Genomic DNA, 54,588 nt, shown 5'->3' with positions numbered 1-54,588 from the left:
TCGGCCGCTGCTCGTCGGCGTCGGTGCCTACGTTGTGCTGTCGCTGCTGTGCGCGGCGGCGCCGAATGTGGGTGTGCTGATCGTGCTGCGCCTGCTGCAGGGACTCGCCGGCGCTGCGGGTCTGGTGATCAGCCGGGCGATCGTGCGTGACCGCTGGGGCGGTGGGCCGGCCGCGGCGCGGGTGTTCTCACTGCTGACCCTGGTCAGCAGCATCGCGCCGGTGGCCTCGCCGCTGCTCGGTGGCCAGATACTGCGCGCGACCAGCTGGCGCGGCGTGTTCGTTGTGCTGGCCGCGATCGGGGTGTTGATCCTGCTGGGCACCTTGACGCTCGACGAGACGCACCCGCCCGAGCAGCGACAGGGCAGCTTGCAGGCCACCGGTCAGGCGTTCGGACTGCTCGTCCGCGATCGAGTCTTCGTCTGCTACACCGTGGCCGGCGGCCTGGCGGGGGCGGCGCTGTTCACCTACATCTCGGCCTCGCCCTTTGTGATCGAGGACGCCTATGGGCGCAGCGCCCAGCTGTTCAGCCTGATGTTCGCGGCCAACTCGGTCGGCATCATGGTCACCGGCCGGTTCAGCGCCCGGCTCGTCCAGCGCGTCGGTTCGGCCTCGCTCCTGCGCGTGGGACTTGTCGTTCAGGCGCTCGCCGGTGTGGCGCTACTGGGCGTGGTGGCGGCGGGCCGCCCGCCGTTGGCCGTGCTGCTCGTGCCGCTGTTCTTCATCGTGGCGCCCATCGGTCTGATCGGCCCGAACTCGACGGCGCTCGCCCTGTCGCCGCACGGTGCCATTGCCGGGTCGGCGTCAGCGCAGCTCGGCGCGTTCCAGTTCCTGGTCGGCGCCGCCGTCGGCCCACTTGCCGGTGTCGCTGGTCACGAGTCCGTGGTGCCGATGGCCGTGCTGATCGCGGTGCTGAGTTGTGGCGGGCTGGCGGCGACCTATGCCGTCCGGGCGCCGACGGTCACTCGGACGCCAGTACCGGAGGTTCCGACGGCGCCGTGAGCGACGGGTGCGTACGCAGCACCTTGCGCACGAGCTCGTGGTTGGCGTCGTTGAACGCCATTACGCGCTTGCGCAGCTGCTCGGCGTCGCGTCGGCGGATCAGGGTGACGAATGCGCGGTTCGGCCGGTTGCGCAAGATCTCCTGGCCCTCGACCTCGCTGTAGGCCAGCACGAACAGCCGGCCGATCTCGGTCGACAACGCGCGGAACAGCGCCATCAGCCGCTCGTTGCCCGCGGCCTGCCCGAACGCCTCGAACAACGTCTCACCCTGTCGGTTGTCGACCGCGGATCCGATCTCGCGCTCGAGCGAGGTCTCGATGACCGCGATGACGTGCTCGAGCTGCTCGTCGGTGCCGTTGATGACGGCGAGTTCGGCGACCGCACCGCACACGTGCCGCCAGACCTGGAACAGCTCGTCGACGCCGTGCTCGGTCAGCGGGGTGACGAGGTACCCGCGCCGCGGCAGGGTGATCACCAGACCCTCGTTGGCCAGACGGCCCAGGCCCTCGCGGACCGGGGTGAGTCCGAGATCCAGGTCGCGGGCCAGCGCACGCTCGGTGATGCGGGTGCCCGGCGGCAGCGCGCACGTGACGATCGCGTCCTTGAGCCGGGCGTACGCGATGCTCGTCAACGACGGGCGGGGCGTCAGCTCCTCGGTCACGGACACGAGTGTGCCCAATGCGGCGATCGCGCGGCGCGCTACCGTGACGGGCGCGCAGATAATGGCGCAAGTGCCCGACGGAACGGAGCCGGCGACGGCGAGCGAGACCGACGAACAACAGCTGCGCGACCTCGAGGTCGCCCGCTGCCGGGCCATCTCCGAGGCCGACGACGCGCGCCTGCGCGAGCTGGTGGACGAGCAGTTCACGCACGCGCACGCCAACGGCAATCTGCAGGACCTCGGCAAGGGGATAGGCGCGGTCGGGGTGGTTTCGTACCGCGTTGAGCAGCGAGAATTTCACGCGTCCCCCTTCAGCCGATGAGCAGCCGATGGGTGACAGAGTATGCACGACGGTGCAGTAACAATATGACGTCTTCTGAGCTGGTGGCCATGACCTTGATCGATGAGCTTGCCGACCGCTTCGCCACCCGCGCCTGGGTGGACGACCCGTTCACCGGGCCCGCGCTGCCCGCCGATGTCGCCGCCACGTCGCCCGTCTGTCCGCAGCACGAGCAATGGTCCGACCTGGAGCTGGTCAAGACGATCACGGCTGGCCCGCGCACCGTGAACGAGCTGTGCTACACGCCGCGCGAGCCGGGCGGGAAGCGGGTTCCGGTAGCTGTCGTATGGGACGACTCGGGGTCTGAGAAGGTAGCTCGGGTGTACTACAACAAGACCTTCATCGGCGGGCCAGGGTCCGAGCGGGTGCGTCCGCCGGTCCAGCGTCCGGAGCCGCATCTCGACCTGCACCCGACCCTCGTCGCCTACCACTCGGCGCTGAGCACCGCCGACGGGCCGGGGATCGTGGCGACGCTGGCCCCAGAGTTCCGCGTTCGTGTCCCGAACGGCGTATATCTCGAGGGCGATGACGTACGCGGCCAGTTCGCCGATCGGTTCGCCAAGACCGGCGGCGTCCCGCTGCAGTACGTGACGTCCACCGACGACGGGAGGACTGCCGCGCTCGAGTTCATCTCGTGGCGCGTGCCGCCGCACGCCGGAATCGGCGTCTACGACCCGAACGACGACGGCCTGATCGCCGAGTTCCGTGCCTACGAGGGCCCGGTGCTACCCAAGCCGGGGGTGAGCTCGTGACCAGCTCGGCCGGCCGGGGTGAGGTCGTCGCCGAGCTGAACTCGGACGCCTTTCGCGCGGTCATGGGTGCGGTGGCCACCCCGGTTGCGGTGGTCACCGGCCTGGACGGCGAACGGCCGCACGGCACCACGGTGAGCGCGTTCTCGTCGCTGTCGCTCGACCCGCCCATGGTGTGCGTCTCGCTCGATCGCTCCTCGGACCTGCTCAAGCTCATCCGGCGCACCCGGCGCTTCGGCGTCAACGTGCTCAGCAGCGGGCAGAGCGAGGTCGCCACCGCGTTCGCTCGTAAGGGCGCCGACAAGTTCGCCGGCGTTGAGTGGGATCTCGACGCGGGCCTGCCGCGGGTGCGCGACTGCGTCGGCTGGCTGGCCTGCGATGTCGAGCGGCTGGTCCGAGGCGGTGATCACACGTTGGCCCTGGGCAATATCGTCGCCGCGGGCCATCTCGACCTGCCTCCGTTGACCTATCACCAGCGGCGGTTCGGCACCCACAACCCGTTCGACGCGCTGTCGAACTAGTCCACGCCCTCCCCGTGATCGTCGGCCTCGACGTGCACGTGCGTGTCGATCGCCTTGACCTGATCCAACTGAATGGGCACAGGCGAAGTCTGCCACCCGAGCGGCCCTGGTGAACAGTGTTCTTGACGCTGGATTCAGAATGTGTCGAATAATCAGCGGCCGATGAGCCGGTTCACTGTCGACGCGAGCTGCGACGGCCGGCCACTGCGCTGCTCGGCGCTGTCGGCCCAGGTCATCGCCGACAGTCCGAGGTTGGCGCCGACCCAACGCAGCGGTTCAGGTTCCCAGCTGCGCGAGCGGTGGCCCACCCACGGCAGAGTAGTGAGCTCCGACGTGCGCCCGGTGATGAGGTCGGCCAGGGTGCGGCCAGCGAGATTCGTCGTCGAGACGCCGTCGCCGACGTATCCGCCGGCCCACGCCAACCCGGTCGCCCGGTCGAGCCCGACGGAGGCGTGCCAATCGCGGGCGATGCCCAGGGGACCGCCCCACCGGTGGCTGATGCGCGCGGAGCGGGTGGCCGGGAACAGCTCGTGCAGGGTCTGCTCGAGCGCATCGAAGACCTTGGGCACCCGGTCGTAGTCCGGTTTGATGCGTGACCCAAGGTGGTACGGCGCGCCGCGACCGCCGAAGACGAGCCGGCCGTCGGCGCTGCGCTGGCCGTAGATGATCAGGTGCCGGTAGTCGCTGAACGTCTCGCGCTCGGCGAGGCCGATCTCGTTCCAGAAGGCGTCCGATAAGGGCTCGGTCGCGACGACCAGCGAGTAGACGGGCGCCACCATGCGTCGATGACCAGGCAGCTGCGAGGTGTAGCCCTCGGTCGCGCGTACAACGGTGCCGGCGCGGACGGTCCCGCCTGCGGTGTGCACGGCGTGCGCCTCAACGCCTGTGACCGGCGTCAGCTCGAAGACGCGCGCGCCGCGCTGCTCAACCAGTGCCGCGAGCGCACGGACGTACTTGGCGGGTTGGACGACGGCACAGTGCGGTGTGTACGTGCCGCCGCAGACGTCGGTGGCGTTGAGGCGCTTGCGGGCCTGCTCGGCATCGAGCAGGTCGCCGTCCAGGCCGAACTCGACGGCTTCGGCGTGCTCGGCGCGGGCGCGCTCGAGCTGGGCCGCGGAGCGGGCAAGCACGACGGTGCCGCCGCGGGCGACGTCGGCGTCGATGCCCTCGCGGACGGCCACCTGTTCGACCTCGGTGACGGCGCCGCGCATCGCCGCGTACTGGGCGAGCGCCGCCTCCCGGCCGGCCTCGCGGACCAGGTTCTCGATCGGCACGGGATACAGCGCCGAGCACCACCCGCCGTTGCGCCCCGACGCACCGAACCCGGCGATCTCCTTCTCGAGCACGACGACGCGCAGGTCGGGGTCGAGCTGCTGCAGGTAGTACGCCGTCCACAGCCCGGTGAAGCCGGCCCCGATGATCGCCACGTCGACGTCGAGATCGCCCGACAGCGGGGCGCGCGGGACGAGCGGTTCGGCGAGTTGGTCGAACCAGAGCGAGACGTCGCGGTAGCTGGTCACGACTATGCCAAGACTTCGGCCACCGCGACCGAATCGTAGCCGTGCGCCTCGCCGACGGGTGCGTTCGTGAGCTGACCCTCGTGGGTGTTCAGGCCGCCAGCGAGCGCGGCGTCGTGACGCAGCGCGTCGCGCCAGCCGCGGTCGGCGAGCTCTACGGCGTAAGGGAGCGTGACGTTGGTGAGTGCATACGTCGAGGTATGGGGCACAGCGCCGGGCATGTTGGCGACGCAGTAGAAGACCGAGTTGTGCACCGGGTAGGTGGGCTCGGCGTGGGTGGTCGGCCGCGAGTCCTCGAAGCAACCGCCCTGGTCGATGGAGATATCGACGAGCACCGAGCCTGGCTTCATCCGCGACACCAGTTCGTTGCTGATCAACGTCGGGGCCTTCGCGCCCGGTATCAGGACGGCGCCGATGACGAGATCGGCGTCGAGAACGGCCTTCTCGACCTCGTAGGCGTTGGACGCAACCGTCTGGCAGTGGCCCTGGTAGATGGCGTCGACCTGACGCAGCCGAGCGACGTTCTTGTCGAGCAGCAGCACCTCGGCCTGCATGCCGAGCGCGATCGCGGCGGCGTTGATGCCCGAGACGCCGGCGCCGATGACGACGACCTTGGCCGCGTACACGCCGGGGACGCCGCCCATGAGCGTGCCGCGTCCGCCGCCCTGCCGCATGAGGTGATACGACCCGACCTGCGGTGCGAGCCGACCGGCGACCTCGGACATCGGGGCCAGCAACGGCAGCGAGCCGTCGGGGAGCTGAACCGTCTCATAGGCGATGCCGGTGGTTCCGGCAGTCAGCAGTGCATCGGTGCAAGCCTTGTCGGCGGCGAGGTGCAGGTAGGTGAAGAGAACCTGGTCCTTCCGCATCCGGTGGTACTCCTCGGCGATGGGCTCCTTGACCTTGAGCACTATGTCGGCGGAACCCCACACGTCGTCGGCGGTGGGCAGGATCTGCGCGCCGGCATCGACGAAGGCGTCGTCGGGAATCGACGACCCCACGCCGGCCTCGGCCTCGATGACGACCTGGTGGCCGTGGCGGACCAGCTCGTTCACGCCGGCCGGGGTAATGGCGACCCGGAATTCGTTGTTCTTGACCTCGCGAGGGATACCGACCTTCATGTCATCAGAATGAAGGAACGCCGCGCAGGGCGCTACGGACGTGAACAAGATTCTGTACGTTACCGGAATGGCATCCGATCGTTCAGGAACACGGGTCGATTCCGCCTCGGCTCCGAACATCGTTCGCCCGGCACTCGACGATGTCGACCGCACGCTGCTGCGCGCACTTGCTGCCGACGCCCGGATGCCGAACAACGCGCTCGCCCAGCGAGCCGGTGTCGCACCGTCGACCTGCCTCGGCCGGGTGCGCGCGCTCCGCGAGCGTGGCGTGATCCGCGGCTACCACGCCGACGTCGATCCCGCCGCGCTCGGCCGCCCGATCCAGGCCATGATCTCGGTGCGGCTGCAGTCGCACGCCCGTGGGCACATCCCCGACTTCATGGCACGGATCGCAGAATTGCCCGAGGTGCTCAACGTGTTCTTCCTCGGTGGCGCCGACGACTTCTACGTCCACATCGCGGCGACCAGCACCGAGAACCTGCGGGACTTCGTCGTCATCAACCTCAGCGGCAACGCCGACGTCGCGCTGACCGAGACGAACCTGATCTTCGACCACATCCGGGCCGGGTTGGGTCACCCGGCGCACTGACACGTCAGCGAGCGGCGAATACGCCCTTGGGCCAGGCTCCGTTGGCCGCGATCTGCGTGGTGAAGCCGCGGCCCAGCTCGACGGCGCGCGCCACCCGGTCGGGACCCAGCGTGCTCCAGGGTGCGGCGGAGAGCCGATCGGTGGCTCGCTCGATCGCATCTCGCAGCGCAACACCGCCGGCGGTGAGCCCGTCGCTGTCGAGGATGCCACGGGTGCGCAGCGCTTCGACGCCGGCGGCCCACTCGTCGTCCGACCAGCCGCGGGTGGCCTTGGCCGCGGCCTCGGTGAAGCCGTAACCAGTGGCGCAGTGCGTGATCAGAGCCTCGAGCCCGGACAGCTCGCCATCGAGCAGGGCGGCGACGTGCCCGTCGCCACGGAACTCGCGCAGCAGGGTGATGGCGTGCCACAGCACGAGGTGCGGGGCGTCGGGCCACGGCAGCTCGGCGTGCGCGGCGAACAGCGCCCGGCCGTGCGCCGGCAGCTCATGCGTCGCGATGCGGGCCAACTCGGCCAGCTCCGCGAGCTCGGCCGAGTCCACCGCGTCGCCGAGCAGGCGGCGCAGCGCCCGGTCGGCAGCAGTGAGACGTGCGGCCAGGATGTCCTTGACCGACGCCTGCTCCCAGGCCCGTGGGATGTTGTGAGCCACCAGGCTGGGATGGAAGTTGTAGAACGTCGCGGTGACGACGCCCGCACCGACCCGGCCCATCGGCGCCGCCCGGCCGGCGAAGTAGGCCATCCGGCCGCGTCGTAGCCCTACGCGTTCGAACTCCTCGTCGGCCTCGGGCGCGAAGTAGATCATCGCGTGCAGCGGATCGAGGGCACGATTGGCGCGGGCAGCGGCGCCGGCGCCGGAAAAGTCGGTCACGCGCCGAACCCTAGTGCTGCCAACGCTGCCGACGCTGCCGCGGTGTTGAACCGCGCAGCGTCCCGCTGCGTTCCATCACCGTGCCCGTGAAGATCGGCGGCCTGCCCGCCCACGTCCTGCTCGTCCACGCCGTAGTGGTGTTGTTGCCGCTGGCGGCGATCATGCTTGTCCTGGGCGTGCTGTGGCCCGCCGCCCGTCGCCGTTTCGGGTTGCTCACGCCGCTGCTGGCCCTCGTTGGGCTGGCCCTCGTGCCGGTGACCACGCATGCGGGCGAATGGCTCGAGGACCGGCTGCCGCGCAGCAAGGCGATCGAGCGGCACGCCGACCTCGGGGACCAGCTGCTGCCGTGGGCAGCCGGGTTGTTCGTCCTGGCCGCCGTTGTTTGGTGGGTGGACCGGCGTCGCGAGCTCGTCTGGCGGTCGCGGCCCGAGCGGGCCGGCGCGCAGGCGGGGGAGCCGAGCCCGGGCGGTGGGTCGACGGCCACTCTCGTTCGCCCGGAGGCCACCGAGGCCCGTGAGGCGGCCCCGGTGTGGGTGACGGTCCTGCTCAGCGTGCTGTCGATCGCCGTGGCAGTCGGGATGACGATCATGCTCTACCGGATCGGGGACTCCGGGGCGAAGGCCGTCTGGGGCGGCGTCGCGAACCTGCCCGCTCGGTAACCGTCAGGTCAGGCGGTTCGCCAGCTCGATGCCGAGCCGTCGGCCGGACAGCCATGCCGACTCGACGCGTGGCGAGCCCTCCGGGCACCACGAGTCGTTGCACAACCCGATCAGACGGTTGCCCTCGATCAGGCCGCCGTCCACGAGGCCATACGGGGCGCCGCCGTGGGTGCCGGCGGGCTTGGCGAACGTCCAGCGGTGGGCGTACGTCCACTGCGACGGCACAACCAGCCCGAGCAGACGCGTCACGGCATCGGCCACCGTTTGCCCGACCCCGGACGGGTCGGCCAGATGTTGGCTCGCCAGCTCGGACGTGGTGTGTGCGACGAGGACCGCCGCGCCGTCGCCGCGCCGTGAACCGTCGTCGGCGATCAGCGTGAGGTCCGGGTCGTCGTTGACGAAGGCCGCGTCGAACGACCACTCCCGCCGTTCGTAACCGAGGGCCACCGCGATCACCGGTTCGTAGGTCACCCACTCGATCGCATCGGCCGGCAGCATCCGCGCGGCCTGCGGGTCCGGCATGGCCAGCACGACCGCGTCGTGGTCGAGGTCGGCGAGATCGACAACCTCGTGCGACAGCTCGGCCGCCGGCAGCAGGTCGCGCACCAGCGAGCGAAGCCCGTCGGACGCGGCCCAGCGCGCTGGTCCGGACTTGGCGCTGTGCCCGTCCAGTCCGTAGGCGTCGAAGGTGTCGGTCCACTCCCGGGCCAAACCCCGCTGCGCCCAGGCGTCGACGAGCCCGGCGAAGTCCGGGTCCTTGACGGTGAAGTACGCCGCGCCCAGGTCGACGCGCCGGCCGTGCACGGTCGGCGAGGCCATGCGGCCGCCGGGTGCGCGGCCGCGGTCAAGCACGCCGACCGATATGCCGGACGCCGCGAGTACGTTGGCGCACGCGGCACCCGAGATGCCCGCGCCGACGATCGCGACCCGCGCGCTCACCTGCTTGCGGCCGTCAAAGCGACTTCGTGGCGCTCGACAGTTCGGCGACGTCCGGCACCATCGTCGGGGTGTCGGCGTTGAGCGTCTCGCCGCGGAAGAACGCCGGCGACACCGCCTGCCACACGAACATCAGGATGATGCCGATCAAGAACGTGCCGACGCCGATCAGGAACACCGAGCCGATGTGCCAGTGCGGCGAGAAGCCCATCTGCCAGCCGGTGAAGCTGGAGCTGACGTCGCTGGGCGCGAGCCAGGCGTCGTGCAGCGTCCAGCACAGGGCGCCAAACAGAATCAGCCCGCCCAGGAAGGGCAATAGGCCCTGGAAGACAAAGTTGCGCGGGCTGGTGGTCAGGTTGTGCCGGTAGTACCACGCGCACGCGAACCCGGTCAGGCCGTAGTAGAACGCGATCATCATACCCAGGGACGTCACGCAGTCGGAGATCACGCTTGCGGCGTTGCTGGTGTAGTTCAGCATCGCGTAGAGCGCGATCGACACCCCGCCGAAAGCGAGCGTCGACACCGTGGGCGTGAGGTACTTCCGGTGCACCTTGGCGAACGCCTTGGGCATAGCCCGGTAGACGGCCATCGACAGTGACGTGCGCGCCGTCGGCAGGATGGTGGTCTGGGTCGAGGCCGCGGCCGAGGTCAGCACCAGGAACAGCAGCAGGTGCGTCATGATCGAGCCGTAATTGCCGGCGCCGAACACGGCATGGCCGAGCGCCCCGAAGATGTCGGAGGAGTTGTCGCTGTTGTTCAGCCCGATGCCCTTGTCGCCGATGCCGGCGAACGCCTGGGAGGACACGGTCAGCAAGGCGTAGGTGACGAGCAGCAGCACCGTCGAGATCACCGCGGCACGACCCGGCGTCTTGGCCGGATCGGCGGTCTCCTCGTTGACGGCAACCGCGCTGTCCCAGCCCCAGTAGATGAACAGCATCAGGATGATGCCGCGCACGAAGGCGGAGAACGAGTCGATGTTGAGGGGGTTGAACCACGACCACGAGACGTCGATGGCCTGCGGGCCGGCCGTGCCGTTGCTGACCTTGTACAGCGCGGTGACCGCGAAGATGATCAGCACGATGATCTCGAGGACCAGGAAGATCTTCTGCAGCCAGGCCGACAGCTCGACCCCGACGTAGCAGATAGCGGTCATCACGACGATCCAACCGATGCCGACGAGCAGTACCCAGCCGCTGGTCGGGTCGCTGCCGATGCCGTCGGCGTTAAACAGCAGGAACACGTACTGCCCGGCCACCTGTGCCAGTGAGGCCATCACCAGGATGTCGGCAGCGATGATGCCCCACCCGCCGAGCCACCCGGTCTTCGGCCCGAATGCCCGAGTAGCCCAGGTGAACGTGGTGCCGCAGTCCGGGTCGGCCTTGTTCAGTTCCTGGTAACCGATGGCGGTGAACAGCATCGGCACGAACGCCAGAACCACCACGATCGGTGACTGGATGCCTACGAAGAAGACGATGAAGCCGAGCGTTGCCGCCAGGCTGTAGGCCGGCGCGGTCGAGGCCACCCCGATGACGACGCTGGAGGCGAGACCCAGCGCGCCGGTCTTCAACCCCTTCTGGGCCCGGGTGTCCGTGGAGTTCACTGCTGATGCGGTGGTCAAAGTGAAACTCCTCGGGTGGCAGAGGTGATCTTGGCAGACTAAAGGCGCGACCAAGCCTGCGTGAGCACCGATCGCAAAATCCCCTCGATCTCATCGAATTCGGGCTGACCGACGATCAGCGGCGGCGAGAGCTGGATGACCGGGTCGCCCCGATCGTCGGCGCGGCAGTACAACCCGGCGTCGAACAGCGCTTTGGACATGAACCCGCGCAGTAGCCGCTCGGCCTCGTCGTCGTCGAAGGTCTCCTTCGTGACCTTGTCCTTGACGAGCTCGATGCCGTAGAAGTAACCGTCGCCGCGGACGTCGCCGACGATGGGCAGGTCGAGCAGCTTCTCCAGCGTCGAACGGAATGCGCCCTCGTTCTGCAGCACGTGCTGGGTGATTCCCTCGCGTTCGAAGATGTCCAGGTTGGCCATCGCGACCGCGGCCGAGACCGGGTGGCCGCCGAAGGTGTAGCCGTGCGGGAAGGACTGGTCGCCCTGCCAGAACGGCGCGGCGATCCGGTCGCTGACGATGCAGGCGCCGATCGGCGAGTACCCGCTGGTGAGGCCCTTGGCGCAGGTGATCATGTCGGGGATGTAGCCGAACTTGTCGCAACCGAACATGGTGCCGAGCCGGCCGAACGCACAGATGACCTCGTCGGACACGAGCAGCACGTCGTGCTTGTCGCAGATTTCACGCACGCGCTGGAAGTAACCGGGCGGCGGGGTGAAGCAGCCGCCGGAGTTCTGCACGGGCTCGAGGAAGACGGCCGCGACGGTGTCCGGGCCCTCCATCTCGATGGCGAAGTCGATCTGATCGGCGGCCCAGCGGCCGAACGCCTCGAGGTCGTCACTGTGCTCGGGTGCGCGGTAGAAGTTGGTGTTGGGCACCTTGTGCGCGCCCGGGACCAGCGGTTCGAAGTACTTCTTCGCGTCCGGGATGCCGGTGATCGACAGCGCGCCCTGCGGGGTGCCGTGGTAGGCCACCGCACGGCTGATCACCTTGTGCTTCATCGGCTTGCCCACGAGCTTGAAGTACTGCTTTGCCAGCTTCCAGGCCGTCTCGACGGCCTCGCCACCACCGGTGGTGAAGAAGACCTTGTTGAGATCGCCCGGGGCGTAGGAGGCGAGGCGGTCGGCCAGCTCGATCGCCGGCGGGTGCGCGTAGGACCACAACGGGAAGAACGCGAGTTCCTTGGCCTGGTCGTACGCCGCGCGGGCGAGCTCCTCTCGTCCGTGCCCGGCCTGCACCACGAACAGCCCGGCCAGGCCGTCCAGGTATTCGCGACCTGCGACGTCGTAGATACGGGCCCCCTCGCCGCGCACGATCGTCGGCACCGGCGCCTGGGCGTAGGACGACATCCGGGTGAAATGCATCCACAGGTGCTCGCGCGCCTTGGCCGACAAGCCGTCGGCGTCGAAAGGCTGGGCACCATGCTCGTTGACAGTCGGCTCGACGGGGGTGGTGGTCATTTCTTGCTCCTGACAGTTGTAGCAGCGTCGGCGTCCATCAGTGGGCGCCCCAGTTGTAGGTCTGCTTGACGAGCTTGAGGTAAAGGAACGACTCGGTGCGGGTGACGCCCTCGATGGCGCGGATCCGTCCGTTGACGAGGCTGAGCAGGTGCGCGTCGTCCTCGACGACGACCTCAACGAGCAGGTCGAACGAGCCGGCAGTGACGACGATGTAGTCGACTTCGTCGACGCTCTCGAGCTCCTTGGCCACCTTCTCGACGTCACCGGTGACCGAGACCGCGATCATCGCCTGGGTGGCGAAACCGAGCTGCATAGGATCGGTGACGGCCACGATTTGCATGACTCCGGTGTCGATGAGCTTCTGCACTCGCTGGCGCACCGCGGCCTCGGACAGTCCCACGGCTTTGCCGATGGTGGCGTAGGCCCGGCGCCCGTCCTGTTGCAACTCCTTGATGATCGCCATGCTGACGTCGTCGAGCCCTCCACGCGACGAGGATCGGCTCATGACGACGATTTTGCCGGGTCAAGGTCTGGTTTGACAAGCGAATCCGTAGTACAAACCCCGTGTTGATGAAGTAATCCGCTGGTAACAGTGGCGGACGAGAGTACTGCGGTCAGCCGAGCCCATCGAGGAGAGACATGGCGATTGCCGATCAAGCGTCCAGTACCGCCAGTGCAACGGTCGTCGCCCCGGACGTGGCCGCCGAGAAGGCCAAGCTGCAGAAACACTTCGGCCGCTCGGACATCTTCTTCTTCCTCGTCTGCACATTGGTCGGTATCGACGGTCTCGGCACGCTGGCCACCCAAGGCGGCGCCGGCTTCACCTGGCTGATCGTCTGCGTCGTGTTCTTCGCCGTCCCGTCGGCGATGTTGCTGGCCGAACTGGGCGCGTCGTTCACCGACGAAGGCGGACCATACGTTTGGGTACGATGGCCTTCGGACACCTGGCCGGTGCGGTCAACAACTTCTTCTACTGGGTCACAAACCCGGTGTGGATGGGCGGCACACTGGTCGGCACCGCCATCGGCGGCTTCATCGTTTTTTTCCACGGCGGCAACGACTACGGCAAGGCCGCCTACCTGGCAATCGGCATCCCGTTCATCTGGCTCGGCGTGCTGTTCGCGGTGCTGTCGTTCCGGGTCGGCAAATGGGTGGCCACGATCGGCGCCTACGCCAGGTTCCTGCTGCTCGGCTTCTTCACCATCGTCGTCGCGGTGTACGGGGCGAAGCACGGCTTCCACGGCATCAGCGCCGGCGGCTTCAAGCCCACCTACGAGAGCTTCGTGCTGCTCGTGCCGCTGATCCTGTTCAGCCTGGTCGGTTTCGAATTGCCCTCGGCGGCTGGGGAGGAGATGGAGGACGCGAAGGAAGACGTGCCGGCCGGCATCGCCAAATCCGTGCTCGCCACCGGACTCCTCTACGGCCTGCCCGTGCTCGGCATCCTGCTGGTGCTGCCCGTCGGTCAGGCCACCGGGCTGGCCGGTTTCCCCGACGCGATCAAGCAGACGCTTACCGTCTTCGGCGGCCACCTCACCCCGGCCGCCGACGGCCAGGTCACCTCGCACCTGAGCACCACCGGCACCGTTCTGGGGTGGGCCATGGCGGTCCTGATCGCCATCGTCGCCTTCACCTCGGGACTGACCTGGATCATGGGTTCCGACCGCACCCTGGCGGTGTCCTGCTACGACGGCGCAGGCCCTAAGTACCTCGGCGGCTTCTCGGCCCGCTTCGGCACGCCGCTGCGCGTCAACGTGCTGTCGGGCATCGTTTCGACCGCGATCTTCGTCGCCACGCTCTACATCACCAGCGGTAACGCGGCCAAGTTCTTTAATGTCGCGCTGGCGCTGGCGATCTCGACCACGTTGATCTCCTACCTCGGGATCTTCCCGGCGGCCTGGAAACTGCGCGGCCAGCGCCCCGAGGACGACTCGTACCGGGCGCCGCTGCTGCCGCTGATGACGATCCTGTCGGTTGCGTTCGTGCTCTTCAGCACCGTCGAGGTGTTGTTCCCCGGGCTCGGCGACGAGTGGTTCGGCAGCGACTACCGGCCCGATGACTGGAAGCCCTCCGAGAAGTGGGTGTACCTGTTCACCGAGGCCGTGCCGCTCGTGCTCTTCACTGTCATCGCCGTGGCGTTCTGGGCCATGGGCAAGCGACACCGTGACACCGAGCTGAGCAGGCTGGCCGAACCGATGTCCGCGTCGACGGTGGATCCGGCCGGCAGGTGAGGCCGGCAATGACGAGCAGGACTCTGGTGCAGCTCGACGGCAAGGCCGATCGCCGGCCGAAGGAGCTCTCCGGCGGACAGCAGCAGCGCGTCGCGCTGGCGCGGGCGCTGGTCAACCGGCCGCGGACCCGGTTCGTCGCCGGTTTCATCGGCACCTCCAACCTGCTGACCGGCAACGCACCCCGGCCGCGCTGTGGGTGTACGGCGCCGCGCAGCGCACCGGGGGCAGTGTGCCGCCGCAGGTCAACGTCAGGGGTACCCTCATCTTCGCCCTCGGGGTGCTCGTCGCCGTGGCCGTCGCAGTGAACAGCAGGAAGCGGGCCTGAGCAGATGCATCCCTCGTTGGCCGATTCGACACCGTCGTCGTTCTGGCTCGATTCGCCTTCGGCTCCCGAACCGGCCGCCCCGTTGGCCGGCCCGACGCGGGCCGACCTCACCGTTGTCGGCGGTGGCTACACCGGGCTCTGGACGGCGCTGCTGGCCAAGGAGGCCGACCCGTCGCGCGACGTCCTGCTGCTCGAGGCCCGCACCTGCGGGTGGGCGGCGTCCGGGCGCAACGGCGGGTTCTGCGCGGCCAGCCTGACGCACGGGCTGGACAACGGGCTCAGTCGCTTCCCTGACGAGATGGCGACTCTCGAGCGCCTCGGCGCCGACAACCTCGACGCCCTGGAGAAGACGCTGTCGCGGCACGGCATCGACTGCGACTTCGCACGCACCGGTGAGCTCGAGGTCGCGACCTCGGAGCATCAGATCCCCTGGCTGCATGAGGGCGTCGAACAGGCGAGGGCGTTCGGCCACGACGCCGAGTTCCTCGACCTCGACGCCGTGCGCGCCGAGGTGGCCTCACCTACCTACGTCGCTGCGGCATGGCACCGTGACCGGACCGCGCTCGTCGACCCGGCCCGGCTCGCGTGGGGCTTGCGGGCGGCGTGCCTGTCGCTCGGCGTGCGGATCGCGGAGAACACCCCGGTGCAGTCGGTTCGGCGCGAAGGACCGGGCGTCCGGCTCGGCACCGAGCACGGCTCCGTCTACAGCGCGCGGGCGGTGCTGGGCACGAGCGCGTTCCCGGGCGTGCTGCGGCGCGCGCGTGCGTACACCGTGCCCGTCTACGACTATGTCCTCGTCACCGAGCCGCTGTCGCCGGCCCATCTCGAGAGCGTGGGTTGGCGGCACCGGCAGGGTATCGGCGACGTCAGCAACCAGTTCCACTACTACCGGCTCACCGCCGACAACCGGATCCTGTGGGGCGGCTACGACGCGATCTACCACTGGGGCAACGGCCTGCGCCCGGAACTCGACGAGCGCCCGGCCACCTTCGAGCTGCTGGCGCGCCAGTTCTTCGAGACGTTCCCGCAGCTCGACGGGTTGCGGTTCACACACCGCTGGGGCGGCGCCATCGACACGTCGACGCGGTTCTTCGCCTTCCAGCGCACGGCGCTGTCGGGCCGGGTCGCTTACAGCGTCGGCTACACCGGGCTGGGCGTGGGTGCGACGCGGTTCGGGGCGCAGGTCGCACTCGACCTGCTCGACGGACGGGATTCCGAGGCGCTGCGGCTGCAGGCGATACGGTCGCGCCCGTGGCCCTTCCCTCCCGAACCGCTGCGCTGGGCGGGCATCAACCTGACCCGCCACGAGCTGGCGCGCGCCGACCGCAACGAGGGGCGTCGCGGGCCGTGGCTGCGCACGCTCGACCGGTTGGGGATGGGTTTCGACTCATGACGTCTGATGCCTAGGTTCGGGGCGCAGTTCGGACCGGACATCACCTTCCTGGGCGTCGACCCCTGCGACTGGGCTGACGCCTCGACGTATGCCGGCGCCGACGTCGTCATCCTCGGAGCGCCCTTCGACGGCGGTACCTCGCACCGCTCGGGCACCCGGTTCGGGCCGCAGTACATCCGCCAGACCTGCTACCTCTCGCACGACGGCTCGCGTCCCTCCTTGGCGATGCGCGTCGACGCCCTGCGCGACCTGCGGGTGCTCGACGCCGGCGACGTGATGATGTACTCCGGCGACGCCGAGCGCTCGGTACGCGACCTGCAGGAGGCCGTGTCGGCCGTCGCTTCCACGGGTGCGATCCCGCTGATCCTCGGCGGCGACCACACCATCGCCTGGCCCGACGCCGCTGGCGTAGCGCAGCACGTCGGCCACGGGCGGGTGTCGATGATCCACTTCGACGCGCACGCCGACACCGGCGACATCGAGTTCGGCTCGCTGATCGGGCACGGGCAGCCGATGCGCCGGCTCATCGAGTCCGGCGCGGTGCGCGGCGATCGATTCCTGCAGATCGGGTTGCGCGGCTACTGGCCCGACCCCGACACGCTGTCGTGGATGGCCCAGCAGCACATGCGCTCGTACGAGATGACGGAGATAACCGCCCGTGGCCTGGGGGAGTGCCTCACCGAGGCCTTCGCCATTGCCACCGACGAGTGCGACGGGGTGTTCCTGTCCGTGGACATCGACGTGTGCGATCCCGGCCATGCGCCGGGCACCGGGACGCCCGAACCGGGTGGCCTCACCGCGCGCGAGCTGCTCGACTCGGTGCGCCGCATCGCCTACGAATTACCGGTGGTCGGTGTTGATGTGGTCGAGGTGTCACCGCCCTACGACCACGCCGAGATCACGTCGTTCCTGGCCAACCGGGTGGTGCTCGAGGCGCTGTCCGGCATCGCCCGTCGGCGGCGCGATGCTGCGGACGGCACGGTGTGGGACCCCACCCAGCCGCTGCTCGACGGGCGTTAGGCCGCTGGCTTCAGCTGCGCGGCGCCGAAGGACACGTCGAAGCGCTCGCACCAGATCGACACGCTCGTCAGCCGCGTGAGGTCGGCGCCCTTGGGGATCCGGTAGACCTGGTTGCCGAGGTTGGCCTTGAGGGTGCCCAGGCTGATGTGCTGCCCGTCGTCGAACACGTGCCAGCCCTTGTCGCCCTTCAACACCGGCGCGTCGGTGAGCCAGACGTGCACGTCGGGCCCGTCGCTCGTGTCGAGGTTCGCGATGGCGAGCACGCGGCTGCCGTCGGGCTGGCGTACCACGCTGACCGTTCCGGACGTCGGGTGCTCGTGGCTGATCAGCGTGCCGCGCGAGAGCAGGGCTGCGGTTGGGCGAGACGACGCCGAGGGTGACGAGGGTGCGGTAACGCTCGGGCTCGGGGCCACCGTCGAGTCCACGGCGGCGGGGGACTCGATTGCGACCTGCGGCAGCTGTTCGTCCACCCGGTGGTCGATGAACAGCTTCCAGGGCTGGAACCACACCAACCCAAACGTCACGCCGGCCGCCACCACGAAGGCCACAGCGGCCAACCACAGGCGTCGGGTGCGTCGGCGGGGAGGCATGCGCCGAGGGTAAGGGGGAGCGAAGCCAGGTGACTGTTACGAGCCGGGAACAGCAAACCTACGGTAACGTAGGTTGTATGTCCGTTCTTGCACCTGCCGACACCGACGAGGGCGTCCAGGCCCGACTGCTGCATGACCTCGAGCCTGTCGTCGCCGAGAATCTCGAGCGCCACATCAAGGTGGCCAAGTCCTGGCATCCGCACGACTACGTGCCGTGGTCGCGTGGGCGTGACTTCGCCTTCCTGGGCGGCGAGGACTGGTCGCCGGCGGATTCCCCGCTCGACCCGGTGGCCCAGACGGCGATGATCGTCAACCTGCTGACCGAGGACAACCTGCCCTCCTACCACCGCGAGATCGCGACCCGGTTCAGCCGCGACGGCGCTTGGGGCGAGTGGGTCGGCCGGTGGACGGCCGAAGAGGGTCGGCACGGCATCGCGCTACGCGACTACCTCGTCGTCACCCGTGGCGTCGACCCGGTCGAACTCGAGAACCTGCGCATGGTGCACATGACCGCCGGCTACGACTCCGGCGACAAAACCGCGCTGCAGGCCGTCGCGTACGTGTCTTTTCAGGAGCTTGCGACCCGGGTGTCGCACCGCAATACCGGCGCAGCCACCGGCTGCCCGCTGGCCGAGCAGTTGCTGACCCGCATCGCCACCGACGAGAACCTGCACATGGTCTTCTACCGCAACCTGGTGGCAGCGGCGCTCGAGCGCGAACCCGACGCCACAATGTGCGCGATCCGTGACGAGGTCGTCGGGTTCCAGATGCCGGGGCAGGGGATGCCGAACTACCTGCGCAACTCGGCCACCATCGCCAAGGCCGGCATCTACGACCTGCGCCTGCACCACGACGAGGTCATCGCGCCGGTGCTGCGCTACTGGAAGATATTCACCCGCGACGACTTCGGTCCGGCCGGCCAGCAGGCGCGCGACGAGCTCGCGACGTTCATGGACGGGTTGGACGCCCAGGCGACACGGTTCGTCGAGAAGCGTGAGGCGCAGCGCATGAAGGCGGCTGCGCGCAGCTGATGCACGCTGCTGGATGACGGCAGATTACTTGGACCGCCACGCGTTCTTGCGGGTCTGCCGGTCCCTTATGAGGGCGATGACGAGGAGAGCCGCGCTGATCCCCAGGAATAGCGTGCCCTGCTCGTTGTAGTGCGTCGACGTCGCCATCAACACCAGGATGATCGCGACGAACCAGCCGGCGACCCGGGTCCAGCGGCCGAACTCGCCGTGCCAGCCCCACTGCTCCGGGTGCTCGTCCGGGTGGTCGTGCTGGTAGTCGTCGGGCAGGGAGAGGTCGGGCTGCTCACTTCCGGGCTTGAGGGCCACGGCACACTCCTGTCGGGACGCTGATCGTTAGGGCTAAGTCATTGTGGCACTCCCCATCGAGGTCACAGAGCACTGGCTACCGTGGGCGCCATGCGCATCACCGGTCTGGGTCACGCCAGCGTCCTGATCGAGACGGCTCACGGCAGCATCGTCACCGACCCGTGGGTGAACCCGGCGTACTTCGGATCGTGGTTCCCGTTCCCCGACAACTCCGGCCTCGACTGGGACGCGATCGGCCAGGCCGACTACCTGTTCGTGTCCCACCTGCATCGCGACCACTTCGACCCCGAGCACCTGCGCAAGCACATCAGCAAGAAGACGACGGTGCTGCTGCCCGAGTACCCGACGTCCGAGCTCGAGGACGCGCTGCGCGACTGCGGCTTCAGTTCGTTCGTCAAACCGGCCTCTGGTGACGTCGTCTCGCTCGACGGCCTGGACATCATGATCCAGGCGCTCACCTCGCCGACCGACGGACCGATCGGCGACTCTTCACTCTGGGTGTCGGACGGTCGGTACCGGGTGCTGAACCAGAACGACGCGCGCCCGTCCGACCTGGCAGCCTTTCGCGAGCTGGGACCGGTCGATGCGTATTTGATCCAGTTCTCCGGCGCCATCTGGTTCCCGATGGTCTACGAGCTGCCCGCGCGGGCCAAGCAGGCACTGGGCAAGACCAAGCGCGACCGCCAGTTCGACCGCACGCTGCGCTACATCGAGGAACTGAACGCCGCCTACGTCTTCCCGATGGCCGGCCCGCCATGCTTCCTCGACGAAGAGCTCTGGGGCTTCAACGACATCTTCGGCGACGAGTCGAACATCTTCCCGGACCAGACCGTCTACCTCGACTGGCTTGATTCGAAGGGCCACTCCGAGGGGCGGCTGCTGCTGCCCGGCACGGTCGCCACTGTTGACGAACCCGATTGCCCGACCGTGCACCCGTTCGACCCGGCCACTATCTACGCGTCGAACGAGACCAAGACCGCCTACCTGCGCGAGATGCAGGCCCGACGGATGCCCGAGGTCGAGGCGGTCAAGGCCACCTGGCCGCACCCCGAGATCGACGTGCTCGCCGCGCTGCAGGACTGGTTCACGCCGCTGCTGCAGGAATCGACGCACATCGCCGACGGCATCAACGGGGGCATCCGCCTGACGCTCGACGACGCCGACCGTGGTGACGTGGACATCCTGATCGACTTCGTCGCGCGGACGGTGTCGACGTACGCCGACGAGAAGGTGCGCTATCGCTTCCGCACCCGGCGCGCGTACGTCGAACAGTTGATCGCCGAGCACGAGATCGATTGGGTCAACTCGCTGTTCCTGTCCTGCCGGTTCTCCGCGCAGCGCATCGGGCCGTACAACGAGTTCGTCTACGTGTTCTTCAAGTGCCTGTCCGAGGAGCGGTTGAATTACGCCGAGGGTTGGTTCCTCGAGCAGAACGCGTCCGAGGCGGCCGAGACGATCACGTTGGACGGCTGGGAGATGCAGCGCCGGTGCCCGCACCTGAAGGCCGACCTGTCGCGGTTCGGCACGGTGTCGGCCCAGGACGGCGGCCCTGCCGTCCTCACCTGCCAGATGCACGGCTGGAAGTGGCGGCTGTCCGACGGCAAGTGCCTGTCCTCCGTCGGGCACGACCTGCGCTGCGCGCCCGAGGGGCAGACGGTGCCGGCCGGGCCCGGGCCGATCGAGCACACTCCGGCCGACGGCCTGCGCGGCCAGCACGAGATGGAGGAGTCGGCCGGTTAGGCCTGTTCGACCTTGGCGTTCGGCAGTCGCTTGCGCATGATCTCGATGGCCTCCGGATTGCGGTCGACCAGGACGAACCGCCGGCCGAGTTCCGTAGCGACGGCGCCGGTCGTCCCGCTGCCGGCGAAGAAGTCGAGGACTCTGTCACCCTCGCGCGAGGACGCCTGGACGATGCGGCGCAGGATGCCCTCGGGCTTCTGGTTCGGGTAACCGGTCTTCTCGCGGCCGTTGGTCGGCACGATGGTGTGCCACCAGACATCGGTGGGCAGCTTGCCGCGCGCCGCCTTCTCCGGCCCGACGAGACCCGGCGCAAGGTAGGGGATTCGTTCGACGGCATCCTGGTCGAAGAAGTGCCCGCCCGGCGTGCGGACGTAGACGAAGATCGTGTCGTGCTTGGCCGGCCAGCGGTCGCGCGCCCGCCCACCGAAGTCGTAGGCCCAAATCAACTCGTTGAGAAACGCGTCGGTACCGAAGATGTGGTCGAGCAACAGCTTGACCGCGTGTGCCTGCCGGTAGTCGATGTGCAGGTACAGCGTGCCACTGGCCGTAAGCAGCCGCTTTGCCTGCTGCAGCAGGGGTTCCAGCATTCCGAGGTAGTCGTCGTGGACGTCGAGGTAGCCGAGGCGGGACGTTTCGGTGGTCCTGTAACGGCGCCCGGCGTACCCCGTCCGATCGCCGTCCTCGTCGCGAACGGTTGTGATCGTGCGCCGCTGCTGGACCTTGCCGGTATTGAACGGCGGATCGATGTAGATCAGCTGAAAGGTTGCGTCGTCGAGCGTGGGCAGGACGTCGGCACAGTCGCCCTCGATGATGAGATCGGGCGTCATGACATCCTTTTCTGTCAGAGGGTCGCGGAACGATCGAAGTATGCCGCGACCACGACCCTGGACCGACGACCAGCTCCGCGATGCCGTACTCACCAGCTCGAGTGTGAGCGAGGTGTGCCGTCGGCTCGACCTACGGGTGGGCGGAGAGACGTATCGCAGCCTCCGGCAGGACATGGCTCGCCTTGGCTTGCATCTCGGTCAGGGGCAGCCTCCGTTAACGGTCACCCCGCCACGCCGATCGTGGACTGATGATCAGCTGCGGGATGCAATCGAGGCGTGCTCGTCGCTCAAGGAAGTCTGCGGTCGGCTCGGGCTGATCCCGTGTGCCCGCCGTTATGAACAGCTTCGGCGGCACATCGTCCGTCTCGACATCAAAGCTTCGCACCTCCCCACATCGGAACTCAGGATCAGCGCCGACCGTTCGTGGACCGACGACGAGCTCCGGGACATCGTCCGCGATAGCCGATCGGTGTCCGAGGTGCTCCGTCGCCTTGGCTACAAGCCGAGCGGTGGAATGCACCGCTACATCAAAGCGAAGATCCAGATGCTGGGGATCGACGCAGGCCATTTCAGCGGACAGTCATGGTCGCGGGGGCGGTCGTTTCCGCAGGGTCCTCGGGTCCGGCCGCTCGAGGAGATCCTGGTCAAGGGTTCGATGTACGGCAGCGGCAAGCTGCGCATCCGGCTCATCGCCGCCGGACTGAAGCCCGCTTGCTGCGAGCTGTGTGGGATCAGCGAGTGGCTGGGCGACACACTCACGCTGCAACTCGATCACATCAATGGCGACCCGACCGACAACAGGCTGGAGAACCTCCGGGTCCTCTGCTCCAACTGCCATTCGCAGACGGATACCTGGTGCAGGTCGACGGCCACGCGTGGCGCCTGACGTAGGGCCGGGGGGATTCGAACCCCCACTGTCACGGACCTAAACCGTGTGCCTGCTACCAGTTGGGCTACGGCCCCCCGGGGCACAGACTACGGTCCGCGCGCGAGCAAGCTTGCTCAGGTCGGCAGCTGTAACACGACGTGTTACAGCTGCCGATTACTTACGTGGGTATTGCCACCGTCAGGCGCAGGCGATGCACAATGCTGCCGCCGGCCGGGCTTCGAGCCGCGCGTCGCTGATTGGGCGGCCGCAGCGAACGCACTTACCGTACGTCCCCTCGGTTACCCGGCCCAGCGCGGCGTCGACCTCGGTTAATTGAGCCACGGCTCGCTCGACGAACGAGGCGGCCTGGGCGCGCTCGAAGCCAATGGTCGCGCCCTCGGGGTCGTGCTCGTCGTCACCGGTTGTCGAGGAAGCCGAGTCCAGGACGTCAGCGAGTTCGGCTTGCGCGGCGGCGACGCGTTCGACCGCCGCGGCCCGCAGCCCGACCAGCCGGGAGGCGGGGTCAGGCAGCGTCGAGTCCGAGGTCGCGACGCAGCTTGGCGACGTGGCCGGTGGCCTTGACGTTGTACTGGGCTACCTCGATCACACCCTGCTCGTCGAGCACGAACGTGGAGCGGATCACGCCCATGACCGTCTTGCCGTACATCGTCTTCTCGCCGAACGCGCCCCACGCCTCGAGCGTCTCCTTCGAGACGTCCGACAGCAGGGGGAAGGTGACGGCGTCGCGGTCGCGGAACTTCGCCAGCTTCTCGGGCTTGTCGGGCGAGATGCCGAGCACGGCATAACCCGCAGCCTGCAGGGAGTCGAGGCTGTCGCGGAAGTCGCAGGCCTGCTTGGTGCAACCGGGCGTCATGGCGGCGGGATAGAAGTAGACGATCACCTTGCGACCGCGCAGGCCGGACAGGGTGATGTCCTTGCCGTCGGCGTCGGGGAGGGTGAAGTCGGGGGCGGTATCGCCGGGTTCGAGTCGCGTCACGTCGGCCAACGCTACCGCTGTGTCCCCTTACTACTAGGCTTGGACCGTGGCCGGAGAACGCAGCGCAGACGACATCCAGCGCGACATCGAGAAGTCCCGTGCCGCCCTGGCCGCGGCCGTCGATCAGCTCGCTTATCGCGGCAATCCCAAGCGCATCGTCGAGAAGACGAAGACGTCCCTGCGCGAGAAGGCCAACTCACCGCAGGGCCGCATCGTCATCGCCGTGGCCGGCGGGCTGCTCGTGCTCGTCGTGGTGCGGCGCGTCCGGTCGAATCACTGACCCGGGTGGCTACCGCAGTCCTGCTGCTCTCCTGCCCCGACCGACCGGGGCTCAGCCACGCGGTCACCGAGTTCGTGCTCAGCGTCGACGGCAACATCCTGCACGCCGAGCAGCACATCGACCGCGCGACCGGCGTCTTCTTCCAGCGCGTCGAGTTCGAGGCGTCCGTCTCCGGCGTGGCCGAACTGAAGGAGCGCTTCGCCCCGACAGCGCAGCGGTATGGCATGACCGTCTGGTCGCGGCTGTCCAGCGACCGTCCCCGGGTCGCGATCCTGGCCTCGAAGCAGCCGCATTGTCTCGTCGACCTGCTGGCGCGGTGGCAGGCCGGTGAGCTCCCCGCCGACATCGCCGCGGTCTTCAGCAACCATCCCGACCACGCAGAGCTTGCCGCCTTCTACCGGGTCCCGTACCACCACCTGCCGGTGACGCCGGACACGCGTGAAGAGCAGGAGACCGAGCTGCTGCGGATTCTGGCCGAGCTCGATGTCAGCCTGGTGATCCTCGCCCGCTACATGCAGGTCTTGAGCCCGCGGGTGCTCGACACGTATCCGTCGCACATCATCAACATCCACCACTCCTTCCTGCCGGCCTTCATGGGCGCGAAGCCCTACCACCAGGCGCAGGAACGGGGAGTGAAGCTCATCGGCGCCACCGCGCATTACGCGACCGTCGAGCTGGACGAAGGGCCGATCATCACCCAAGACGTCGCCCCGGTGACGCACCGCGACACGGTGGCCGACCTCGTGCGCAAGGGCCGCGACCTGGAGACCGTCGTGCTGGCCGAGGCGGTGCGGGCGCACGTCGAGCACCGGACGCTGGTCTATGGCAACAAGACCGTCGTCTTCGCCTAAGCCGGCAGCGGGAACGGCCGGGTCACCGGTCGGCGAGCCAGCGTAGGTAGGCCGCCGGGACGTCGGTGATCACGAGGTCGGCGCCCGCTGAGCGGGCAGCTGCCCATTGCGCGGTGGTGTCCACCGTGTACACCACCGACGTCAGACCGGCAGTACGCAGCGTCGACAGGTACGTCTTACTGGCAACATCGGAAGCGACCGCGACGTAGCGCACGCCCGCCGCTCGCAGCGTGCTCGCCGGCGTCTTGGTGTCGACGACGAACTGCATCAGCGTGAGCGTCGTGCCCAGCGGCGTTGCGGCGTCACGCATCTTGGCCAGCTCGGCGGGATAGAAGGACGTGACGACGGCGCGGTCCAGCAGGTCGTGGCGCCGCAGTACCGCCAGAAACCCGTCGACCTGTGCCTGGGTCTGCACGACCTTGACCTCGGCGAACAGCGTCGCACCGGCGAACGGTTGCAGGCCGGCGGCAAGATCGTCGAACGTGCCGATCGGGTAGGTGCGGCCGTCCGGGGAGGCGGCGGCCGGTGTGCGGCACCGTGCTTTCAACACCGCCCAGGTGGTCTTGCTGATCGTGTACGGACCGCCTGAGCATTCGAGATTCGGCTTGGTGCTCGCGTCGTGGACGATGACCGGCACGTTGTCCGAGGTCCAGCGGATGTCGGTCTCGATGCCGTAGCCCTGTTTGGCCGCTGCGACGAGGGCGGGGATCGATTCCTCGGCATAGCTCTCGCGCCCGCCGCGGTGCGCGAGGACCGTCACACCGGCATCAGTCGGCTCCGGGCTCGTGCTCGACGAGCCGACCGACGCGCTCGGCGAGGTCGGAGCCACTGACGGGCTCGAGGCCACGGGCGCACCGGCCTGCGGGGAGCCGTCACCGGGGGAGTCGCTGCCGCCGCCGGTCAGGACCGCCACAAGTCCGGCGGCGATCAGCACCAGCACGACCGCTGCCGCGATCCACCAACCGCGTCGGCTGTGCGAACGACCCGACGGCGGGGCGGGGAATGGCGACGCGGGTGCGGGCGGCGCGGCGGTCCGAACCGTCGTCCGCGCAGGCGGTTGCTCCGGCAGGGCAGTGTCGTGCGGGCGCTCCGTGCGGGCGGCCATCGACACCAGCTCGGTCGTGACCTCGTCGATGCCGATGCGCCGGGCCGGGTCGCGCTCGAGCATCCGGGCGATCAACGGGCCAAGTTCTGGAGCGTGTCCCGGCACGGGCAGCTCGCGAAACACGATGGCGGCGATGAGGGTGGGTGTGGTGTCGCCCTGGAACGCCGGACGTCCCTCGACGGTCTCATAGAGCACGGCGCCCAACGCCCAGACGTCGCTGGCGGAGGACGCCTCCGAACCGTCGAGCAGCTCGGGAGCGAGGTAGCCGACGGTGCCGGTGAAGAAACCGGTCTGCGTCAGTCGGGCGTCGCCGGCCGAGCGGGCGATACCGAAGTCGGCGAGCTTGGCGACATCGCGGCGGGTGACCATGATGTTGGCCGGCTTGATGTCGCGGTGCACGATCCCGGCCTCATGCGCGGCGGCGACGGCGCTCGCCACCTGGCCGATGATCCGCGCGGCGCGCGACACCGGCATGGCCTGCTCGGCGATGAGATCCGACAGCGTGCTGCCCTCGACGTACTCCATGACGATGAACGGCTCGCCGTCCTCGGCCACGAAGTCAGTGACGGCCACGAGGTTTCCGTGGTTGAGCCGGGAGGCGGCCAGCGCCTCGCGGCGGGCACGCTCGACGTCCCGCGCAGAGTCGGGCGAGTCAGCCCGGTAACCGAGCAGCCGCTTCACCGCGACGTGCTTGTCGCCCAGGCGGTGATCGGTGGCAAGCCAGACCTCGGCCATGCCGCCCCGGCCGAGACGGCGCAGCAGGGTGTAGCGGCCGCCGACGACCGTGCCCTCTCCACCGTCCACGCGCGGCCCTCCTCGCCAGGGGCGCCATCATCGCAGGCCCGCGGGTGGGACGGGAAGCGCCACGAACAGGCGACGCAGCGCTCTATCGTCGCTACATGGCAAGCCCCCGCGACGTCGGCGAGCGAAGTCTGCTGCTCGAGGTCGACCGGCCCGCTGCCGTCGCCGCCTGGGTCCGCACGGCCGCCGTCGCGCGACGGGTGCCGGTAGCCGACGTCGTGCCCGCCGCCCGCACGGTGCTGGTCACCGCGCCGACCGTCGCGGGCCGCGCGGGCCTGATGCAGCTGCTCACCGATCTGCCCGAGGACGTGACGGATCTCGACGCGCCGCGCGGCGAGCCGGTGCAGATCGCCGTTCGCTTCGACGGGCTCGACCTCGCCGACGTGGCCGAGCAAGCGGCGCTCTCCGCCGACGGCGTCGCGCGGTTGCTGGTCGACACCGAGTTCGACGTCCAGTTCTGCGGGTTCGCGCCGGGGTTCGCCTACCTGGCCGGGTTGCCCCACCAGCTGCGCGTGCCCCGCCGCTCCGAACCACGCGTGCGGGTGCCGGCCGGCTCGCTGGCCCTGGCCGACAGCTATGCCGCCGTCTACCCACGTGAGAGCCCGGGCGGCTGGAACCTGGTCGGCAGCACCGACGCGGTGCTCTTCGACATCGACCGCGACCCACCTGCGCTGCTCGTTGCCGGCACGCGCGTGCGCTTCGTCGCGTCGTGAATCGGTTCGACGTGCTGTCACCCGGCCCGCTCACCACCGTGCAGGACGCGGGCCGGCCCGGGCATGCGCACGAGGGGGTGTCGCCGTCGGGCTACCTCGACGTCCCGGCCGCCACGCTGGCCAACCGGCTCGTCGGCAACGATCCCGGTGCTGCCCTGCTTGAGACGACGATGACGGGTCCGACCCTGCACTACGTCGGCGACCGGGCCACGGTGGTCGCCCTCACCGGCGCACCTGCCCCGCTGCGCGTCGGTGACCGCGCCGCGCCGGTCTACGCGTCGGTGACGGTCCGTCCCGGTGAGCAGGTCCAGGTCGGCGCGGCAGCGACGGGCCTGCGCAGCTACCTCGCCGTCTCCGGCGGCCTGCAGGTGCCCATGACGCTCGGCAGCCGCAGCACCGATCTGCTCGGTGGTCTCGGGCCGCCGCCGCTGCGCGCCGGTGACCGGCTCGCGCTCGGCAAACCCTGGCCGCCCGCGGCGATCGATGTCGCGCCGGTGGCCGGGCTCGATCCCGTGCCGACGCTGCGCGTGGTGCCCGGCCCACGGCAGGAGTGGCTGGTGCCCGACGCCCTCGACGTGCTCACCGGGCAGGACTGGACGGTCAGCGACCGCTCGAACCGGGTGGGCGTCCGGCTGTCGGGGGGGCCGATCGCCTGGGCCACCGAGGACGAGCTGCCGAGCGAGGGCATGACCGTGGGCGCTGTGCAGATCCTGCCGAACGGCCAGCCGGTGATCTTCCTGGCCGACCACCCGGTCACCGGCGGTTACCCGGTGCTGGCCGTGCTGCGCGAGTCGGCCCGGCCGGCCGCGGCGCAGCTGCGTCCCGGTGGCACGGTGCGCTTCGCCGTCTGAGCACTCAGCGAAACGCAGTCACCTCGACGCCGGCGTTGACCAGTGCCGCCCGCACCGCCGACGCCAGCTCGACCGCGCCCGGGGTGTCGCCGTGCACGCACAGCGAACGGGCGGGCACCGCGACGTCCGACCCATCGACGGCTGACACCCGCTGCTCAAGCGCGAACGCCACCGCGCGGGTCACGACGGAGTCGACGTCGTCGAGCACTGCACCGTCCGCCACGCGGGAGACCAGCCGACCCGAGGCCAGGTACCCACGGTCGGCGAACGCCTCCGGCACGAACGTCAGCCCGACGCGGTCGGCCGCATCGCCCAGCGCCGAGTCGGGCAGCCCGAGGATCGGCAGCGAGTCGTCATAGGCGGCGACGGCCTCGACTATCGCCCCCGCCTGCGCCGGATCGTCTGCAGCGGTGTTGTAGAGCGCGCCGTGCGGCTTGACGTAGCGCACCCGGGTGCCTGCCGCGACGGCGCACGCGTCAAGGGCGCCGAGCTGGTACAGCACGTCGGCGGACAACTCGTCGGATGCCATGTCGATGCGCCGCCGGCCGAAGCCGGCGAGGTCACGGTAGCCGACCTGGGCGCCGATGGTGACTGCACGCGCGGCCGCCGCAGCGCACACCCGACGCATCGTCAGCGGGTCGCCGGCGTGGAATCCGCACGCGACGTTGGCACTGGTGACGATGTCGAGCAGGGCGTCGTCGTCGCCGAGCCGCCAGACCCCGAAGCCCTCGCCGAGGTCGGCGTTGAGGTCCATCTGCACGGCGTCACGCTAGCCGGAACAGGGGGTGCACGTGAGCGGTCGGCGTCGGTTACAGTCGCTTAGGCCTGCCTACCCTTAGCGGCGCCGAAGTCGAGCGGAGAGGACGAGCGCAATGCTGCCGACCTTCGTCATCGGGCTGCGTGAGGGCCTGGAAGCGGCGCTGATCGTCGGCATCATCGCCGCCTTCCTGCGCAAGCAAGGCCGCAAGGATCTGCTGCGCTGGATGATGTCCGGCGTCGGCCTCGCGCTTGCCCTGTGCCTCGCCGCCGGCATCGCGCTCAACGCGTACTCGCGCAACCTGCCGCAGAAGCAGCAGGAGGGGCTCGAGACGGTGATCGGTGCGCTGGCCGTCTGCATGGTCACGTACATGGTCATCTGGATGCGGCGCAATTCGCGCGGCCTCAAGGGCCAGCTCGAGGGCCTTGCGGCCGAGGCCATGGACGGGCGGTCGAACGCCGGCCGCGCCATGGTGCTCATGGCCTTCCTGGCCGTCATCCGCGAGGGCCTCGAGACGGTTGTCTTCCTGCTCGCCGCCTTCAACGAGGCCAGCAATCCGCGCAGCGCCGGGTTCGGTGTGGTCCTGGGCATCGCGGTGGCGATCGCGCTGGGTTACGGCATCTACCGCGGTGGCGTGCGGATCAACCTGTCGAAGTTCTTCCGGGCCACCGGTTTCGTCCTCGTTCTCGTCGCGGCCGGCATCGTTGTCAACGCCTTGCACACCGCGCACGAGGCGGGTTGGCTCGACGCCGGCCAGGGCAGCACCGTCGACCTCAGCTGGCTGGTGCGACCTGGGAGTGTCCAGGCGTCACTGCTCACCGGCATGCTCGGCATCCAGGCCCGCCCGGTGGTGGCCGAGGTCAGCGGCTGGCTGGTGTACCTGATTCCGGTCGGTCTCTACGTCATCTGGCCTCCAGGGCGACCGGCGCCGGCCCGGCTCGCGGCCAAGATCGGTGCGGCCGTCGGCGTGGCCGCGGCCCTCACCGCTGTCGTGCTGGCGGCTGCCACCCCGGCTCGTCCCACGGAACGCCCGGCGACCACCGCCGGTGCGATCTCGGTAGAGGTCGTGGCCCGCTCGACGCAGGACGTCACCGTGCGCACGCAGTCGCAGCACCCGATCGCGCAGACCACCGGCGTCCAGCAGACGTTCCGACTCACCTCGCAGGGCACCACTCGCCACGACGGCGTGACCGCCGAGCGATTCGCCGCGGCGGTGCCCGGCACGGGTGCTGCCGGCTTACCGGCGACGCTGTCCGTCGAGCGAGTGGCCGCGCTCAACGGGGGGCGGCTGCCGTTGTCGACCGTTCGCAATGTTACCGGCGCGATCCCGGTGACCTATCGCGACGCCAGCACCCTGACCGTCTGGGTCGACAGCCGCACCGACCGGGTGCTCGACCTCAGCTGGGGCGAGCGGGTCACTGCCGTCGTCCGGACCGCCAGCGACCGGGAGGCGCTGGCCACCCCGACTGCCGCGGCCACCCGCGTCCTACCGCGTTCTGTCGCGATCGCCGCCGCCGACGCCGCCCGCGCCGCCCACAGCCGCTTGGAGCACCGCTCGGTGCTGCACGCGTTCACGGGCTGGGCGACGGCTCTGGCCGTCGTGGCGTTGCTGACGGCGCTCGGCTTCGCGCTGGCGGCTCACCGCCGACCTGCGCCGCAACCTGCCCGCTCCGAACCCCGGGTTGAGCTCATCCGAAGTTAGGTTAGGCTGCCCTACACATCCTCGACGACCCGGAGCCAACTCGATGCCTGCCCCGCGTGCTGCCACCGCCAAGACCCTGACTGCGGCGGTGACCGCCACCGTCGCCGCTGCCCTTGTCCTGTCGGGGTGCTCGAGCTCGGGCGGCAAGTCCGACAGCTCGGCGGCGGCCGGCTCGTCCAAGGCGTCGACGGCTGCGGCGCACGTGGTCAACGTGACCGTCACCGCGGCCAAGGGCTGCGTTGCCGACGCTGCCCAGTACGCCGCAGGCGCGTTGACTTTCAAGATCACGAACACTGACGCCACCGCCGTCAGCGAGGTCGAGTTGCTCAGCGGCGAGCGCATTGTCGGTGAGAAGGAGAACCTGCCCCCCGGGTTCTCCGGAGTGTTCGCGGTGAATGTCGACGCCGGCTCGTACACGCTGTACTGCCCCGGAGCCACTCCTGAGCGCTCGCCGCTGAAGGTGGTCGGCAAGTCCGTGGGCACGACCGACACGAACCTGGCCGCATTGCTCAAGACGGCCACCACTGGTTACGCGAACTACGTCAACACCCAGGTGAACGCGCTGGTCGCGGCCACCGCCACCTTCAACAAGGCGCTGCACGGCACGAACCTCAAGGCGGCGCAGACCGCGTACATGCAGGCCCGTCCGTACTACGAGAAGATCGAGCCGGTCGCCGAGTCGTTCGTCATCGGCCAGGACAGCATCGACGCCGACATCGACGTACGCATCGCCGACACCACCTTCGCGAAGTGGCGTGGGTTCCACCGCATCGAGTACGGCATCTTCAAGCAGAAGTCCCTGAAGGGCATGGGTGTGTTCGGCGACAAGCTGGTCGCCGACGTCGGGCGGCTGAAGAAGTTGACGACCGGCCTGACGTACAAGCCCACCGAGCTCGCCAACGGTGCGCAGGGGCTGCTCGACGAGGTGGCCGCCAGCAAGATCACCGGCGAGGAGGAGGCGTACTCGCAGATCGACCTGCTCGACTTCGCCAACAACGACGAGGGCGCCGAGCAGGCCTTCGCGCAGCTGCAGCCGGCCTTGACCAAGATCGATCCCGTGTTGACCAGGAACATCCAGACCCAGTTCGCCGCCCTGGACAAGCTCGTGAACTCCTACCGGACCACGAGCAACCCGTCCGGCTTCACGCTCTACACCGAGCTCACTGCCACCGACAAGCGTCAGCTCGCCGCCGCGGTGAAGGCTGTGCAGGAGCCGCTGTCGACGGTGGCGAGCAAGGTCGCGAACGCGTAAGCCTGGTAACGATGACTGACGACACCACCGCATCCTCCGACGGCCGCCCAGTGAGCGGGCACAGCCGGCGACGGTTCCTCGGTACCGCTCTCGGCGCTGCGGGTGTGGCCGTCGCCGGCGGTGCCGGGTTCGGCGTAGCGCGCGCCACCGAACCCGACGGCGCGTCGTCGGCCGAGCAGCAGCCGATCGTCCCGTTCTACGGCAAGCACCAGGCCGGCATCGCCACGCCCGCGCAGGACCGGTTGGCCTTCGCCGCTTTCGACATCACCTCCTTCGACGTGCAGGCCGTCCAGACGCTGTTGGGGTCGTGGGCGGCGGCCGCGGCGCAGCTGACCAAGGGCCTGCCGGTCGGCGCGGTCGAGACCTTGCCGGAGCGTCCGCCGATCGACACCGGCGAGGCGTTGGGCCTGGGCGCGTCGAATCTCACCATCACCGTCGGCTTCGGGCCGTCGATGTTCGACGACCGGTTCGGGCTGCAGGCGAAGCGGCCCGCCGCGCTCGCCGACCTGCCCCCGCTGCCGGGTGACGCGCTGCAGAAGGAGCGCTCGGGCGGCGACCTGTGCGTGCAGGCCTGCTCCGACGACCCCACCGTTGCCTTCCACGTCATCCGCAACTTCGCACGGCTCGCCCGCGGCTCCGCGGTGCTGCGCTGGTCACAACTCGGCTTCGGCCGCACGTCCTCGACGTCGGACAAGCAGCAGACCGAACGCAACCTGCTCGGTTTCAAGGACGGCACCAACAACATCAAGACCGAGTACCCCGCCGAGCTCGACACCTACGTGTGGGTCGGCGACGACACCGACCAGCCCTGGATGACGGGCGGCAGCTACCTCGTTGCCCGGCGCATCCGGATGCTCATCGAGTCCTGGGACACCGACTTCCTGGCCGACCAGGAGATCGTGATCGGCCGGTACAAGAACTCCGGCGCGCCACTGACCGGCAAGCACGAGTTCGACGCTGTGAACCTGCAGGCCAAGCGGCGCGGCAAGTACGTCATCGACCAGAACGCACACATCCGGCTCGCCTCGCCCGAGACGAACAACGGCCAGAAGATCCTGCGTCGCGGGTACAGCTACACCGACGGCATCGACAGCGAGACCGGCCTGCTCGACGCCGGGTTGTTCTTCATCGCCTACCAGCAGGACCCACGCAAGCAGTTCGTCCCGATCCAGACCCGCCTGGGCACCAGCGATCTGCTGAACGAATACATCCGGCACACGAGCAGCGCGCTGTTCGCGGTGCCGCCCGGCCTGAGCGAGGCCGGCGACTGGTGGGGCAAGTCGCTCTTCCGCTGAGCCGGCCGCCCGCCTGGGCGTTGCTTTCGTCCGCGTTCGCGCCGGTCGTGCTGGTGACCGGTTGGACAGTAGGCGGCGCGCTGCAGGCACCCGGCTATGACGCGGTGCACGACACGATCAGTGCGCTGGCTGCCTACGGCGCGCAGCATCGCTGGATCATGACCGCGGCGCTGGCCGGCCTCGGCGCGGCGCACACGGTCACCGGAGCGGGCCTGCGCAGCGTGCATCGTTGGCCGCGTCTGGTGCTCATTGCCGCCGGGCTCGCTACGCTCGCCGTCGCGGCCTTCCCCGAGCCGGCGCGTGGCTCATCGAACGCGCACGCCGTCTTTGCCGCCGTTGCGTTCGTGTTGCTCGCCGGCTGGCCCGCGACGCTGGCCCGCGCGTCCGGTACCGCGCCGCTGCCCGAGCGTCGCCCGGTGGCCTATGCCGTCGCGGCGGTGTCGGTTGCTCTGCTGATCTGGTTCGCGCTGACGCTCGCGCACGGGCCGCTCGGCGTGTCCGAGCGCGTGCTCACCGCACAGCAGGCCCTGTGGCCGCTCGTGGTCGTGGTCTGGGCCCGTCGGACGTCGATGCTTGACTGACAGCATGACGAAACGCCGCGAGATCGTGCTGCTCGGCTCGACCGGTTCGGTCGGTACGCAGACCGTCGACGTCGTCACCGCCGCCCCCGAGCGCTTTCGCGTGCGGGCGATCGCGGCCGGCGGGCGTGATCTCGGCCTGCTCGCCGAACAAGCCGCACGGCTGCGCGTGTCGGAGATCGGGGTGGCGCTCGAGTCCGCGGTCGACGAGCTGCGCAAGCGGGTCGACGCGGTGTGGCCGGGCGACGTGCGCGCGCCGGTCATCCACGCGGGGGCGGGCGCCACAGCGCAGCTCGCTCGGCTCGGCTGCGACACGGTCCTCAACGCCGTCGACGGCTCCCAGGGCCTGCGCGCGACCATCGCCGCGCTCGAGGCGGGCGCCGTCGTCGCCCTGGCCAACAAGGAGTCACTGATCGCCGGTGGGCCGATCGTGACCCGGCTGGCCGGGCCCGGCCAGCTGGTCCCGGTCGACTCCGAGCATTCCGCGCTGGCCCAGTGTCTGCGGGCCGGTGCGTCGGTCGAGGTCGCGCGGCTGCTGGTGACGGCCAGTGGCGGCCCGTTCCGCGGCCGGACACGCAGCGAGCTGGGGGACGTGACGCCGGAGCAGGCGCTGGCCCATCCGACCTGGGCCATGGGCCGGCTCGTCACCACCAACTCGGCCACGCTCGTCAACAAAGGCCTTGAGATCATCGAGGCGCACCTGCTCTTCGACGTGCCTTACGAGCGCATCGAGGCCGTCGTGCACCCGCAGTCGGTGATCCATTCAATGGTCGAGTTCGTCGACGGTTCGACCATCGCGCAGGCCTCGCCGCCGGACATGCGCCTGCCCATCTCGCTGGCGCTGGGCTGGCCCGACCGCGTCGCGGGCGCGGCGCCCTGCATCGATTGGACCCAGGCGCACAGCTGGACCTTCGAACCCCTCGACGACGACGCGTTCCCTGCCGTCGCCCTGGCCAAGCAGGTCGGGCAGGCGGGTGGCTGCGCACCGGCGGTCTACAACGCCGCCAACGAGGAACTCGTCGGTGCATTTCATGACGGACGCATCGGTTTCCTTCAGATCGTCGACACCATCGCCGATGTGGTTCGGGAGTGGCTGAGCGAACGGCGTCAGCAGCGGGATGACACCGGCGGCGGTAGCGAAAACGTCTGTACCGTCGAACAGGTCGAAGAGGCAGAGAACTGGGCCCGTGCACGCGCGCGGATCCTCGCCGGGTAGGAGAGGTGGCAGTGCCGAGCTGGTTGCTCTACACGCTGGGCGTGCTGATCTTCGCCTTCGGGCTGCTGCTGTCGATCGCGCTGCACGAGATCGGGCACATGGTGCCGGCCAAGAAGTTCGGCGTGAAGGTCACGCAGTACATGGTCGGCTTCGGGCCGACGATCTGGTCCCGGACGAGGGGTGACACCGAGTACGGCATCAAGGGGGTCCCGCTCGGCGGCTACATCCGGATGATCGGCATGGTGCCGCCCCGCGCCGACGGCACCCGCTCGCGCTGGCCGCGGCGGATGGCGACCGCGATCGAGGACTTCCGCCAGGTCAGCCGAGCCGAGGTCGACGAGCAGGACGCGCACCGCCAGTTCTACCGGCTGACCCCCGGCAAGAAGATGATCGTCATGACCGGCGGTCCGGTCATGAACCTGCTCATCTACCTGGTCCTCACGCTGTTCCTGCTGCTCGCCCTCGGCTCGCCCACGACGAAGACGACGACTACGGTCGGCTCGATCAGCAAGTGCTTGGTGGCGGCGAATTCCGACGCGGCGAAGGCGAACACCTGCCCGGCGGGTGCGCCGGCCACCCCGGCGGCCACCAGCCTCAAGGTCGGCGACAAGCTGCTATCCGTCAACGGGCGCACGATCACGTCGTGGGACGCGCTGACCCCGATCATCCAGCGCTCGGCCGGCGTGCCTTTGTCGCTCGTCGTCGACCGTAAGGGCACTCGCGTGCCGCTCACGATCACTCCGGTAGAGAACACCTTCTACCCGAACGGCATCGACAAACCGGCCGTCACCGCCGGCTTCCTCGGCCTCTCGCCCTTCGAGAAGGCCTACTTCGAGTCGGTCGGGATCACCGGCGTGCCGGGCAAGATCGGCAGCCAGCTCAAGCTCGGCGTCGACGCGCTGGCGAATTACCCAAGCAAGCTGCACAGCCTGTGGCAGACGGTGTTCGAGGGCAAACAGCGCGATCCTGAGGGCGCGGTGGGTGTCGTCGGCATCGGGCGAATATCCGGCGATCTGGCCAGCGACCCCGGTTTCACCCTGAAGTCGAAGATCTACACGCTGATCGGGCTGCTCGCGAGCGTCAACCTGCTGCTGTTCCTGTTCAACCTGCTGCCGCTGCTGCCCCTGGACGGCGGCCACGTGGCCGGCGCGCTGGTCGAGGCGGTCAAGCGCGGCCGGGCCCGGTTGCGGGCCCGCGGGCGACCGGCGCCACTAGGTCCCGACGGCCGGCCGCTGCCCAGACCGGCGATTTTCGTCGACACCGCTCAGATGCTGCCCGTCATGTATGCCGTTGCTTCGGTGCTCGTTGTCCTGACGTTGCTCACGTTGTACGCCGACATCGTGAAGCCCATCAACCTCAACGGTGGATGATGGAGTCATGACCGCTGTCAGTCTCGGAATGCCCACCGCCCCGCCACCCGTTCTCGCACCGCGCCGGGTGTCCCGCAAGATCCAGGTCGGCACGGTGGCCGTCGGTGGCGACGCGCCGGTGTCGGTGCAGTCGATGTGCACCACCCTCACGTCCGACATCAACTCCACGCTGCAGCAGATCGCCGAGCTCACCGCGTCGGGCTGCGACATCGTGCGGGTGGCGGTGCCGTCGCAGGACGATGCCGACGCACTGCCCGCGATCGCCCGCAAGTCGCAGATCCCGGTCATCGCCGACATTCATTTTCAGCCGAAGTACGTCTTCCAGGCCATCGATGCCGGTTGCGCCGCGGTCCGCGTCAACCCGGGCAACATCAAGGCCTTCGACGACAAGGTGGGCGAGATCGCCCGCGCGGCGGCCGATGCCAACGTGTCGATCCGGATCGGCGTCAACGCCGGCTCCCTCGACAAGCGGCTGCTGGCCAAGTACGGCAAGGCCACGCCTGAGGCGCTTGTCGAGTCGGCCATGAACGAGGCCGCGCTGTTCGAGGAGCACGGCTTCCGCGACTTCAAGATCTCGGTCAAGCACAACGACCCGGTGGTCATGGTCCGGGCCTACGAGCTGCTTGCCCAGGCGTGCGACTACCCGCTGCACCTCGGCGTCACCGAGGCCGGGCCGACGTTCCAGGGCACCATCAAGTCCGCCGTCGCGTTCGGCGCGCTGCTGTCGCAAGGCATTGGCGACACGATCCGGGTGTCGCTCTCCGCCCCGCCGGTCGAGGAGGTCAAGGTCGGGCTCGCCATCCTCGAGTCGCTCAACCTGCGCCAGCGTCGGCTCGAGATCGTGTCCTGCCCGTCGTGCGGCCGCGCCCAGGTCGATGTGTACACGCTGGCTGACAAGGTCACCGCCGGGCTCGAGGGCATCGAGGTGCCGCTGCGCGTCGCAGTCATGGGCTGCGTCGTCAACGGTCCGGGGGAGGCCCGCGAGGCCGACCTTGGCGTGGCCTCGGGTAACGGCAAGGGCCAGATCTTCGTCCGGGGTGAGGTCATCAAGACCGTCCCCGAGTCGCAGATCGTCGAGACACTGATCGAGGAAGCGTTACGGATGGCCGAGGAGATGAGCAGCGCTGGGATCGCCTCCGGCGAGCCCACGGTCTCCATCGCCTGACCCGTTAGGACCGGTCGCGCTGCGGGCACGTTCCTATCGAACACCGATTCGATTGGAGACCAGCACATGGCTACCCCGGACGACGTAACACCCCAGGCCGAGAAGCCCACTGACCAGTGGGTCACCGGTGACGAGCCGATGACCGGGCCGCAGAAGTCCTACCTCAGCACGCTTGCGCAGGAAGCCGGTGAGGACGTCCCCGACGACCTCAGCAAGGCAGCCGCCAGCGAGATGATCGACCGCCTGCAGCAGACCACCGGGCGCGGCGCCAGCTGATCGGCGTGCACTAACGTCGACCGGGTGTCCACCCTTCTCGACCGCCCGGTGCGGCGAGGGGCCGGGCCGTGGCGCGTCGACGAGCTCGACGACGCCGACCGTGCCGAACTCATCGCGTTCGTCGACCGCGATCCGATCGTGAATGCGGTCGTCGCCGGCCGGTTGCACACGCTGTTATCACTGTCGGCCCGCCGCTTCGGTGGTCAGCTGCTCGGCGTGCGCGATGCCCACGGCCGGCTTGCGGCGGCCGCGTTCAACGGCGGCAACCTGCTGCCGATGGGCGGCCAGCCCGAACACTGGCTGGCGCTTGCCGAGTTCGTCGCCCGTCGCCCGCGGGTCTGCAGCTCGGTCGTCGGGCACGCCGACACCGTGGCGGTCATGTGGCCGGTCCTCGAAGCTGCGTGGGGGGCGCCGCGTGCCGTGCGGCGGCGTCAGCCGCTGCTGGCACTCGACCGCGCGGTGGCCGACCGGCCGGCAGACGTAGGCCTGCGCGCCGTGCGCCGCGACGAGCTCGACGCCTACCTGCCCGCGGCCGCGGCCATGTTCGCCGAGGAACTCGGCGTGTCACCGCACGAGGGCGGCACCGGGCACTACCGCAGCCGGGTGGCTGCGTTGATCCGCGAAGGACGGGCCTTCGGCGTCGTACGCGGCGGCGAGGTGGTGTTCAAAGCCGACTTCGGTGCCGTATCGCCGCGGACCTGTCAGATCCAGGGCGTGTGGACGCGTCCTGACCTGCGCGGTCAAGGCCTGGGCACTGCGGCCATGGTCGGTGTTCTCGACCGCGCCTTGGCGTTGGCGCCCAGCGCGAGCCTGTACGTCAACGACTTCAACGAACCAGCCCGCCGGATGTACGCCCGACTCGGCATGCGCGACATTGCAGTGCTGTCCACCGTCCTGCTCTGAATAGGCTTTCGCGCGTGACCATCGAAGCAGTGATCTTCGACTGGGGCGGCACGCTGACGCCCTGGCACACCGTCGACCCGCGTGAGGCCTGGGCCGCGTCGGTCGACGACGCGGAGCTCGCCGAGCGGCTGGCCGCTGCAGAGCACGAGATCTGGCAGCGCTCGAAGAACGAGCACCGCAGCGCCACCCTCGCCGACGTGTTCGCCGCGGCCGGCGCGGAGCTGTCGGAGGCGACAACCGCCAGCTTCCACACCTGGTGGGAGCCGCACACCTATCTAGACCCCGACGTCCCGCCCCTGTTCGAAGCGCTGCGCGAGCGCGGGCTGAAGATCGGGGTGCTGTCGAACACGATCTGGTCGCGGGACGAGCACGAGCGGATCTTCGCTCGCGACGACGTGCTGGCGCTGATCGACGGTGCCGTCTATACGTCGGAGATCCCTTGGACCAAGCCGCACCCGGAGGCGTTCCGTGCCGCACTCGACGCGGTCGGGGTCGATGATCCGGCGCAGGCGGTGTTCGTCGGCGATCGGCCGTTCGACGACATCCACGGCGCCAAGTCGATCGGGATGCGCGCGATCCTCGTGCCGCACAGCACCATCCCGGACGTCCAGCGCGGACCGGTCGAGGGCGAGCCCGATGCGGTCATCACCCGGCTCGCCGACGTCCTGGCGATCGTCGACGCCTGGCTCTGATGATCTGACCGGTCCGTCGGTCCCGGCCGCCGCCCCCCACCGGTCGAGTGGTGAGGGGGCGACCTACGGACGTCAGCTGATCCCCGGGAACGGCACGGTAGGCGACGGGTCACCCGCCCGCAGCCGCCAGCGGGTGGCCCGAACGGCGGACTCGGACAGCGCACGTTGCGCAGGCGAACGGTCGGTCCCGGTCGACGCGGCGAGCCGGGCGTAGAGGAAACGCCAGGCGTCGGCGCACGTCTGCTCAAGATAGACGGCGCGGGCGCGGGCGGTGGCAAGGTCGGCGATCGGGTAGAGCTCGGGGTAGTCCGCGAGCGGTGTGACGGGCACGCTGCCGGATGCGGCGATCACCGCCGTCGTCGTGTCGCGCAGGACGGTGTGCGCCGCGATGCATTCCCGTGCCAGCTGTTGGTCGGCGGCGGGCAGGCGTGGCCCGATGAGCGCATAGCCGTACAACGCGCGGAGTTCGGCAGCCAGCGCCGCCTGCCGCGCCGCGGTGACCGATCCGCTCACGTCAAGAGTTCGGCGTGCGTGCTCTCGCAGGCCGAGATGCTCGCAAGCAGCGTGGCGGTCGGGCCCGTCAGCAGACCGGCGCGGGTGGCGGCGGAGGCGGCCGCCGCGCGTTCGAGCGCCCGCAGTTGGGTTCGGGCCGACGACGTCGCGGTGAAGGTCGGCGTCGGGGTCGGCGTTGGTCTTGCGGTGTCGTAGGGCGAGAGCGCGGCTTGCAGCGCCCGCAGGTGGGCGGCGTGGTTGCTGGTCAACTCCGCGGCCGCGGCCTGCAACGACGGGTCGCGCCGAATGGCTGCCGCCGCCCACGCCAGCAGTTCCCGCTCAGCGGCGAGTGCGTCGGCGAGGGCATGGGGCGCAGGCTTGAGGGGCGGCTTCGACTCCGGCTGCAGGAAGCCGATGCCCACCCCGGCTCCGCCGGCGACGACCGCCGCGGCGCCGCCGGCCAGGAACCAGCGCCGCGGGAGGCGGCCACCGGTGCCGTTCGCGTCGTCCATGTCGTGATCAGTCTGGCAGAGCGACTAGTCTCGGCCGTTGCACTGCATGCCGCGAACTCCGCTCGGCAAGCGAGACCGGAAGGAGCCGCCATGTCGTCCGCCAAGTCCGCAGGCTCGGCGGCGCAGGCTCGCGAGAAGCTCCTCGCGCTGCTCGACCCGCTGGTCACCGAAGCGGGTTTCGATCTCGAGGACGTCACGATCAGCGCGGCGGGGCGCCGCTCGTTGGTCCGGGTGGTCGTCGACGCCGACGGCGGCGTCGATCTCGACGCCATCGCCCTCGTCAGCCGGGTCATCTCCGACGCGCTCGACACCGCCGACGTAGCCCAGACCGGCGTGCTCGCCGGCTCGTACGTGCTCGAGGTCAGCTCACCCGGCGTCGACCGGCCGCTGTCCGAACCCCGCCACTGGAGACGGGCCCGGGGACGCCTGGTGGCGGTGTCGGCCGGGGGTCAACCGCTGACCGGCCGCGTGCTGGACACCTCTGACACCGGCGTGACACTGGACGTCGATGGGTCGACACACGCGCTGGCCTGGTCGGACCTCGGATCGGGCCGAGTGCAGGTCGAGTTCAACCGGGATGCCGAAGGGAGCCATGGGTCCTGATGACCAAAGTCGACCTGCAGGCGCTGCGCAGCATCGAGAAGGAGAAGGAGATCTCCTTCGCGACGCTGATCGACGCCCTCGAGACAGCGCTGCTCACGGCCTACCGGCACACCGCGCACTCCATGCCGCACGCTCGCGTTGCCATCGACCGCAAGAGCGGCGACATCACGGTGTGGGCCCAGGATCTCGACGACACCGGTCAGATCGTCGAGGAGTACGACGACACACCTACCGATTTCGGCCGGGTAGCCGCCATGACCGCACGCCAGGTCATCCTGCAGCGTCTGCGCGATGCCGAGCACGACCAGACCTTCGGTGAATACTCCGGGCGTGAGGGCGACATCGTCACCGGCATCGTCCAGGCCGACGCGCAGGCCAACCAGCGCGGCGTCATCGTCGTGGACATCGGCAAGGTCGAGGCCATCCTGCCCCAATCCGAACAGGCTCCGGGCGAGCAGTACCCGCACGGTAGCCGCATCAAGGCCTACGTCGTCGGGGTCTCACGCGGCATGCGCGGGCCGCAGGTGACGCTGAGTCGCACCCATCCGAACCTGGTCCGGAAGCTGTTCGCGCTCGAGGTCCCGGAGATCGCCGACGGCAGTGTCGAGATCGTCAACGTGGCCCGCGAGGCGGGGCACCGCAGCAAGATCGCGGTGCGTACCGAGGTAGCCGGCCTCAATGCCAAAGGCGCGTGCATCGGGCCGATGGGCCAGCGGGTGCGCAACGTGGTGGCTGAGCTGCACGGCGAGAAGATCGACATCATCGACTGGGCCGAGGACCCCGCCACCTATGTCGGCAACGCGCTGTCGCCCGCGCACGCCCTTGAAAGCCGCCTGGTCGACCCCGAGACGCTGGCGGTGCGGGTCGTCGTACCCGACTTCCAGCTCTCGCTCGCCATCGGCCGCGAAGGGCAGAACGCCCGGTTGGCGGCGCGCCTCACCGGACATCGCATAGACATCCACAGCGATTCCGAAGTCGACGAACCCGAGCCGCCGGCCGCAGCCGTCACCCCGGGGGAGGCGGCCGGCGATGACGCCGGGGGGTAGAGTGATCCGAGCCGTCGGCTTGTCGACGGTGCCCGCAGCATGACCGACCGAGCCGAACCGTGCGCAGCCGCGCCGCCACGCCCGATCCGGACCTGCATCGGGTGCCGGCAACGAGCCCACGACAACGATCTGCTCCGCGTCGTCGCGGGTCCGGCCGGCACTGACGAATCGATCATCAATGCCGTTCCCGATCCCCGCCGGCGGGCGTCCGGTCGCGGTGCTTGGGTGCACCGGGACCTGGCGTGCGTCGATCTTGCGATCCGACGCCGGGCGTTCGGGCGGGCACTTCGGGTGTCGGCACCGATCGATCCGGCACCGGTGCGTGAGTACGTAGGGAGGCCGGTCAGTGTGCAGGACAGAACACTCATGCAGGACACGAGCAGGACACCACCAGCGGAACCCCGCAGGAGATGACGAGCTATGGGCACTCGATGAAGCGCCAGCAATGAGCAGGTCCACCGACTAACCGGACCGCGCGGTTCGCCGCACGGTCCCTGCTAAGGAGACACGTGCCAGGCAAGACCCGCGTATCAGCTCTCGCTAAAGAGCTCGGTATCACCAGCAAGGACGCCCTCGCCAAGCTCACCGAGATCGGTGAGTACGTGAAGTCTGCGTCCTCCACCATTGAGGCCCCGGTCGCCCGCAAGCTGCGCGAGGCGTTCCCGGACGCTCCCGGACCGAAGGCGCCGGCCAAGAAGGCTCCCGCCAAGAAGACCGCGGCCGCGCCCGCGGCGGAGCCGGCGTCGCCCGTCGTCGATAGCCCTGCCGCCGTCGCTGCTCCGGCCGTTCCCGGCCCCGTCGCTGCTCCGGCTGCCCCCGAACCGCCGGTCATCGCCGCTCCCGAGCCGCCGCCGGTGGCCCCGGTCGCCCCGGTGGCTCCGGTGGTCGCGCCCGTCGAGCAGCGTCCTGCGGCGGCCGCCGCATCGGTATCGGCACCGACCGCTCCCGGCGGTCCGCGCCCGCCGGCCGGTCCCCGGCCCGGCCCGCGCGTCGGTAACAACCCCTTCGGTGTGGGTGGCAATGCGGCCCCGCCGCGTCCGGTGACGCCCACCCGCCCCGGCGGGGTGCCCGGTGCCCCCGGCGCTGCCCCGCAGCGGCCCGGTGGCCCGCGCCCCAACCCCGGCATGATGCCGCCGCGGCCGAACCCGGGCATGATGCCCGGCCGGCCGGCCGGTGGCCGTGGTGCCCCGGGCGGTCCCGGTGCACGCCCGGCCGGCCCCGGCGGACGCCCGGCCGGTCCGGGCGGTCCGGGCGGTCCTGGCGCTCGTCCCGGTGGCGGTGGCGGTGGCGGCGGGTTCCGCGGTGGTCCCGGTGGCGGTGGCACGGGCGCTCCCGGCGGCCCCGCTGGCGGCGGCCCCTACCGCGGTGGTCCCAGCGGACGCCCCGGTGGTGCCGGTCGCGGCGGGCGTGGTGCTACCACCGCCGGCGCCTTCGGGCGTCGCGGTGGACCCGCGGCCCGCGGCAAGAAGAGCAAGAAGCAGCGCAGGCAGGAGTTCGACAACATGTCGGCTCCCTCGATCGGCGGCGTGCAGGTTCCGCGCGGCAACGGTGCCACCGTGCGCCTGCCACGCGGTGCCTCGCTGTCGGACTTTGCCGACAAGATCGATGCGAACCCGGCCTCGCTCGTCCAGGTGATGTTCCACCTGGGCGAGATGGTCACGGCGACGCAGTCGGTCAACGAGGACACGCTGCAGCTGCTCGGCGCCGAGCTGAACTACACGATCCAGGTCGTCAGCCCCGAGGACGAGGACCGCGAGCTGCTCGACAGCTTCGATCTCACCTTCGGCGACGATCAGGGTGGCGAGGACGACCTGTTCGCCCGTCCGCCGGTGGTCACTGTCATGGGTCACGTCGACCACGGCAAGACGCGCCTGTTGGACGCGATCCGCAAGACCAACGTCATGGGCGACGAGGCCGGCGGCATCACCCAGCACATCGGCGCGTACCAAGTACATGTCGAGCACGACGACGGCACTGGTCCCCGCGACCGACCGATCACCTTCATCGACACCCCGGGTCACGAGGCGTTCACCGCCATGCGTGCCCGCGGTGCGGCGACCACCGACATCGTGGTGCTGGTCGTCGCGGCCGACGACGGTGTCATGCCGCAGACCATCGAGGCGTTGAACCACGCCCAGGCGGCCGGTGCCCCGATCGTCGTCGCGGTGAACAAGATCGACAAGGAGGACGCCAACCCGAGCAAGGTGCGCCAGCAGCTCACCGAATACGGGCTGGTCGCCGAGGAGTACGGCGGCGACACCCTGTTCGTCGACGTATCGGCTCGCTCGAACCTGCACATCGACGAGCTGCTCGAGGGCATCCTGCTCACCGCCGACGCGGCGTTGGACCTGCGAGCCAATCCCGAGCAGGACGCACAGGGCATCGTCATCGAGGCGCGGCTCGACCGCGGCCGCGGTCCGGTGGCCACGCTGCTGGTGCAGCGCGGCACGCTGCACGTCGGTGACTCGGTCGTGGCCAGCGACGCCTTCGGTCGCGTCCGCGCCATGATCGACGAGAACGGCGACAGCGTCGATGTCGCGACCCCGTCGCGTCCGGTGCAGGTGCTCGGTCTTACCTCCGTGCCCAGTGCGGGCGACTCGTTCCTCGTTGTCGAGGAGGACCGCATCGCCCGGCAGATCGCCAGCCGTCGCGAGGCGCGCGAGCGCAACGCGCAGTTGGCTTCGAGCCGTCGTCGGGTCTCGCTCGACGACCTCGACCAGGCTCTCGCCGAGGGCAAGGTCGAGGCGCTGAACCTGATCATCAAGGGTGACGTGTCAGGTTCGGTCGAGGCACTCGAGGACTCCCTGGTCAACATCGACATCGGGGAGGACCGGGCCGAGGTATCGCTGCGGGTCGTCAGTCGCGGCGTCGGTGCGATCACCGAGAACGACGTCAACCTGGCCATCGCGTCCGACGCCGTCGTCATCGGGTTCAACGTGCGACCCGAGGGCAAGGCGCGCGAGCTCGCCGAGCGCGAGGGTGTCGACATCCGGTACTACTCGGTCATCTACCAGGCCATCGAGGAGATCGAGGCTGCGCTCAAGGGCATGCTCAAGCCCGAGTACGAAGAGGTGCAGCTCGGTACTGCCGAGGTCCGCGAGGTGTTCCGCGTCCCGCGGATCGGCAACATCGCCGGTTCGCTCGTCCGCACTGGCATCATCCGACGCAACACCAAGGCTCGCCTCGTCCGTGACGGTTCGGTGGTCGCCGACAACCTCACCGTCGAGTCGCTGCGGCGGTTCAAGGATGACGCGACCGAGGTTCGCGACGGCTACGAATGCGGCATCGGGCTCGGCTCGTACAACGACATCAAGATCGACGATGTGATCGAGACGTTCGAGCTTCGTGAGAAGCCGCGGGCGTAGGTCTGCTCCACAAAGAAGGGGCCCCGCTCCGGGCGGTCAGGCTTGATCCCTGCGCGGGGCCCTTCCTTGTTTCGCTGCTGCCTTGGGTTTAGCTCTTTCCTTCGGTGCGCTCTTGGTTCGATCTTGATGCCGTTCGTTCGACCCGGTTGCCCTGGCGTGAAGGGGAGGTGGTGGCTGTGGTGGTTGGTGTTCTTGTCGCTGATTGTTTGTTGGGCGATGTGCATTCGTTGAAGGAGAAGCGGTCGGTTGTGCGGCCGGTGGTGGCGGAGCTGCGGAAGCGGTTCGAGGTCTCCGCGGCTGAGACGGGGGATGCCGGGTTGCATCGGCGGGCCGAGTTCTCGGTGTCGCTGGTGGCCGGCGAGCGGGCGCACGTCGTCGAGGTGCTCGATGCCTGTGAGCGGCTCGTGGCCGGTCGACCCGAACTGGAGTTGCTGTCGACCCGCACCCGGGTGCTCGACGACGACGACCTCGAGTAGGTCGAACAGATCAAGGAGTAGCTCATGGCCGACGGCCCCCGAGCCCGCCGTATGTCGGGCCGCATCAAGCAGATCGTCGCCACGTATCTCGAGCGGCAGATCAAGGACCCGCGCCTCGGCATGGTCACGATCACCGACGTCCGCGTCACCGGTGACCTGCACGACGCGACGCTGTTCTACACAGTGCTCGGCGACGAGGAGGAGCGGGTGGCCTCGGCCGCTGCGCTGGAATCGGCGAAGGGCGTGCTGCGCAGCGAGGTCGGTCGGCAGACCGGCGTGCGCTTCACCCCCTCGCTGACCTTCACCCTCGATGCACTGCCCGACAACGCGCGTCAACTCGAGGACCTGCTCGCGCGAGCCGCAGCCGAGGACGCCAAGCTGGCCGCCGTCCGGCAGGGTGCGCAGCCGGCCGGCGAGGCCGACCCGTACCGCAAGCCCCGTGTCGAGGAGGACGACGACGAGGACGACTGACTCGCGCGGCGTGCGGCCGGCGGGCCAGGGTGGCAGGCTGACCCGCGCCATGGCCGAACCCGAGCACGTCTCCGCGAAGCATCGCCCGCGCCCGCAGCCAGGAACGACAGCGGTCGGGCGCACGCGCCGCTCCCGCAACAGGCGGGGCGTGCTCGCCACCCTGGTGGTGTCGGTGGCGGTGATCGTCGCTGTGGTGCTGATCGTCGTCCACGGCCGCACGAGCGACTCGGGGACGACGAACCCCTCGGGGTCGGCAGACGACAGCACCGCGACCATCGTCGACAGTGGCGCAGCCAACGCATTCCTGGCCGGCGCGACCACCGACATCGTGGCTGTGACGACGTACGACTACCGCAGTCTGGACACCACGCTCAGCAACGGCGAGACGGTGACAACCGGCGCGTACCGAACGTCGTTCCGCGCCGCGCTGACCGGTTCGTTGGCCACCGAGGCCAAGCGCGCGCATCGTGTACAGACCTTCGCTTCGCTCGCCGCCGGAATCGGCCAGATCGCAAAGGGTGGTGCCAGCGCCAAGGTCATGATCTTCGGCGCCCAATCCGTCACCGATGACACCACCGGCGGGAAGGCGAAGCAGACGCTGGTCACCCTGACGGCCACGATCGAGCGGCAGGGCAGCCGGTACCTGGTCGCTGATCTCAGCGCAGGTGGGAACGCCGGCCTCCCGGCCGGGACAGCGGGGCTGCGCGCTGCAGCCGAGGCCGGCCGATCCGAGGTCGCGGCCGTGCTCACGCTGCGCCACGACCACTTCGACGCCGACTACAACGTCGCGCTGGCCGGGGCCGTCGAGCCGTTGCGGACCACGCTCACCAGCCAGGCGGCGGCCACCCGGCAACGGATCACCAAGGGCGGTTACGACCTCGCCGGCACCGTGACCGCGGTCGCCGTGCAACGGGCGGCGGGGGACACCCTGGTGCTCCTCGTGGCCGCCACCGGCGCCCGCACCGCAGCCGGCAAGACATCGGTCGTCGTGGACGGGCGCTACCGGGTCACCGTGGTCCGGGTCGGCAGCCGGTGGGTCACCAGTTCCATCGACGCCGTCATGCCCAGTTGACCGAACCCGCCCGGCGGATGCTGGTGCTCGCCGCCTCGGCATTCGTGGTGCTGGCCGCCGAGCCGGTGTACCTGCTCGTCGACACCGTGGTCGTCGGGCACCTGGGTCAGCGGGCACTGGCCGGGCTCGGCGTGGGCGCTGCGCTGCTGGGCCTGTTGACCATCATCGGCACCTTCGTCGAGTACGGGACGACCGGCCGGGCCGCCCGCTGGTACGGCGCCGGCCGCTACGACGACGCGGTACGCGAGGGGGTGCAGGCCACCTGGCTGGCGCTCGGCATCGGCGTCGTGGTCGTGGTGGTGGGCGAGATCTTCGCGGCACCGCTCACCGGCCTGCTTGCCGGCAGCGACGCCACCCAGGCCGCTGCCGAGTCGTGGTTTCGCATCGCGGTGCTCGGACTGCCGGGCGTGCTCGTCGTGATGGCCGGCAACGGCTGGATGCGCGGCGTCCAGCGCACCCGGCAGCCGGTCGTCATCGTCGTGGTCGCAAACGCGCTGTCGGCGGTGGCCTCGCCGCTGCTCGTCTACCCGGCCGATATGGGATTGCGCGGATCGGCGATTGCACTGCTGCTCGACTCCTTCGCCATCGCCGCGCAATCGCTCGTCGGCGCGGCACTCGGCGGTACTGACGCGGCCGGCGCGCGCCTGGTGGCGGCGGACATCGCTCGGTGGGGTCTCGGCGCAGGTGTCGCGTTCGCGCTGCTCTATGCGGCCGGGTGGTCACTGATCCCACGGGCATTCAGCCCGTCGGCCGACGTCCAGCACCAGGCGCACATCTTGTGGCCGTGGTTCGTGGCCATGCTGCCGGTGGCCGGCATCGTCTTCGCCCTCGACGGCGTGCTGATCGGTGCCGGCGATGTCGGCTTCCTGCGCACGATCACCGTCGTGTCGGCCGTCTTCGCCTTCGCGCCGCTCAACCTCGCCGCCCTGCACTGGCACTGGGGCCTCGGTGGCATCTGGGCCGGGCTCACTGCGTTCGTCGTCGTGCGTTTTGCCGGCATGGTGTGGCGGGTTCGTGGCGACCGGTGGCTGGTCACCGGCACGTTGCCCAAGACTCGCTAGGAGGGGGCTCGTTAGGGTCGGGCGGTGTCCATCCCACCGCCGGCCCCCGACGGCCTCATCGTCGTCGACAAGCCGGCGGGCTGGACGTCGCACGATGTCGTTGCCCGGTTGCGACGCCTCGCCCGAACCCGCCGCGTCGGGCACGCCGGCACCCTGGACCCGATGGCCACCGGGGTGCTCGTCGTCGGGGTCGGCGCGGCCACCCGACTGCTGCACCACCTCGTGCTCGCCGACAAGGCCTACGAGGCGACGATTCGGTTGGGGCAGAGCACCGTGACCGATGACGCCGAGGGCGAGGTGACGGGCGGTGCGTCGGCGGCGTCCCTCACGCCGGATGCCGTGCGTGAGGCGCTGCGCCCGCTGACCGGCGACATCGCGCAGGTACCCAGCTCGGTGTCGGCGATCAAGATCGACGGTCAGCGGGCCTACAAGCGGGTCCGCGACGGCGAGTCGCCGCAGCTGCCGGCCCGCCCGGTCGTCGTTGCCCGTTTCGACGCGCTCGACTTCCGCCGTCCCGAGGGGGAGCTGCTCGACGTCGACGTGCAGGTCGAGTGCTCGTCCGGCACGTACATCCGCGCGCTGGCCCGCGACCTGGGTGCGGCGCTCGGCACCGGCGGCCACCTCACGGCACTGCGCCGCACCCGGGTCGGCCCGTTCACCCTCGGCGGCGCAGCGACCTTGGACGAGCTGGCCGAGCGGGAGCACCCGGTGACGCTGCCGCTGGCCGAGGCCGTGGCCACCGCCCTGAAGGTGCGCACCGTCGACGCCGACGAGGTCCGCGAGCTGTCGTTCGGCCGCAGCCTCACCGCGACCGGCGACCCCGCCACCCACGGCGCGCTCGACACCGACGGCCGCGCGATCGCCCTGTTACTGGACCGCGACGGCCGCGCCCGCCCCGTCCTGGTCTTCGCGCCCGCCGGCTAGCAGAGAACGGGTAGACCCACCGGATGCAGGACGACCTGGACCCAGTGCGCGCGCTGCTGCCCGGCACCCGGGTCGACCAGGTCGAACAGTTGCGCGGCAGCGAGCGCGGCAGCGTCGTGCGCGTACGGCTGCGCTGGCCACACTGCCACCCGAGGTGGCGCCGCGCACGCTCGCCGCCGACCGCGACACCGGCATCGTGGTCATGGCCGATCTTGGCAACGGCCCCACGCTCGCCGACGCCCTGCTGGGCCACGACCGACAGCTCGCGACGGAGGCTCTTGGCAAACGGGGCCACCGAGCTGGCCCGCCTGCACAGCGCGGCCCGCCCGCTGCGTGAGCAGTTCGCCGCCGCGCTCATCGAACGGCAGGGCGAGGTTCCGGTGGCGCCGAGCCTCGCGTGGGCCGAGCTCACCGACGCTGCGAACGCGCTGCACGATCGGTGCACGTGTCCCGACGATGCCGTCCTGCTCGACGGCTGCTACCGGCTCGTCGACTTCGAGGGCGCGCAGTGGCGGCACGTGATATGGGACGTCGCGTACCTGCGGGTGCCATGGCCGACGTGCTGGTGCTCGTGGCGCCTGCCCGAGGACGTCGCCGAACGCGCCGTCGACGCCTACCGGGGCGCCGCCGCTCCCACGTTCCCGAGCTCGCCGACGACAGCTTCGAGCAGGACCTCGACGCAGCCAGCATGGGCTGGGCGCTGACGTCGGTCACCTGGTTCCTCGGCGCCGCGCTGCAGGCTGACACCCCGCACTACCCCGATCGAACTGCGCCTCGAAACGAGCCTCGGTGCTGCACCGTCTCGTGCTCGCGGCTGCAAACGGGGAGTTGCCGGCGCTGGCCGAGCTGGCCGGCCGTCTCGCCGAGGAGTTGACCCGGCGCTGGGGTGCGGTCGAGCTCCCGCTGGCCCCGGCCTTGCGTTCGGATCGCTGACTGCCCCTCAGTACAGTTCGGTCGTGCAGCGATGGCAAGGACTCAAGGACGTGCCGACCGGCTGGGGACGCAGCGTCGTCACCATCGGCGTGTTCGACGGTGTCCACCGCGGCCACCAAACGATCATCGCCGAGGCGGTGGCCGAGGCCGGCGAGCTGGGTCTGCCGAGCGTGCTGATCACCTTCGTCCCGCACCCGGCCGAGGTCGTGCGCCCGGGCACGCATCCGGCCATGCTGACGACGCTGGTCCGGCGCGCCGAACTCGTCGAGCAGCTCGGCGTCGACGTGTTCTGTGCGCTGCCCTTCACCCTCGAGCGGTCGAAGATGTCACCGGCTGAATTCGTGCACGCGACGTTGCTCGACCGCCTGCATGTCTCGTCGGTCATCGTCGGCGAGAACTTCCGCTTCGGGCACAAGGCGGCCGGCAACGTCGAAGCGCTCGTCGAGCTCGGTCGGCGCTTCGGGTTCACCGCCCGCGGCGTCCACCTGCTCGCCGAACACGACCAGACGCTGAGCGCCACGCACGTGCGCTCCTGCGTGCAGGCCGGTGACATGAGGGCCGCGACCGAGATCCTGGGCCGACCGCACCGCCTGGACGGTGTGGTCGAGCGCGGTGACCAGCGGGGCCGCGAATTGGGCTACCCGACGGCCAACCTGCGCGCCGACGACAAGGCGGCTGTGCCGGCCGACGGCGTCTACGCCGGGCGGGTCGTGCGCCTGGACGAGTGGGGTCGCACCATCGACGCACCGCCGCTGGGCACCGCGGCGATCTCGGTGGGCACCAACCCGACGTTCGACGTCCGGCAGCGGCGCGTCGAGGCATTCGTGCTCGACTTCGCCGGCGATCTCTACGGCAGCAACCTTGGCATCGAGTTCGTCGAGCGGCTGCGCGGCATGGAGCGCTACGACGGGGTGGACGCCCTTGTGGCCCAGATGGATCGCGACGTCGACCAGACCCGCACGCTCATGGCCTAGGGCTCGCCAGCAGCTTGCGCACGACCCGGCCGAAGACGACGCGGCCGAAGCCCCGCGCCACCGGCTCGGCGAAGCGGGGCAGATGGCGCGGGTTCACCTCCTCGCGCCAGGTGGTCACCGAGCCCGCACCGAGCGCTTCGACGGTGAGTTCGGCCCAGCCGAGCATGACCCGTCCGCGCTTCTCGATGCGGCAGACCCCGGGACGCCCGTCGGCCGGCGGCTCCCAGCTGACGACCTCCATCGGGTCGTCGAAGCCGAGCTTGGCGGTGCCGGTGCGCGCGGTGAACCGGGTGCCGATGCCGGCGGGCGGGGGAGTCTCGATCGTTACTCGGGTCAGGGGTACGTGTTCGCCGTGCCGTTGCCAGTCCGTCACCCGGTCCCACGCCTGCTGGGGCGGCAGCGGAGACTTCGCGGTGACGACGAATGCGGACATACCGGCAGTCTAGAGAGCGCTCGGCGGCAGTAACCCAGGCCGCTGGGTGTCTGCTGGTAGTGTGGCCAGTGGCTGAAGCGCTGTCTTACGCGCTGCCCGCTCGCGCGTCCACTCTTTCGCCGTGATCCAGACCGGTGAAGCGCGCGTGCACCGAGAACAAGGAGCCGTGCGTGTCACTCGCCGCCGACGTCAAGAAGCAGATCATCACCGAGTACGGCTCTGCCGACGGTGACACGGGCTCGCCCGAGGTGCAGATCGCGCTGTTGTCACAGCGCATCAAGGACCTCACAGAGCACCTGAAGGCGCACAAGCACGACCACCACAGCCGCCGCGGGCTGCTGCTGCTGGTCGGCCAGCGTCGCCGGCTGCTCAACTACCTGGCCAAGGTCGACATCAACCGCTACCGCTCGATCATCGAGCGGCTCGGTCTGCGCCGCTAGCCACCGAGGGAGCGACTCGTCCGAGTCGCTCCCTTTCACAACAACACATCCACGCCGGACGCATACGCGCGTCTCAGCGATGACCGACCTGCTGACGAGCCGGTCCTCGGTAGTGGCGGCCCGGAGCCCCTGAGCCCAATGAGTTCAGATGCTCCCGTCCGCTTCGATCGAAGACCGGATACATGAGGATCAGTGCAGCTCGTACGTCGCCTGTGCGCACCGGCACGTACGAGAGGACGACTCTATGACCGAGTCCTATGAGGCCGAGTCAGGCATCTTCGAGACCGAGGCCGTGATCGACAACGGCAACTTCGGCAAACGCACCATCCGCTTCGAGACCGGCCGGCTGGCCAGGCAGGCCGCGGGCGCCGTCGCCGCCTATCTCGACGACGACACCATGCTGCTGTCGGCCACCACGGCCGGCAAGAAGCCCCGCGAGGGCTTCGACTTCTTCCCGCTGACGGTCGACGTCGAGGAGCGCATGTACGCCGCGGGTCGTATCCCCGGCTCGTTCTTCCGCCGCGAGGGTCGCCCGTCCGAGGACGCGATCCTCACCTGCCGACTGATCGACCGCCCGCTGCGCCCGACCTTCACCAAGGGTCTGCGCAACGAGGTCCAGGTCGTCATCACCGTCATGGCCCTGAACCCCGACCACGCCTACGACGTGCTCGCCATCAACGCCGCTTCCGCGTCGACGCAGATCTCCGGCCTGCCGTTCAGCGGCCCGGTCGGTGGCACGCGCGTCGCCCTCATCGACGGCCAGTGGGTCGGCTTCCCGACGCACACCGAGCTCGAGCGCGCCACGTTCGACATGGTGGTAGCCGGTCGCCTGTTGGAGTCCGGTGACGTCGCGATCATGATGGTCGAGGCCGAGGCCACCGAGGGCTCGATCGCCCTCATCGAGGGTGGCGCCACCGAGCCCACCGAAGAGGTCGTGGCTGAGGGCCTTGAGGCCAGCAAGCCGTTCATCGCCGAGTTGTGCCGTGCACAGCAGCAACTGGCCGAGTCCGCCGCCAAGCCGATCCAGGAGTTCCCGATCTTCCTGGACTACACCGACGAGGTCTTCGAAGCCGTCGAGTCGGAGGTGTCGGCCGAGGTCGCCGGCGCTCTGACCATCGCCGACAAGCAGGAGCGCGAGGCCAGGCTCGACGAGCTCAAGGAGCAGGTCAAGGACTCCCTCGGCCAGCGGTTCGAGGATAAATTCGGCGAGATCAGCCCCGCCTACCGGGCGCTCAACAAGAAGCTGATCCGCCAGCGCATCCTTCGTGACAAGGTCCGCATCGACGGGCGCGGCCTGGCCGACATCCGCACGCTCTCGGCCGAGGTCGAGGTCCTGCCGCGGGTGCACGGTTCGGCGCTGTTCCAGCGGGGCGAGACCCAGATCCTGGGTGTCACCACCCTGAACATGCTTGGGCTCGAGCAGAAGCTCGACACCTTGTCGCCCACCCGCACCAAGCGCTACATGCACAACTACAACTTCCCGCCGTACTCGACGGGCGAGACTGGCCGCGTGGGTTCGCCGAAGCGCCGCGAGATCGGCCACGGCGCACTTGCCGAGCGGGCCCTCGTTCCGGTCCTGCCGGGCCGCGACGAGTTCCCCTACGCGATCCGCCAGGTGTCGGAGGCGCTCAGCTCGAACGGCTCCACGTCGATGGGTTCGGTCTGCGCCTCGACGCTGGCCCTGCTCAACGCCGGTGTGCCGTTGCGGGCGCCGGTCGCCGGCATCGCGATGGGTCTCGTCTCCGACACGGTCGACGGCAAGACCCAGTACGTGGCGCTGACCGACATCCTCGGTGCCGAGGACGCGTTCGGAGACATGGACTTCAAGGTCGCCGGCACCAAGGAGTTCGTCACCGCGCTGCAGCTCGACACCAAGCTCGACGGTATCCCCTCCGAGGTGCTCGCCGCGGCGCTGACCCAGGCCCGCGACGCCCGCCTGCACATCCTGGACGTCATGGCCGAGGCCATTGACGCCCCGGATGAGATGAGCCCGTTCGCGCCGCGAGTCACGGTCGTGAAGATCCCGGTCGACAAGATCGGCGCGGTCATCGGGCCGAAGGGTCAGATGATCAACGCGATCCAGGACGAGACCGGCGCGCAGATCAGCATCGAGGACGACGGCACGATCTACGTCGGCGCCGACAACGGCACCTCGGCGGCCGAGGCGGTCGACCGCATCAATGCGATCGCCAACCCGCAGATGCCCAAGGTGGGCGAGCGCTTCCTCGGCACGGTGGTCAAGACTGCCGCGTTCGGCGCGTTCGTATCGTTGCTGCCGGGCAAGGACGGCCTCGTGCACATCTCCAAGCTGGGCCGCGGCAAGCGGATCGGCAAGGTCGAGGACGTCGCGAACGTCGGCGACAAGATCCAGGTCGAGATCCTCGAGATCGACCAGCGCGGCAAGATCAGCCTGGGCCTCGTCGACGAGAACGCCGACGCCGCTCCGGCTCCGGCCACCGCCGACGCAGGCGCCTCCGTCTGACCCAGCACCCCCAACCCTGTGGTGATCAACAGCGTCGAAACGTCGTTCCACGACGTTTCGGCGCTGTTGATCAGCGGGGGTTAGTTGCAATACCGTTCAGTTAGGGCGCTGCACGAGGTAGCAGGTCTCGGGGTCCGGGCGT

60 protein-coding genes and 1 tRNA gene (1 of these 61 only partly in view) are annotated in these 54,588 nt (G+C 69.5%); 41 read left to right on the top strand and 20 right to left on the bottom strand.

Annotation, left to right across the window (positions count from 1 at the left end):
- Positions 1 to 1,000 carry the 3' portion of a multidrug effflux MFS transporter gene (locus tag ACFFC4_RS09185; protein WP_375500017.1) on the top strand. It extends 239 nt beyond the left edge of the window, so only the last 1,000 of its 1,239 coding nucleotides appear in the window; the start codon falls outside the window, past its left edge; it ends in the stop codon at positions 998 to 1,000.
- Here ACFFC4_RS09185 and ACFFC4_RS09180 read toward each other — a convergent pair.
- On the bottom strand, positions 960 to 1,661 hold the full coding sequence (locus ACFFC4_RS09180) for a GntR family transcriptional regulator (RefSeq protein ID WP_375500015.1): 702 nt from the start codon (positions 1,659 to 1,661) through the stop codon (positions 960 to 962). The two genes, ACFFC4_RS09185 and ACFFC4_RS09180, sit on opposite strands and share 41 nt — an antisense overlap.
- Positions 1,662 to 1,671: 10 nt before the next feature.
- Here ACFFC4_RS09180 and ACFFC4_RS09175 point away from each other — a divergent pair, with 10 nt between their 5' ends.
- The 3 genes from ACFFC4_RS09175 to ACFFC4_RS09165 all read left to right on the top strand — a co-directional run bounded on the left by ACFFC4_RS09175 (position 1,672) and on the right by ACFFC4_RS09165 (position 3,271).
- Positions 1,672 to 1,983, top strand: coding sequence for a hypothetical protein (locus tag ACFFC4_RS09175; RefSeq protein ID WP_375500013.1), 312 nt, complete (start codon positions 1,672 to 1,674; stop codon positions 1,981 to 1,983).
- Positions 1,984 to 2,027: 44 nt separating this feature from the next.
- Positions 2,028 to 2,753, top strand: a complete 726-nt coding sequence (locus ACFFC4_RS09170) for a nuclear transport factor 2 family protein (protein WP_375500011.1) — start codon at positions 2,028 to 2,030, stop codon at positions 2,751 to 2,753.
- Between the two features lie 62 nt (positions 2,754 to 2,815).
- Entirely contained in the window at positions 2,816 to 3,271 is a 456-nt protein-coding gene (locus tag ACFFC4_RS09165; protein WP_375500190.1) for a flavin reductase family protein, read from the top strand.
- A 152-nt stretch (positions 3,272 to 3,423) separates the two neighbouring features.
- Here ACFFC4_RS09165 and ACFFC4_RS09160 read toward each other — a convergent pair whose 3' ends face one another.
- Positions 3,424 to 4,791, bottom strand: coding sequence for an NAD(P)/FAD-dependent oxidoreductase (locus tag ACFFC4_RS09160; protein WP_375500009.1), 1,368 nt, complete (start codon positions 4,789 to 4,791; stop codon positions 3,424 to 3,426).
- A gap of 2 nt (positions 4,792 to 4,793) precedes the next feature.
- Positions 4,794 to 5,909 carry an alanine dehydrogenase gene (gene ald, locus ACFFC4_RS09155; protein WP_375500007.1) on the bottom strand — a complete coding sequence of 372 codons (1,116 nt, stop codon included), beginning with the start codon at positions 5,907 to 5,909 and terminating at the stop codon, positions 4,794 to 4,796.
- Positions 5,910 to 5,976: 67 nt separating this feature from the next.
- Here ald and ACFFC4_RS09150 point away from each other — a divergent pair, with 67 nt between their 5' ends.
- Positions 5,977 to 6,498, top strand: coding sequence for an Lrp/AsnC family transcriptional regulator (locus ACFFC4_RS09150; protein WP_375500005.1), 522 nt, complete (start codon positions 5,977 to 5,979; stop codon positions 6,496 to 6,498).
- A 4-nt stretch (positions 6,499 to 6,502) separates the two neighbouring features.
- Here ACFFC4_RS09150 and ACFFC4_RS09145 read toward each other — a convergent pair whose 3' ends face one another.
- Positions 6,503 to 7,363, bottom strand: a complete 861-nt coding sequence (locus tag ACFFC4_RS09145; RefSeq protein ID WP_375500003.1) for a hypothetical protein — start codon at positions 7,361 to 7,363, stop codon at positions 6,503 to 6,505.
- A gap of 80 nt (positions 7,364 to 7,443) precedes the next feature.
- On the opposite strand from ACFFC4_RS09145, the gene ACFFC4_RS09140 reads away from it, so the two are divergent.
- Positions 7,444 to 8,022, top strand: coding sequence for a DUF2231 domain-containing protein (locus ACFFC4_RS09140; protein WP_375500001.1), 579 nt, complete (start codon positions 7,444 to 7,446; stop codon positions 8,020 to 8,022).
- Positions 8,023 to 8,025: 3 nt separating this feature from the next.
- On the opposite strand, the gene ACFFC4_RS09135 is transcribed toward ACFFC4_RS09140, so the two are convergent.
- The 5 genes from ACFFC4_RS09135 to ACFFC4_RS09115 all read right to left on the bottom strand — a co-directional run bounded on the left by ACFFC4_RS09135 (position 8,026) and on the right by ACFFC4_RS09115 (position 12,929).
- Positions 8,026 to 8,961, bottom strand: coding sequence for an NAD(P)/FAD-dependent oxidoreductase (locus ACFFC4_RS09135; protein ID WP_375499999.1), 936 nt, complete (start codon positions 8,959 to 8,961; stop codon positions 8,026 to 8,028).
- A gap of 13 nt (positions 8,962 to 8,974) precedes the next feature.
- Positions 8,975 to 10,558: an APC family permease gene (locus tag ACFFC4_RS09130; protein WP_375499997.1), complete on the bottom strand. Its 1,584-nt coding sequence runs from the start codon at positions 10,556 to 10,558 to the stop codon at positions 8,975 to 8,977.
- A 56-nt stretch (positions 10,559 to 10,614) separates the two neighbouring features.
- Entirely contained in the window at positions 10,615 to 12,030 is a 1,416-nt protein-coding gene (locus ACFFC4_RS09125; protein ID WP_375499995.1) for an aspartate aminotransferase family protein, read from the bottom strand.
- Positions 12,031 to 12,067: 37 nt separating this feature from the next.
- Positions 12,068 to 12,535, bottom strand: a complete 468-nt coding sequence (locus ACFFC4_RS09120) for an Lrp/AsnC family transcriptional regulator (RefSeq protein WP_375499993.1) — start codon at positions 12,533 to 12,535, stop codon at positions 12,068 to 12,070.
- Between the two features lie 148 nt (positions 12,536 to 12,683).
- Complete coding sequence (locus tag ACFFC4_RS09115) at positions 12,684 to 12,929, bottom strand: hypothetical protein (protein WP_375499991.1); 246 nt, start codon at positions 12,927 to 12,929, stop codon at positions 12,684 to 12,686.
- A 30-nt stretch (positions 12,930 to 12,959) separates the two neighbouring features.
- Between ACFFC4_RS09115 and ACFFC4_RS09110 the strand changes: the two genes are divergently transcribed.
- Genes ACFFC4_RS09110 through speB form a run of 4 tightly spaced genes read left to right on the top strand, consistent with a single transcriptional unit; the run spans position 12,960 to position 16,996 of the window.
- The gene (locus ACFFC4_RS09110) at positions 12,960 to 14,258 is read left to right on the top strand and encodes an APC family permease (protein WP_375499989.1); all 1,299 of its coding nucleotides are present in this window, start codon (positions 12,960 to 12,962) and stop codon (positions 14,256 to 14,258) included.
- Positions 14,259 to 14,266: 8 nt separating this feature from the next.
- Positions 14,267 to 14,563, top strand: a complete 297-nt coding sequence (locus ACFFC4_RS09105; RefSeq protein WP_375499987.1) for an ATP-binding cassette domain-containing protein — start codon at positions 14,267 to 14,269, stop codon at positions 14,561 to 14,563.
- A 24-nt stretch (positions 14,564 to 14,587) separates the two neighbouring features.
- Positions 14,588 to 15,976, top strand: coding sequence for an NAD(P)/FAD-dependent oxidoreductase (locus ACFFC4_RS09100; RefSeq protein ID WP_375499985.1), 1,389 nt, complete (start codon positions 14,588 to 14,590; stop codon positions 15,974 to 15,976).
- A 6-nt stretch (positions 15,977 to 15,982) separates the two neighbouring features.
- Positions 15,983 to 16,996: an agmatinase gene (gene speB, locus ACFFC4_RS09095; protein WP_375499983.1), complete on the top strand. Its 1,014-nt coding sequence runs from the start codon at positions 15,983 to 15,985 to the stop codon at positions 16,994 to 16,996.
- Here speB and ACFFC4_RS09090 read toward each other — a convergent pair.
- Positions 16,993 to 17,586 carry a DM13 domain-containing protein gene (locus ACFFC4_RS09090; RefSeq protein WP_375499981.1) on the bottom strand — a complete coding sequence of 198 codons (594 nt, stop codon included), beginning with the start codon at positions 17,584 to 17,586 and terminating at the stop codon, positions 16,993 to 16,995. The two genes, speB and ACFFC4_RS09090, sit on opposite strands and share 4 nt — an antisense overlap.
- A 77-nt stretch (positions 17,587 to 17,663) precedes the next feature.
- Between ACFFC4_RS09090 and ACFFC4_RS09085 the strand changes: the two genes are divergently transcribed.
- Complete coding sequence (locus ACFFC4_RS09085) at positions 17,664 to 18,617, top strand: acyl-ACP desaturase (protein ID WP_375499979.1); 954 nt, start codon at positions 17,664 to 17,666, stop codon at positions 18,615 to 18,617.
- Positions 18,618 to 18,641: 24 nt separating this feature from the next.
- On the opposite strand, the gene ACFFC4_RS09080 is transcribed toward ACFFC4_RS09085, so the two are convergent.
- Complete coding sequence (locus tag ACFFC4_RS09080; protein ID WP_375499977.1) at positions 18,642 to 18,923, bottom strand: DUF2631 domain-containing protein; 282 nt, start codon at positions 18,921 to 18,923, stop codon at positions 18,642 to 18,644.
- Between the two features lie 90 nt (positions 18,924 to 19,013).
- On the opposite strand from ACFFC4_RS09080, the gene ACFFC4_RS09075 reads away from it, so the two are divergent.
- Complete coding sequence (locus ACFFC4_RS09075) at positions 19,014 to 20,663, top strand: MBL fold metallo-hydrolase (protein WP_375499975.1); 1,650 nt, start codon at positions 19,014 to 19,016, stop codon at positions 20,661 to 20,663.
- On the opposite strand, the gene ACFFC4_RS09070 is transcribed toward ACFFC4_RS09075, so the two are convergent.
- Positions 20,660 to 21,490, bottom strand: a complete 831-nt coding sequence (locus ACFFC4_RS09070; RefSeq protein ID WP_375499973.1) for a DNA-methyltransferase — start codon at positions 21,488 to 21,490, stop codon at positions 20,660 to 20,662. The genes ACFFC4_RS09075 and ACFFC4_RS09070 overlap by 4 nt on opposite strands.
- 172 nt (positions 21,491 to 21,662) lie before the next feature.
- Between ACFFC4_RS09070 and ACFFC4_RS09065 the strand changes: the two genes are divergently transcribed.
- Positions 21,663 to 22,376: an HNH endonuclease signature motif containing protein gene (locus ACFFC4_RS09065; protein WP_375499971.1), complete on the top strand. Its 714-nt coding sequence runs from the start codon at positions 21,663 to 21,665 to the stop codon at positions 22,374 to 22,376.
- Between the two features lie 2 nt (positions 22,377 to 22,378).
- Here the strand turns inward: ACFFC4_RS09065 and ACFFC4_RS09060 are convergent.
- The 3 genes from ACFFC4_RS09060 to bcp all read right to left on the bottom strand — a co-directional run bounded on the left by ACFFC4_RS09060 (position 22,379) and on the right by bcp (position 23,364).
- A tRNA-Leu gene (locus tag ACFFC4_RS09060) sits at positions 22,379 to 22,453 on the bottom strand.
- Between the two features lie 103 nt (positions 22,454 to 22,556).
- Entirely contained in the window at positions 22,557 to 22,700 is a 144-nt protein-coding gene (locus tag ACFFC4_RS09055) for a TraR/DksA family transcriptional regulator (protein WP_375499969.1), read from the bottom strand.
- 181 nt (positions 22,701 to 22,881) lie between these two features.
- Positions 22,882 to 23,364, bottom strand: coding sequence for a thioredoxin-dependent thiol peroxidase (gene bcp / locus ACFFC4_RS09050; protein WP_375499967.1), 483 nt, complete (start codon positions 23,362 to 23,364; stop codon positions 22,882 to 22,884).
- Positions 23,365 to 23,401: 37 nt separating this feature from the next.
- On the opposite strand from bcp, the gene ACFFC4_RS09045 reads away from it, so the two are divergent.
- Entirely contained in the window at positions 23,402 to 23,635 is a 234-nt protein-coding gene (locus tag ACFFC4_RS09045; protein ID WP_375499965.1) for a DUF3618 domain-containing protein, read from the top strand.
- Positions 23,636 to 23,640: 5 nt separating this feature from the next.
- A complete protein-coding gene (gene purU / locus ACFFC4_RS09040; protein ID WP_375499963.1) occupies positions 23,641 to 24,486 on the top strand; it encodes a formyltetrahydrofolate deformylase in 846 nt (281 codons plus the stop codon).
- 22 nt (positions 24,487 to 24,508) lie between these two features.
- Here the strand turns inward: purU and ACFFC4_RS09035 are convergent, their stop codons facing one another.
- On the bottom strand, positions 24,509 to 26,395 hold the full coding sequence (locus ACFFC4_RS09035) for a protein kinase (protein ID WP_375499961.1): 1,887 nt from the start codon (positions 26,393 to 26,395) through the stop codon (positions 24,509 to 24,511).
- 95 nt (positions 26,396 to 26,490) lie between these two features.
- Here ACFFC4_RS09035 and ACFFC4_RS09030 point away from each other — a divergent pair, with 95 nt between their 5' ends.
- A complete protein-coding gene (locus ACFFC4_RS09030; protein ID WP_375499959.1) occupies positions 26,491 to 27,105 on the top strand; it encodes an allophanate hydrolase subunit 1 in 615 nt (204 codons plus the stop codon).
- A complete protein-coding gene (locus ACFFC4_RS09025; RefSeq protein WP_375499957.1) occupies positions 27,102 to 27,956 on the top strand; it encodes a biotin-dependent carboxyltransferase family protein in 855 nt (284 codons plus the stop codon). The genes ACFFC4_RS09030 and ACFFC4_RS09025 overlap by 4 nt, the downstream gene beginning before the upstream one ends.
- A gap of 4 nt (positions 27,957 to 27,960) precedes the next feature.
- On the opposite strand, the gene ACFFC4_RS09020 is transcribed toward ACFFC4_RS09025, so the two are convergent.
- Positions 27,961 to 28,710: a LamB/YcsF family protein gene (locus ACFFC4_RS09020; RefSeq protein WP_375500188.1), complete on the bottom strand. Its 750-nt coding sequence runs from the start codon at positions 28,708 to 28,710 to the stop codon at positions 27,961 to 27,963.
- A gap of 118 nt (positions 28,711 to 28,828) precedes the next feature.
- Here ACFFC4_RS09020 and efeU point away from each other — a divergent pair, with 118 nt between their 5' ends.
- From efeU to ACFFC4_RS08970, 10 genes are all read left to right on the top strand, one after another.
- Positions 28,829 to 30,415, top strand: a complete 1,587-nt coding sequence (gene efeU, locus ACFFC4_RS09015; protein WP_375499955.1) for an iron uptake transporter permease EfeU — start codon at positions 28,829 to 28,831, stop codon at positions 30,413 to 30,415.
- Positions 30,416 to 30,458: 43 nt separating this feature from the next.
- Positions 30,459 to 31,667, top strand: a complete 1,209-nt coding sequence (gene efeO / locus ACFFC4_RS09010) for an iron uptake system protein EfeO (RefSeq protein WP_375499953.1) — start codon at positions 30,459 to 30,461, stop codon at positions 31,665 to 31,667.
- Positions 31,668 to 31,678: 11 nt separating this feature from the next.
- Positions 31,679 to 32,962 carry an iron uptake transporter deferrochelatase/peroxidase subunit gene (gene efeB / locus ACFFC4_RS09005; RefSeq protein ID WP_375499951.1) on the top strand — a complete coding sequence of 428 codons (1,284 nt, stop codon included), beginning with the start codon at positions 31,679 to 31,681 and terminating at the stop codon, positions 32,960 to 32,962.
- A complete protein-coding gene (locus ACFFC4_RS09000) occupies positions 32,938 to 33,543 on the top strand; it encodes a DUF998 domain-containing protein (RefSeq protein ID WP_375499949.1) in 606 nt (201 codons plus the stop codon). Before efeB ends, ACFFC4_RS09000 begins: the two co-directional genes overlap by 25 nt.
- Before the next feature lie 4 nt (positions 33,544 to 33,547).
- Positions 33,548 to 34,756, top strand: coding sequence for a 1-deoxy-D-xylulose-5-phosphate reductoisomerase (dxr, locus tag ACFFC4_RS08995; RefSeq protein ID WP_375499947.1), 1,209 nt, complete (start codon positions 33,548 to 33,550; stop codon positions 34,754 to 34,756).
- Positions 34,757 to 34,767: 11 nt separating this feature from the next.
- The gene (locus tag ACFFC4_RS08990) at positions 34,768 to 36,126 is read left to right on the top strand and encodes an RIP metalloprotease (protein ID WP_375499945.1); all 1,359 of its coding nucleotides are present in this window, start codon (positions 34,768 to 34,770) and stop codon (positions 36,124 to 36,126) included.
- A gap of 7 nt (positions 36,127 to 36,133) precedes the next feature.
- Positions 36,134 to 37,291 carry a flavodoxin-dependent (E)-4-hydroxy-3-methylbut-2-enyl-diphosphate synthase gene (gene ispG / locus ACFFC4_RS08985; RefSeq protein ID WP_375499943.1) on the top strand — a complete coding sequence of 386 codons (1,158 nt, stop codon included), beginning with the start codon at positions 36,134 to 36,136 and terminating at the stop codon, positions 37,289 to 37,291.
- Positions 37,292 to 37,357: 66 nt separating this feature from the next.
- The gene (locus tag ACFFC4_RS08980; protein ID WP_375499941.1) at positions 37,358 to 37,567 is read left to right on the top strand and encodes a DUF3072 domain-containing protein; all 210 of its coding nucleotides are present in this window, start codon (positions 37,358 to 37,360) and stop codon (positions 37,565 to 37,567) included.
- A 24-nt stretch (positions 37,568 to 37,591) separates the two neighbouring features.
- Complete coding sequence (locus ACFFC4_RS08975; RefSeq protein ID WP_375499939.1) at positions 37,592 to 38,470, top strand: GNAT family N-acetyltransferase; 879 nt, start codon at positions 37,592 to 37,594, stop codon at positions 38,468 to 38,470.
- Positions 38,471 to 38,484: 14 nt separating this feature from the next.
- Positions 38,485 to 39,162, top strand: coding sequence for an HAD family hydrolase (locus ACFFC4_RS08970; protein WP_375499937.1), 678 nt, complete (start codon positions 38,485 to 38,487; stop codon positions 39,160 to 39,162).
- A gap of 72 nt (positions 39,163 to 39,234) precedes the next feature.
- Here the strand turns inward: ACFFC4_RS08970 and ACFFC4_RS08965 are convergent, their stop codons facing one another.
- Both ACFFC4_RS08965 and ACFFC4_RS08960 read right to left on the bottom strand, forming a co-directional pair.
- Positions 39,235 to 39,675: a ferritin-like domain-containing protein gene (locus ACFFC4_RS08965; RefSeq protein WP_375499935.1), complete on the bottom strand. Its 441-nt coding sequence runs from the start codon at positions 39,673 to 39,675 to the stop codon at positions 39,235 to 39,237.
- Entirely contained in the window at positions 39,672 to 40,166 is a 495-nt protein-coding gene (locus ACFFC4_RS08960; protein WP_375499933.1) for a ferritin-like domain-containing protein, read from the bottom strand. The genes ACFFC4_RS08965 and ACFFC4_RS08960 overlap by 4 nt, the downstream gene beginning before the upstream one ends.
- Before the next feature lie 90 nt (positions 40,167 to 40,256).
- Between ACFFC4_RS08960 and rimP the strand changes: the two genes are divergently transcribed.
- From rimP to ACFFC4_RS08900, 12 genes are all read left to right on the top strand, one after another.
- Positions 40,257 to 40,769, top strand: coding sequence for a ribosome maturation factor RimP (gene rimP / locus ACFFC4_RS08955; protein WP_375499931.1), 513 nt, complete (start codon positions 40,257 to 40,259; stop codon positions 40,767 to 40,769).
- The gene (nusA, locus tag ACFFC4_RS08950) at positions 40,769 to 41,815 is read left to right on the top strand and encodes a transcription termination factor NusA (RefSeq protein WP_375499929.1); all 1,047 of its coding nucleotides are present in this window, start codon (positions 40,769 to 40,771) and stop codon (positions 41,813 to 41,815) included. The genes rimP and nusA overlap by 1 nt, the downstream gene beginning before the upstream one ends.
- 39 nt (positions 41,816 to 41,854) lie before the next feature.
- The gene (locus ACFFC4_RS08945; protein ID WP_375499927.1) at positions 41,855 to 42,229 is read left to right on the top strand and encodes a YlxR family protein; all 375 of its coding nucleotides are present in this window, start codon (positions 41,855 to 41,857) and stop codon (positions 42,227 to 42,229) included.
- A gap of 95 nt (positions 42,230 to 42,324) precedes the next feature.
- Positions 42,325 to 45,180 (top strand): translation initiation factor IF-2, encoded by a 2,856-nt coding sequence (gene infB / locus ACFFC4_RS08940; protein ID WP_375499925.1) that lies wholly within the window; start codon positions 42,325 to 42,327, stop codon positions 45,178 to 45,180.
- Positions 45,181 to 45,356: 176 nt separating this feature from the next.
- Positions 45,357 to 45,656 (top strand): DUF503 domain-containing protein, encoded by a 300-nt coding sequence (locus tag ACFFC4_RS08935; RefSeq protein ID WP_375500186.1) that lies wholly within the window; start codon positions 45,357 to 45,359, stop codon positions 45,654 to 45,656.
- Between the two features lie 24 nt (positions 45,657 to 45,680).
- Positions 45,681 to 46,127, top strand: coding sequence for a 30S ribosome-binding factor RbfA (rbfA, locus tag ACFFC4_RS08930; protein ID WP_375499923.1), 447 nt, complete (start codon positions 45,681 to 45,683; stop codon positions 46,125 to 46,127).
- A gap of 49 nt (positions 46,128 to 46,176) precedes the next feature.
- Complete coding sequence (locus ACFFC4_RS08925) at positions 46,177 to 47,199, top strand: hypothetical protein (RefSeq protein ID WP_375499921.1); 1,023 nt, start codon at positions 46,177 to 46,179, stop codon at positions 47,197 to 47,199.
- Positions 47,196 to 48,260 carry an MATE family efflux transporter gene (locus ACFFC4_RS08920; RefSeq protein WP_375499919.1) on the top strand — a complete coding sequence of 355 codons (1,065 nt, stop codon included), beginning with the start codon at positions 47,196 to 47,198 and terminating at the stop codon, positions 48,258 to 48,260. The genes ACFFC4_RS08925 and ACFFC4_RS08920 overlap by 4 nt, the downstream gene beginning before the upstream one ends.
- A 24-nt stretch (positions 48,261 to 48,284) precedes the next feature.
- Positions 48,285 to 49,184 (top strand): tRNA pseudouridine(55) synthase TruB, encoded by a 900-nt coding sequence (truB, locus tag ACFFC4_RS08915; RefSeq protein WP_375499917.1) that lies wholly within the window; start codon positions 48,285 to 48,287, stop codon positions 49,182 to 49,184.
- A 23-nt stretch (positions 49,185 to 49,207) separates the two neighbouring features.
- Entirely contained in the window at positions 49,208 to 49,888 is a 681-nt protein-coding gene (locus tag ACFFC4_RS08910; protein ID WP_375499915.1) for a hypothetical protein, read from the top strand.
- Between the two features lie 85 nt (positions 49,889 to 49,973).
- Positions 49,974 to 50,117, top strand: coding sequence for a hypothetical protein (locus tag ACFFC4_RS08905; RefSeq protein WP_375499913.1), 144 nt, complete (start codon positions 49,974 to 49,976; stop codon positions 50,115 to 50,117).
- A gap of 23 nt (positions 50,118 to 50,140) precedes the next feature.
- Positions 50,141 to 51,091 carry a bifunctional riboflavin kinase/FAD synthetase gene (locus ACFFC4_RS08900; protein ID WP_375499911.1) on the top strand — a complete coding sequence of 317 codons (951 nt, stop codon included), beginning with the start codon at positions 50,141 to 50,143 and terminating at the stop codon, positions 51,089 to 51,091.
- Here ACFFC4_RS08900 and ACFFC4_RS08895 read toward each other — a convergent pair.
- Complete coding sequence (locus ACFFC4_RS08895) at positions 51,081 to 51,524, bottom strand: SRPBCC family protein (RefSeq protein WP_375499909.1); 444 nt, start codon at positions 51,522 to 51,524, stop codon at positions 51,081 to 51,083. The genes ACFFC4_RS08900 and ACFFC4_RS08895 overlap by 11 nt on opposite strands.
- A gap of 170 nt (positions 51,525 to 51,694) precedes the next feature.
- Between ACFFC4_RS08895 and rpsO the strand changes: the two genes are divergently transcribed.
- Both rpsO and ACFFC4_RS08885 read left to right on the top strand, forming a co-directional pair.
- A complete protein-coding gene (gene rpsO / locus ACFFC4_RS08890; RefSeq protein WP_375499907.1) occupies positions 51,695 to 51,964 on the top strand; it encodes a 30S ribosomal protein S15 in 270 nt (89 codons plus the stop codon).
- Between the two features lie 244 nt (positions 51,965 to 52,208).
- Positions 52,209 to 54,446 carry a polyribonucleotide nucleotidyltransferase gene (locus ACFFC4_RS08885; RefSeq protein WP_375499905.1) on the top strand — a complete coding sequence of 746 codons (2,238 nt, stop codon included), beginning with the start codon at positions 52,209 to 52,211 and terminating at the stop codon, positions 54,444 to 54,446.
- The last annotated feature ends 142 nt before the right edge of the window (positions 54,447 to 54,588 follow it).

Origin of the sequence: uncultured Jatrophihabitans sp. (genome assembly GCF_964244045.1) — a bacterium.
GTDB lineage: Bacteria > Actinomycetota > Actinomycetes > Mycobacteriales > Jatrophihabitantaceae > Jatrophihabitans.
The sequence above is the reverse complement of the archived record's forward strand: the minus strand, read 5'-3'. Positions and strand labels throughout refer to the sequence as shown.

What these genes read in the sequence shown, in the direction of transcription:
- ACFFC4_RS09170 (WP_375500011.1), top strand. Translation starts at nt 2,028, where the DNA reads ATGACGTCTTCTGAGCTGGTGGCCATGACCTTGATCGATGAGCTTGCC.
- ACFFC4_RS09165 (WP_375500190.1), top strand. Translation starts at nt 2,816, where the DNA reads ATGGGTGCGGTGGCCACCCCGGTTGCGGTGGTCACCGGCCTGGACGGC.
- ald (WP_375500007.1), bottom strand. Translation starts at nt 5,909, where the DNA reads ATGAAGGTCGGTATCCCTCGCGAGGTCAAGAACAACGAATTCCGGGTC.
- ACFFC4_RS09150 (WP_375500005.1), top strand. Translation starts at nt 5,977, where the DNA reads ATGGCATCCGATCGTTCAGGAACACGGGTCGATTCCGCCTCGGCTCCG.
- ACFFC4_RS09125 (WP_375499995.1), bottom strand. Translation starts at nt 12,030, where the DNA reads ATGACCACCACCCCCGTCGAGCCGACTGTCAACGAGCATGGTGCCCAG.
- ACFFC4_RS09120 (WP_375499993.1), bottom strand. Translation starts at nt 12,535, where the DNA reads ATGAGCCGATCCTCGTCGCGTGGAGGGCTCGACGACGTCAGCATGGCG.
- ACFFC4_RS09110 (WP_375499989.1), top strand. Translation starts at nt 12,960, where the DNA reads ATGGCCTTCGGACACCTGGCCGGTGCGGTCAACAACTTCTTCTACTGG.
- ACFFC4_RS09105 (WP_375499987.1), top strand. Translation starts at nt 14,267, where the DNA reads ATGACGAGCAGGACTCTGGTGCAGCTCGACGGCAAGGCCGATCGCCGG.
- ACFFC4_RS09100 (WP_375499985.1), top strand. Translation starts at nt 14,588, where the DNA reads ATGCATCCCTCGTTGGCCGATTCGACACCGTCGTCGTTCTGGCTCGAT.
- speB (WP_375499983.1), top strand. Translation starts at nt 15,983, where the DNA reads ATGCCTAGGTTCGGGGCGCAGTTCGGACCGGACATCACCTTCCTGGGC.
- ACFFC4_RS09090 (WP_375499981.1), bottom strand. Translation starts at nt 17,586, where the DNA reads ATGCCTCCCCGCCGACGCACCCGACGCCTGTGGTTGGCCGCTGTGGCC.
- ACFFC4_RS09085 (WP_375499979.1), top strand. Translation starts at nt 17,664, where the DNA reads ATGTCCGTTCTTGCACCTGCCGACACCGACGAGGGCGTCCAGGCCCGA.
- ACFFC4_RS09075 (WP_375499975.1), top strand. Translation starts at nt 19,014, where the DNA reads ATGCGCATCACCGGTCTGGGTCACGCCAGCGTCCTGATCGAGACGGCT.
- ACFFC4_RS09070 (WP_375499973.1), bottom strand. Translation starts at nt 21,490, where the DNA reads ATGACGCCCGATCTCATCATCGAGGGCGACTGTGCCGACGTCCTGCCC.
- ACFFC4_RS09065 (WP_375499971.1), top strand. Translation starts at nt 21,663, where the DNA reads ATGGCTCGCCTTGGCTTGCATCTCGGTCAGGGGCAGCCTCCGTTAACG.
- ACFFC4_RS09030 (WP_375499959.1), top strand. Translation starts at nt 26,491, where the DNA reads ATGGCAAGCCCCCGCGACGTCGGCGAGCGAAGTCTGCTGCTCGAGGTC.
- ACFFC4_RS09020 (WP_375500188.1), bottom strand. Translation starts at nt 28,710, where the DNA reads ATGGACCTCAACGCCGACCTCGGCGAGGGCTTCGGGGTCTGGCGGCTC.
- efeU (WP_375499955.1), top strand. Translation starts at nt 28,829, where the DNA reads ATGCTGCCGACCTTCGTCATCGGGCTGCGTGAGGGCCTGGAAGCGGCG.
- efeO (WP_375499953.1), top strand. Translation starts at nt 30,459, where the DNA reads ATGCCTGCCCCGCGTGCTGCCACCGCCAAGACCCTGACTGCGGCGGTG.
- efeB (WP_375499951.1), top strand. Translation starts at nt 31,679, where the DNA reads ATGACTGACGACACCACCGCATCCTCCGACGGCCGCCCAGTGAGCGGG.
- dxr (WP_375499947.1), top strand. Translation starts at nt 33,548, where the DNA reads ATGACGAAACGCCGCGAGATCGTGCTGCTCGGCTCGACCGGTTCGGTC.
- ispG (WP_375499943.1), top strand. Translation starts at nt 36,134, where the DNA reads ATGACCGCTGTCAGTCTCGGAATGCCCACCGCCCCGCCACCCGTTCTC.
- ACFFC4_RS08980 (WP_375499941.1), top strand. Translation starts at nt 37,358, where the DNA reads ATGGCTACCCCGGACGACGTAACACCCCAGGCCGAGAAGCCCACTGAC.
- ACFFC4_RS08960 (WP_375499933.1), bottom strand. Translation starts at nt 40,166, where the DNA reads ATGGACGACGCGAACGGCACCGGTGGCCGCCTCCCGCGGCGCTGGTTC.
- rimP (WP_375499931.1), top strand. Translation starts at nt 40,257, where the DNA reads ATGTCGTCCGCCAAGTCCGCAGGCTCGGCGGCGCAGGCTCGCGAGAAG.
- nusA (WP_375499929.1), top strand. Translation starts at nt 40,769, where the DNA reads ATGACCAAAGTCGACCTGCAGGCGCTGCGCAGCATCGAGAAGGAGAAG.
- ACFFC4_RS08945 (WP_375499927.1), top strand. Translation starts at nt 41,855, where the DNA reads ATGACCGACCGAGCCGAACCGTGCGCAGCCGCGCCGCCACGCCCGATC.
- rbfA (WP_375499923.1), top strand. Translation starts at nt 45,681, where the DNA reads ATGGCCGACGGCCCCCGAGCCCGCCGTATGTCGGGCCGCATCAAGCAG.
- ACFFC4_RS08925 (WP_375499921.1), top strand. Translation starts at nt 46,177, where the DNA reads ATGGCCGAACCCGAGCACGTCTCCGCGAAGCATCGCCCGCGCCCGCAG.
- ACFFC4_RS08910 (WP_375499915.1), top strand. Translation starts at nt 49,208, where the DNA reads ATGCAGGACGACCTGGACCCAGTGCGCGCGCTGCTGCCCGGCACCCGG.
- ACFFC4_RS08895 (WP_375499909.1), bottom strand. Translation starts at nt 51,524, where the DNA reads ATGTCCGCATTCGTCGTCACCGCGAAGTCTCCGCTGCCGCCCCAGCAG.
- ACFFC4_RS08885 (WP_375499905.1), top strand. Translation starts at nt 52,209, where the DNA reads ATGACCGAGTCCTATGAGGCCGAGTCAGGCATCTTCGAGACCGAGGCC.